Source organism: Nonomuraea wenchangensis, assembly GCF_900111685.1.
GTDB classification, from domain to species: domain Bacteria; phylum Actinomycetota; class Actinomycetes; order Streptosporangiales; family Streptosporangiaceae; genus Nonomuraea; species Nonomuraea wenchangensis.
Window position 1 is genome coordinate 85,129 of sequence record NZ_FOHX01000012.1, and the last position, 55,130, is coordinate 140,258.

Annotated in this window: 59 protein-coding genes and 3 pseudogenes (1 of these 62 running past the window's edge); 26 read left to right on the forward strand and 36 right to left on the reverse strand. The window is 68.8% G+C overall.

All coding sequences use genetic code 11. The annotated features are described in order from the left end of the window. On the forward strand, positions 1-374 hold a 374-nt coding region (locus BMW85_RS50505; RefSeq protein ID WP_425434385.1), incomplete at its 5' end, for a WD40 repeat domain-containing protein. Between the two features lie 833 nt (positions 375-1,207). Here BMW85_RS50505 and BMW85_RS31195 read toward each other — a convergent pair. Next, entirely contained in the window at positions 1,208-1,765 is a 558-nt protein-coding gene (locus BMW85_RS31195) for a hypothetical protein (protein WP_143082448.1), read from the reverse strand. 265 nt (positions 1,766-2,030) lie between these two features. On the opposite strand from BMW85_RS31195, the gene BMW85_RS49835 reads away from it, so the two are divergent. The 4 genes from BMW85_RS49835 (at position 2,031) to BMW85_RS31210 (ending at position 3,588) form a co-directional block, all read left to right on the forward strand. Then, complete coding sequence (locus BMW85_RS49835; protein ID WP_218155990.1) at positions 2,031-2,462, forward strand: hypothetical protein; 432 nt, start codon at positions 2,031-2,033, stop codon at positions 2,460-2,462. Between the two features lie 181 nt (positions 2,463-2,643). Next, positions 2,644-3,186: a DUF3887 domain-containing protein gene (locus tag BMW85_RS31205; RefSeq protein WP_143082450.1), complete on the forward strand. Its 543-nt coding sequence runs from the start codon at positions 2,644-2,646 to the stop codon at positions 3,184-3,186. 49 nt (positions 3,187-3,235) lie between these two features. After that, on the forward strand, positions 3,236-3,364 hold the full coding sequence (locus BMW85_RS52095; RefSeq protein ID WP_281249620.1) for a hypothetical protein: 129 nt from the start codon (positions 3,236-3,238) through the stop codon (positions 3,362-3,364). Continuing rightward, a complete protein-coding gene (locus BMW85_RS31210; RefSeq protein ID WP_143082451.1) occupies positions 3,361-3,588 on the forward strand; it encodes a hypothetical protein in 228 nt (75 codons plus the stop codon). The genes BMW85_RS52095 and BMW85_RS31210 overlap by 4 nt, the downstream gene beginning before the upstream one ends. A 40-nt stretch (positions 3,589-3,628) precedes the next feature. Here BMW85_RS31210 and BMW85_RS52635 read toward each other — a convergent pair whose 3' ends face one another. From BMW85_RS52635 to BMW85_RS31235, 5 genes and pseudogenes are all read right to left on the reverse strand, one after another. Further along, a complete protein-coding gene (locus tag BMW85_RS52635; protein ID WP_218155991.1) occupies positions 3,629-3,934 on the reverse strand; it encodes a 3-hydroxyacyl-CoA dehydrogenase family protein in 306 nt (101 codons plus the stop codon). Between the two features lie 42 nt (positions 3,935-3,976). Then, positions 3,977-4,780, reverse strand: coding sequence for an SDR family NAD(P)-dependent oxidoreductase (locus BMW85_RS31220; protein WP_091088606.1), 804 nt, complete (start codon positions 4,778-4,780; stop codon positions 3,977-3,979). Next, positions 4,767-5,258 carry a hypothetical protein gene (locus BMW85_RS31225; RefSeq protein WP_091088609.1) on the reverse strand — a complete coding sequence of 164 codons (492 nt, stop codon included), beginning with the start codon at positions 5,256-5,258 and terminating at the stop codon, positions 4,767-4,769. Before BMW85_RS31225 ends, BMW85_RS31220 begins: the two co-directional genes overlap by 14 nt. Positions 5,259-5,398: 140 nt before the next feature. After that, positions 5,399-5,542 (reverse strand): annotated as a pseudogene (locus tag BMW85_RS52640) (alpha/beta fold hydrolase); the annotation flags it as partial. Between the two features lie 172 nt (positions 5,543-5,714). Next, positions 5,715-6,839, reverse strand: a complete 1,125-nt coding sequence (locus tag BMW85_RS31235) for a cytochrome P450 family protein (protein WP_091088611.1) — start codon at positions 6,837-6,839, stop codon at positions 5,715-5,717. 146 nt (positions 6,840-6,985) lie between these two features. Between BMW85_RS31235 and BMW85_RS31240 the strand changes: the two genes are divergently transcribed. Next, complete coding sequence (locus BMW85_RS31240; RefSeq protein ID WP_218155994.1) at positions 6,986-7,861, forward strand: helix-turn-helix domain-containing protein; 876 nt, start codon at positions 6,986-6,988, stop codon at positions 7,859-7,861. Between the two features lie 3 nt (positions 7,862-7,864). Continuing rightward, positions 7,865-8,159, forward strand: a pseudogene (locus BMW85_RS51415) (IS5/IS1182 family transposase); the annotation flags it as partial. 152 nt (positions 8,160-8,311) lie between these two features. Here BMW85_RS51415 and BMW85_RS31250 read toward each other — a convergent pair. The 3 genes from BMW85_RS31250 to BMW85_RS31260 form a co-directional block, all read right to left on the reverse strand. Further along, positions 8,312-10,645, reverse strand: a complete 2,334-nt coding sequence (locus tag BMW85_RS31250; protein ID WP_091088613.1) for a beta-L-arabinofuranosidase domain-containing protein — start codon at positions 10,643-10,645, stop codon at positions 8,312-8,314. Positions 10,646-10,753: 108 nt separating this feature from the next. Then, complete coding sequence (locus BMW85_RS51420; protein WP_091088615.1) at positions 10,754-12,211, reverse strand: arabinofuranosidase catalytic domain-containing protein; 1,458 nt, start codon at positions 12,209-12,211, stop codon at positions 10,754-10,756. 441 nt (positions 12,212-12,652) lie between these two features. After that, on the reverse strand, positions 12,653-12,835 hold the full coding sequence (locus tag BMW85_RS31260; protein WP_091088617.1) for a type II toxin-antitoxin system Phd/YefM family antitoxin: 183 nt from the start codon (positions 12,833-12,835) through the stop codon (positions 12,653-12,655). Between the two features lie 24 nt (positions 12,836-12,859). On the opposite strand from BMW85_RS31260, the gene BMW85_RS31265 reads away from it, so the two are divergent. Continuing rightward, the gene (locus tag BMW85_RS31265; RefSeq protein ID WP_091088619.1) at positions 12,860-14,056 is read left to right on the forward strand and encodes an RNA-guided endonuclease InsQ/TnpB family protein; all 1,197 of its coding nucleotides are present in this window, start codon (positions 12,860-12,862) and stop codon (positions 14,054-14,056) included. 46 nt (positions 14,057-14,102) lie between these two features. Here BMW85_RS31265 and BMW85_RS31270 read toward each other — a convergent pair whose 3' ends face one another. From BMW85_RS31270 to BMW85_RS50520, 5 genes are all read right to left on the reverse strand, one after another. After that, positions 14,103-14,699 carry a response regulator gene (locus BMW85_RS31270; RefSeq protein ID WP_091088621.1) on the reverse strand — a complete coding sequence of 199 codons (597 nt, stop codon included), beginning with the start codon at positions 14,697-14,699 and terminating at the stop codon, positions 14,103-14,105. After that, on the reverse strand, positions 14,699-15,799 hold the full coding sequence (locus tag BMW85_RS31275) for a sensor histidine kinase (protein ID WP_091088624.1): 1,101 nt from the start codon (positions 15,797-15,799) through the stop codon (positions 14,699-14,701). Before BMW85_RS31275 ends, BMW85_RS31270 begins: the two co-directional genes overlap by 1 nt. Positions 15,800-15,803: 4 nt before the next feature. Further along, positions 15,804-16,493 (reverse strand): ABC transporter permease, encoded by a 690-nt coding sequence (locus BMW85_RS31280; RefSeq protein ID WP_091088626.1) that lies wholly within the window; start codon positions 16,491-16,493, stop codon positions 15,804-15,806. Beyond that, entirely contained in the window at positions 16,490-17,203 is a 714-nt protein-coding gene (locus BMW85_RS31285; RefSeq protein WP_091088628.1) for an ABC transporter ATP-binding protein, read from the reverse strand. Before BMW85_RS31285 ends, BMW85_RS31280 begins: the two co-directional genes overlap by 4 nt. A gap of 166 nt (positions 17,204-17,369) precedes the next feature. Beyond that, a complete protein-coding gene (locus BMW85_RS50520; RefSeq protein WP_218155995.1) occupies positions 17,370-17,771 on the reverse strand; it encodes a hypothetical protein in 402 nt (133 codons plus the stop codon). 140 nt (positions 17,772-17,911) lie between these two features. Between BMW85_RS50520 and BMW85_RS31295 the strand changes: the two genes are divergently transcribed. Together BMW85_RS31295 and BMW85_RS31305 are read left to right on the forward strand one after the other, a co-directional pair. Next, positions 17,912-18,454 carry a hypothetical protein gene (locus BMW85_RS31295; protein WP_143082452.1) on the forward strand — a complete coding sequence of 181 codons (543 nt, stop codon included), beginning with the start codon at positions 17,912-17,914 and terminating at the stop codon, positions 18,452-18,454. Between the two features lie 1,612 nt (positions 18,455-20,066). Further along, positions 20,067-21,011: a C45 family peptidase gene (locus BMW85_RS31305; protein WP_091088634.1), complete on the forward strand. Its 945-nt coding sequence runs from the start codon at positions 20,067-20,069 to the stop codon at positions 21,009-21,011. A gap of 281 nt (positions 21,012-21,292) precedes the next feature. On the opposite strand, the gene BMW85_RS31310 is transcribed toward BMW85_RS31305, so the two are convergent. The 5 genes from BMW85_RS31310 to BMW85_RS31330 all read right to left on the reverse strand — a co-directional run bounded on the left by BMW85_RS31310 (position 21,293) and on the right by BMW85_RS31330 (position 26,708). After that, positions 21,293-22,909: an acyl-CoA synthetase gene (locus BMW85_RS31310; protein WP_091088636.1), complete on the reverse strand. Its 1,617-nt coding sequence runs from the start codon at positions 22,907-22,909 to the stop codon at positions 21,293-21,295. A gap of 14 nt (positions 22,910-22,923) precedes the next feature. Beyond that, positions 22,924-24,276 carry an MFS transporter gene (locus BMW85_RS31315; RefSeq protein WP_091088638.1) on the reverse strand — a complete coding sequence of 451 codons (1,353 nt, stop codon included), beginning with the start codon at positions 24,274-24,276 and terminating at the stop codon, positions 22,924-22,926. Between the two features lie 155 nt (positions 24,277-24,431). Further along, positions 24,432-24,890 (reverse strand): MaoC family dehydratase, encoded by a 459-nt coding sequence (locus BMW85_RS31320; protein WP_091088640.1) that lies wholly within the window; start codon positions 24,888-24,890, stop codon positions 24,432-24,434. Next, positions 24,887-25,771 carry an amidohydrolase family protein gene (locus BMW85_RS31325; RefSeq protein ID WP_091088994.1) on the reverse strand — a complete coding sequence of 295 codons (885 nt, stop codon included), beginning with the start codon at positions 25,769-25,771 and terminating at the stop codon, positions 24,887-24,889. The genes BMW85_RS31320 and BMW85_RS31325 overlap by 4 nt, the downstream gene beginning before the upstream one ends. Before the next feature lie 10 nt (positions 25,772-25,781). Further along, on the reverse strand, positions 25,782-26,708 hold the full coding sequence (locus tag BMW85_RS31330; protein ID WP_177240968.1) for an SDR family oxidoreductase: 927 nt from the start codon (positions 26,706-26,708) through the stop codon (positions 25,782-25,784). Positions 26,709-26,813: 105 nt separating this feature from the next. Here BMW85_RS31330 and BMW85_RS31335 point away from each other — a divergent pair, with 105 nt between their 5' ends. Both BMW85_RS31335 and BMW85_RS31340 read left to right on the forward strand, forming a co-directional pair. Further along, positions 26,814-27,647 carry a PaaX family transcriptional regulator gene (locus BMW85_RS31335; protein ID WP_245775177.1) on the forward strand — a complete coding sequence of 278 codons (834 nt, stop codon included), beginning with the start codon at positions 26,814-26,816 and terminating at the stop codon, positions 27,645-27,647. After that, positions 27,644-27,838, forward strand: coding sequence for an alpha/beta fold hydrolase (locus BMW85_RS31340; protein WP_177240969.1), 195 nt, complete (start codon positions 27,644-27,646; stop codon positions 27,836-27,838). Before BMW85_RS31335 ends, BMW85_RS31340 begins: the two co-directional genes overlap by 4 nt. Before the next feature lie 104 nt (positions 27,839-27,942). Here the strand turns inward: BMW85_RS31340 and BMW85_RS31345 are convergent, their stop codons facing one another. Next, positions 27,943-28,443 (reverse strand): MarR family winged helix-turn-helix transcriptional regulator, encoded by a 501-nt coding sequence (locus tag BMW85_RS31345; protein ID WP_091088645.1) that lies wholly within the window; start codon positions 28,441-28,443, stop codon positions 27,943-27,945. A gap of 91 nt (positions 28,444-28,534) precedes the next feature. Here BMW85_RS31345 and BMW85_RS31350 point away from each other — a divergent pair, with 91 nt between their 5' ends. Continuing rightward, positions 28,535-28,957 carry a Rid family hydrolase gene (locus BMW85_RS31350; RefSeq protein WP_091088647.1) on the forward strand — a complete coding sequence of 141 codons (423 nt, stop codon included), beginning with the start codon at positions 28,535-28,537 and terminating at the stop codon, positions 28,955-28,957. Between the two features lie 39 nt (positions 28,958-28,996). Here the strand turns inward: BMW85_RS31350 and BMW85_RS31355 are convergent, their stop codons facing one another. Continuing rightward, positions 28,997-30,079, reverse strand: a complete 1,083-nt coding sequence (locus BMW85_RS31355) for a hypothetical protein (RefSeq protein WP_143082453.1) — start codon at positions 30,077-30,079, stop codon at positions 28,997-28,999. Between the two features lie 172 nt (positions 30,080-30,251). Next, on the reverse strand, positions 30,252-30,803 hold the full coding sequence (locus BMW85_RS31360) for an RNA polymerase sigma factor (protein WP_177240970.1): 552 nt from the start codon (positions 30,801-30,803) through the stop codon (positions 30,252-30,254). Between the two features lie 296 nt (positions 30,804-31,099). On the opposite strand from BMW85_RS31360, the gene BMW85_RS31365 reads away from it, so the two are divergent. Then, positions 31,100-31,486 carry a hypothetical protein gene (locus BMW85_RS31365; RefSeq protein WP_143082454.1) on the forward strand — a complete coding sequence of 129 codons (387 nt, stop codon included), beginning with the start codon at positions 31,100-31,102 and terminating at the stop codon, positions 31,484-31,486. Between the two features lie 142 nt (positions 31,487-31,628). Here BMW85_RS31365 and BMW85_RS31370 read toward each other — a convergent pair whose 3' ends face one another. Beyond that, entirely contained in the window at positions 31,629-32,267 is a 639-nt protein-coding gene (locus BMW85_RS31370) for a TetR/AcrR family transcriptional regulator (RefSeq protein WP_091088657.1), read from the reverse strand. 49 nt (positions 32,268-32,316) lie between these two features. On the opposite strand from BMW85_RS31370, the gene BMW85_RS31375 reads away from it, so the two are divergent. The 4 genes from BMW85_RS31375 to BMW85_RS31390 all read left to right on the forward strand — a co-directional run bounded on the left by BMW85_RS31375 (position 32,317) and on the right by BMW85_RS31390 (position 35,401). Further along, complete coding sequence (locus BMW85_RS31375; protein WP_281249627.1) at positions 32,317-33,612, forward strand: MFS transporter; 1,296 nt, start codon at positions 32,317-32,319, stop codon at positions 33,610-33,612. Next, positions 33,609-34,028, forward strand: coding sequence for a hemerythrin domain-containing protein (locus BMW85_RS31380; protein WP_091088662.1), 420 nt, complete (start codon positions 33,609-33,611; stop codon positions 34,026-34,028). Before BMW85_RS31375 ends, BMW85_RS31380 begins: the two co-directional genes overlap by 4 nt. 527 nt (positions 34,029-34,555) lie before the next feature. After that, entirely contained in the window at positions 34,556-34,837 is a 282-nt protein-coding gene (locus BMW85_RS31385; RefSeq protein WP_091088663.1) for a hypothetical protein, read from the forward strand. 36 nt (positions 34,838-34,873) lie between these two features. Next, positions 34,874-35,401, forward strand: coding sequence for a hypothetical protein (locus tag BMW85_RS31390; RefSeq protein ID WP_143082455.1), 528 nt, complete (start codon positions 34,874-34,876; stop codon positions 35,399-35,401). 84 nt (positions 35,402-35,485) lie between these two features. Here BMW85_RS31390 and BMW85_RS31395 read toward each other — a convergent pair whose 3' ends face one another. Beyond that, positions 35,486-36,028 carry an NAD-dependent epimerase/dehydratase family protein gene (locus BMW85_RS31395; protein ID WP_091088667.1) on the reverse strand — a complete coding sequence of 181 codons (543 nt, stop codon included), beginning with the start codon at positions 36,026-36,028 and terminating at the stop codon, positions 35,486-35,488. 65 nt (positions 36,029-36,093) lie between these two features. Beyond that, complete coding sequence (locus BMW85_RS49840) at positions 36,094-36,726, reverse strand: MFS transporter (protein WP_177240971.1); 633 nt, start codon at positions 36,724-36,726, stop codon at positions 36,094-36,096. A gap of 104 nt (positions 36,727-36,830) precedes the next feature. Here BMW85_RS49840 and BMW85_RS31405 point away from each other — a divergent pair, with 104 nt between their 5' ends. The 5 genes from BMW85_RS31405 to BMW85_RS31425 all read left to right on the forward strand — a co-directional run bounded on the left by BMW85_RS31405 (position 36,831) and on the right by BMW85_RS31425 (position 39,920). Further along, complete coding sequence (locus BMW85_RS31405) at positions 36,831-37,376, forward strand: TetR/AcrR family transcriptional regulator (protein WP_245775179.1); 546 nt, start codon at positions 36,831-36,833, stop codon at positions 37,374-37,376. 149 nt (positions 37,377-37,525) lie between these two features. Further along, on the forward strand, positions 37,526-38,005 hold the full coding sequence (locus BMW85_RS31410) for a nitroreductase family deazaflavin-dependent oxidoreductase (protein WP_091088671.1): 480 nt from the start codon (positions 37,526-37,528) through the stop codon (positions 38,003-38,005). 150 nt (positions 38,006-38,155) lie between these two features. Further along, positions 38,156-38,929 (forward strand): MerR family transcriptional regulator, encoded by a 774-nt coding sequence (locus BMW85_RS31415; RefSeq protein WP_091088674.1) that lies wholly within the window; start codon positions 38,156-38,158, stop codon positions 38,927-38,929. Continuing rightward, entirely contained in the window at positions 38,926-39,447 is a 522-nt protein-coding gene (locus tag BMW85_RS31420; RefSeq protein WP_091088676.1) for a GyrI-like domain-containing protein, read from the forward strand. Before BMW85_RS31415 ends, BMW85_RS31420 begins: the two co-directional genes overlap by 4 nt. Positions 39,448-39,734: 287 nt before the next feature. Continuing rightward, on the forward strand, positions 39,735-39,920 hold the full coding sequence (locus BMW85_RS31425; RefSeq protein ID WP_091088679.1) for a hypothetical protein: 186 nt from the start codon (positions 39,735-39,737) through the stop codon (positions 39,918-39,920). A gap of 284 nt (positions 39,921-40,204) precedes the next feature. Here BMW85_RS31425 and BMW85_RS31430 read toward each other — a convergent pair whose 3' ends face one another. Further along, on the reverse strand, positions 40,205-41,218 hold the full coding sequence (locus tag BMW85_RS31430) for a glycoside hydrolase family 113 protein (protein WP_091088682.1): 1,014 nt from the start codon (positions 41,216-41,218) through the stop codon (positions 40,205-40,207). Positions 41,219-41,228: 10 nt separating this feature from the next. Beyond that, positions 41,229-41,849, reverse strand: coding sequence for a TetR/AcrR family transcriptional regulator (locus BMW85_RS31435; RefSeq protein WP_091088684.1), 621 nt, complete (start codon positions 41,847-41,849; stop codon positions 41,229-41,231). Positions 41,850-42,163: 314 nt separating this feature from the next. Between BMW85_RS31435 and BMW85_RS31440 the strand changes: the two genes are divergently transcribed. Beyond that, entirely contained in the window at positions 42,164-43,369 is a 1,206-nt protein-coding gene (locus tag BMW85_RS31440; protein WP_218155996.1) for a tyrosine-type recombinase/integrase, read from the forward strand. Continuing rightward, a complete protein-coding gene (locus BMW85_RS49845; RefSeq protein WP_218155997.1) occupies positions 43,366-45,831 on the forward strand; it encodes a tyrosine-type recombinase/integrase in 2,466 nt (821 codons plus the stop codon). Before BMW85_RS31440 ends, BMW85_RS49845 begins: the two co-directional genes overlap by 4 nt. Positions 45,832-45,888: 57 nt before the next feature. Here the strand turns inward: BMW85_RS49845 and BMW85_RS31450 are convergent. Next, positions 45,889-46,517: pseudogene (locus tag BMW85_RS31450) on the reverse strand (class I SAM-dependent methyltransferase). A gap of 249 nt (positions 46,518-46,766) precedes the next feature. Between BMW85_RS31450 and BMW85_RS52100 the strand changes: the two are divergent. Then, positions 46,767-46,892 (forward strand): hypothetical protein, encoded by a 126-nt coding sequence (locus BMW85_RS52100; RefSeq protein ID WP_269433553.1) that lies wholly within the window; start codon positions 46,767-46,769, stop codon positions 46,890-46,892. Positions 46,893-47,604: 712 nt separating this feature from the next. Here the strand turns inward: BMW85_RS52100 and BMW85_RS31460 are convergent. The 8 genes from BMW85_RS31460 to BMW85_RS31495 form a co-directional block, all read right to left on the reverse strand. After that, a complete protein-coding gene (locus BMW85_RS31460) occupies positions 47,605-48,495 on the reverse strand; it encodes a hypothetical protein (RefSeq protein ID WP_091088687.1) in 891 nt (296 codons plus the stop codon). Between the two features lie 23 nt (positions 48,496-48,518). Then, positions 48,519-49,040 (reverse strand): SigE family RNA polymerase sigma factor, encoded by a 522-nt coding sequence (locus tag BMW85_RS31465; RefSeq protein WP_218155998.1) that lies wholly within the window; start codon positions 49,038-49,040, stop codon positions 48,519-48,521. A 250-nt stretch (positions 49,041-49,290) separates the two neighbouring features. After that, positions 49,291-49,932 (reverse strand): hypothetical protein, encoded by a 642-nt coding sequence (locus tag BMW85_RS31470; protein ID WP_143082457.1) that lies wholly within the window; start codon positions 49,930-49,932, stop codon positions 49,291-49,293. A gap of 128 nt (positions 49,933-50,060) precedes the next feature. Then, positions 50,061-50,873, reverse strand: a complete 813-nt coding sequence (locus BMW85_RS31475) for a universal stress protein (RefSeq protein WP_177240973.1) — start codon at positions 50,871-50,873, stop codon at positions 50,061-50,063. A gap of 64 nt (positions 50,874-50,937) precedes the next feature. Then, on the reverse strand, positions 50,938-51,468 hold the full coding sequence (locus BMW85_RS31480; protein ID WP_091088697.1) for a DoxX family membrane protein: 531 nt from the start codon (positions 51,466-51,468) through the stop codon (positions 50,938-50,940). 108 nt (positions 51,469-51,576) lie between these two features. Then, entirely contained in the window at positions 51,577-53,946 is a 2,370-nt protein-coding gene (locus tag BMW85_RS31485) for a phosphoketolase family protein (RefSeq protein ID WP_091089003.1), read from the reverse strand. Positions 53,947-54,153: 207 nt separating this feature from the next. Continuing rightward, complete coding sequence (locus tag BMW85_RS31490) at positions 54,154-55,062, reverse strand: hypothetical protein (protein ID WP_091088700.1); 909 nt, start codon at positions 55,060-55,062, stop codon at positions 54,154-54,156. A gap of 64 nt (positions 55,063-55,126) precedes the next feature. Then, a protein-coding gene (locus BMW85_RS31495; RefSeq protein ID WP_091089005.1) for an ROK family transcriptional regulator crosses the window boundary here: on the reverse strand, positions 55,127-55,130 show its final stretch. It continues 1,211 nt past the right edge of the window; only the last 4 of its 1,215 coding nucleotides appear in the window; the start codon falls outside the window, past its right edge; it ends in the stop codon at positions 55,127-55,129.

A 55,130-nucleotide genomic window follows, 5' to 3' on the forward strand; every position in this document is an offset into this window, starting at 1 on the left:
CCACCGGCCGCCAAATCCGCACCCTCACCGGCCACACCGACTCGGTGTCCTCGGTGGTGTTCAGCCCGGACGGCACCCGCCTGGCCAGCGCCGGCAACGATCGCACGGTGTGGGTGTGGGATGCAGCCACCGGCCGCCCCATCGGCGCCCCGCTCACCGATCACACCAGCCCGGTGATCTCGGTAGCGTTCAGCCCGGACAGCACCCGCCTGGCCAGCGCCAGCGACGAGGGCACGGTGCGGGTGTGGAACGTCGCCTTGCCGCCTGATCTTCCTCGGGCGGTCTGTGGCATCGCGGTTCGGCCGTTTACTCCTCAGGAATGGCAGCAGTACATCCCCGATGAGCCATACCGGGATAGCTGTCCCACTCTCTGACAAGGCCAAGTACACCCGGCACGGCCGGACCATCGAGTACCACCAGGCGCAGATTCGCCGCGCCTTCGGGGACCCGGCCGACAGGCGAGGCAGCCGAGGAGCGGTGGGCGCGCTGGCTGGCCACCGAGATGTGCCCGGTCGAGACTGACTCCGGCCGCCGGCCGCTGCGCTCCCGCAGGTCATGCCGGGAACACGCTCGTGATGCGGCAGATATCGCAAATCTCAGCGCCGAGCTGCTCCCGGCCCGTCCACCAGGGCGAGTTGGCCAGGCTTCAGCTCCGAGACCGGGACGCGGGTGTGCTGCACGTCCGGGACGAACTCCTGCACGTCCCGGGAGGCTTGGACGCGCGCAGCGGCCTCGGCCGGTCGGCCGGGTTACCGGACGGCTTCTTCCCGCCGGGGCGGCGGGGACGGTCAGGTAGTTCCGGTGGACGGCGAGCTTGCGGCCGTCCGCGGTGTGCACCTCCAGCCGGCCGCCGCCCAGGCTCCGGGCGACGGTGCCGGTGCCTCCGCCTCAGACGGACACGGACGCGCCGGTCTCGATCCACCTGCCCTTACGGGTCGCGGGGCTGATCGGGGTCGAAGGCGTTCCGCAGCTGGCGGGCCTCCTCCTCCAGGCTGGCGCCCGGCGTCGGGGTTGAGCGCGCCGTCGACGTCCAGGGCCAGCACCGGGCTCTGCCTCCGGCCGGGCCACGGTGTGCGCCCGTCGGGCGGCGCCGCGGGCGCAGTCGCGGGCGCATTCGCTGGCACGGTCGCCTGGTTATCCGTGCGCGGCGCTGATGCGCCGGCGGGGTTGTCCCCGGGTGGCATGGACGCCTCCTCCCTCATCGTGGTCAGTCTTCCGCGCTGCTCGGCGAGGACTTCGGCTGGACCTCCAGGACCTGATCGTCAAGACAGGTGAAGTAAGCGCTGAGCCGGCCATCGCCGGGCGCATCAGCTGTTTCGAGCTCAGCACGGTTGGTCAGGCGAACACGCGGCCCGTAGACGATCACGTCGACGGGCGGGAAGCTGTGCCCGGCGCAGCTCTGCTCCCATCTCATGTCGATGGTCAGCGCGCACTCGCTGTTGTCGTCGATCACCTGCAGAAGATGGGCCCGCCCCTGCTCGGTGACCTGCGCGGAGATCGTCGCTCGGGTCAGGACGGCCTTGTCTCCGGCGTGCAGGTCGCGCAGCGCGCTCAGCATCGCCATCTCGGCGGGCACCACTGCGGCGGGGGTGGGGAAGTGAACACCGGTCAGCTCGCGCAGGTCGTCCAGGACGATGACCAGCCGGGCGGCCTCCAGGACCGAGACCGAAAGCGGCTCACGCACGTGACCCCGGGCGACAGGCTTGTCCCCCATCTGCACCTCGATCACCTCGTTCGCCTCGGCGGCCACGAGCAGTTCGGCCACCGGCCTGATCGCTGATGGCCGGTGCCCGCCCAGGCCGGACAGGTTCACCTCCACCGCCGCTCATCGGGACGCCCTCTCGCGAATGGTCGAGGTGGAGACGCACCTGAACCACGCCGTGCAAGTCGGCCCCCTGGACCGACGTACCCGCGCGCCCGGCGGTACGGGTGGTCAACGACAGCTCCAACGCCGCGGCGGCTTGGCCGTCGGGGGTGAGCACCAGCAGGCGGCAGGGCACGGGCGCGGTGTCCTGGTGCGGCGTCATGACGTGGACGTGGTCGCCGTCGCCGAACGGTTCGAGCTTCTCGACCAAGCGATCGGCGTCGAGGACGTGCAGTGCCTCGACGAACCTGCCCTCGATGACCGTCTTGCCGCCGTAGGCCAGCACCTGCTCCAGATCGCGCCGGGCCCGGAACCCATCGGGGTCACCGGGATCGACCTGCAGCCGCGGGATGATCGAGACCTGCCTCGTGCCCGGGTTCGGGGTCATCGTGATCCGCCGGCGGTCGCCGTGGGCGGCAAAGCCGATGCGGCAGAAGGGGGAGATCTCCTGAGCGCGGCCTTGGAGCGTGACGGGCCGGGCGTCCAGATCGGCAACCCGCGCGAGGGCGGCCTGCTCGCGGCTGGTCGGAGCCTCTGCTTGATCGTGTTCGTGTCGGAGACGGTCAGGTGCAGGGCGGTTTTCGGGTGCAGCGGGTAGGACCCGCGGGGCTGAGTGGTGATGCGTGAACAGGGATGGCAGGAGTGTAAAGGTTCCCTTGACGCCGCAGATCTCGTAAAGACATCCTTGACACGTGACTGATTCACCGACGTCTCTCGCGGGCCTGACCGCCCGCCTTAGCGAGCGTGCCTCCGCCCTGGCCGAGTCGCTCAGCAGCCCAGTGGCTCAGCCGGCCTATCTCGACCTCGTCCGGCTCGCCCAGGATGTCGACGGCTTTGCAGATCAGGTGCTGAAGCTGTGCGTGCAGCAGTCCCGGGACGCCGGACACACCTGGCAGGAGATCGGGGAACTACTCGGCGTCACCCGCCAGGCCGCGTTCCAGCGGTTCGGCAAGCCCATCGATCCGAGAACGGGAGAACCCATGGACAAGACTGTACGCATGGCCGACGCCGCCGCGCGCGCCACCGAGATCGCCACCGCCGTCCTCGATGGCCGCATGGACGAAGCCCGCCAGTCGTTCAACGCCGAAGTGCTGGCGGCCTTCACCGACGAGGTTCGCCTCAACGGACTGGCCACGGTCACCGGCCTCGTCGGCGCCTTCGAGGGCTTCGGCGAGGGCGAGCCGTTCGTCCGCCGCATCGGCGACCACACGGTCGTCGACATCCCGCTGCGCTATGAGGCCGGCGAGATGAAGGCCCGCGTCGCCTTCGACACGGAGGAGAAGGTCGCCGGCGTCGTCATCCTCGCACCCGAGACCCCGTGACCCCCCGCACCGCTCACCGGCCCACAGAGTGGAAGGTCACGAAAGGCAGATGAGCATGGCCACAGCCGACAAGGACACGGCCCCGGTGCTCGACGTCGGCCGCAGGGTCCGTCCCACGATCACACCGGACGACGCGGCTGCCGTGGCCTGTGTCATCACCGAACACGGGCAGAGATGATGATGGGGTCGTACGTCACCACGCTGATTTCACTTGCGGTCCTGCTCGGGAGCGTGGGCTGGGTCTACCAGGACGCGTCGGCCCATGCCAGGCGCGGAACACCCATCTACTTCTCGGCGGGATCGATCGAGCTGAGCCAGCCCACCACTTGGGCCCTCGGCTGCCTGTGCTTGTGGATCGTCGTCCTGCCGCTCTACCTCACGTGCCGGCGGCAAGCCGGCTGACAGCCGATGAGACGGCCAAACGGGGCCCACAGTGGCTCCTTCATCGCGGCGGCGAACGCCTGGACGGCCGGGTCCGGCGCACCGGCCGCGACGTGATACGAGGTCGTGAGGCCGATTGACGTCGAGGGTCTGAAAGGGGGCCGAACGGAGACTGCGAGGCGACTCGCCAGGCGGCGTCGATGGTCTCGGGGGTAGCGACGCCGTTCACCCAGAGCTTGCCCGCCGCGAGGAGGAGCGGGACCAGAAGGGAATTCAGGATGTAGCCCTGCGTCAGCGCCCAGGGGCAGCGCTGGACAAATGTTTGACTCGGAGGAGGGGTGAGCCTGCTCGCCGCCTGGATGGGCAATCCGCGGCGGCGGCGCGTCTGGTCGGCCGGCCCAATGGGAGCTCACCGGCGCGGCCGGGTTTTCCGGCCGACGAAGTTGGTGAACGCACGGCGGCTGATTACCGTGTTGAGACGTACGAACGCACGGTTCGCCCGGCCGATCGGGAGGCTCGGCGGCGCGTTGCGGCGGTCCAGCGCCGTGAGGGTCTCGCGCGCAACCTGGTCCGGGGTCGCGAGCGGTAGTCCTTTGTAGAGGTGCTCGGCATTGCTGACGGCATCGATGAATTCCGTGCGCGTGGGCCCAGGCGACACGGCCAGAACACGAAGGCCGGTGCCTCGTGATTCGTACCAGACCGATTCGGTGAGGCTGAGCACGAAGGCCTTCGCCGCGGCGTACACGGCCAGGTACGGATCCGCACCGTAGGCCGCCATGCTGGCAACGTTCACCAGCACGCCCCGGCGGGCGTCCCGCAGCGTCGGCAGGAACGCATGGGTCAGCTCGACCACGGCCGAGACGCCGAGGGCGATCTCCCGGGTCAGCCGATCGAGGTCTGCCTCGTGCAGCGGGCCGTAGGTGATCGCGCCGGCGTTGTTGATCAGGCTCGTGACCGGCAGTCCCCGGTCCATGACCTCGGCGGCCACGGCACGGCCGCCATCGGGCACCGACAGGTCAGCGACTAGGGGTTCGATGCGTACATCGTGTTCCTGGCGGATGGCCGACGCGAGCGCCTCCAGCCGATCACGTCGCCGGGCGACAAGTATGAGGTTCGACCCCCGGGCCGCGAGCCGGTGCGCGAAAGCGGCGCCAATTCCCGAACTGGCGCCCGTGAGAAGTGTCCATTGCCCACGGTAGTCAACTTCGGCCATCGTCCGTTCCCTTCTGATCTTCTGCACCGGACAGTCCGCTCAGGCGCGCCGGATCGAACCATCGACCCGGTGTCGCCGGTCGTGATCGCGCGGGCACCGACTCGGCGGTGTGTGCGTCGCCGATCATCCGGACCGCAGGGGTGAGGACCGCCGTGGCCATCAGCACCGCGACCAGCGACCAGAACCGCCAGACGGGCCAGCCGTAATCCGCGACGATCTGCCAGGTCTCCCTGGTCGCCAGCAGGGTGGCGCCGGCCGCCACGGTGAACCATCCGGTGGCCTTGCTCTGAAAGCTGGTCACCTGCTCCCGCTGGGTACGGGTCAGCTGCGCGAGCATGGTCTGCTTCAGTGCCCGGTACCAGCGGCGGTGCAGCACGTACATGACCGGTGGCAGCAGCCACCACCAGGCTGATGGCCGGGCCTTCGCTGCTTGGGCGGCGAAGGCGGTGCCCACGGTGGCCTCGCGATCGAACTCCATAGCCGCCCAGGCTTTAGGTCGGCGGGCGGGTGGACGGGCCTACCTCGACGATGCCGCTGACGTGGTCGGATGCCGTCGCGGCGGCGATGGTGGCCGCCCAGGTGCCTGATCAGCGCGACCAGGTCGCCGGCGACGTCGGTGCGGGAGATCGACTTCCAGTCGCCCGCGCTCGACTCGCCGTGCCCGCGCATGTCCGCCGCCGCGACCCGGAACCCGGCCCGCGCCAGTTCCGGCACCAGGAGCCGGAAAGCCTGCCTGCGGTCCCCGATGCCGTGCGACAGCACGATCAGCGGCCCCTCCCCGGCGATGTAGTAGGCAATCCGCCTGCCCTCGATGTCGAGAAATTCGGTCAAGGTGTCCTCCAGAAAGTTGTTATCGATGGCCTTGCGGTTTATTTGCCGCTGAACCCTCCAAAGGGCGGGTAGAGGCGATCAGACGAGCGGGTCCGGCCGGTCGTCACTCCTGATGTGGCCGGGCGCCTCGGGGCCGGACGGGAAGGCTGGACAGGGCATGCATGAAGTCGGACCGCCAGGTCAGCTCGCCAGCTGGAACGGCGAGGTCGAGGTCGGGGTACCGGTTCATCAGGGCGCCGAACGCGACCTGGGCCTCCATCCGGGCCAGGGGCGCGCCCAGGCAGTAATGGATGCCGTGGCCGAAACCGAGATGCGGATTCTCGACCCGGTCCAGCTGCAGCCGGTCTGCCTGCGGGAAGCGGCGCTGGTCGCGGTTGGCCTGCGCCAGGCTGATGTCGATGGGTGTGCCGACCGCGACGGTCTGGCCGGCGAACTCGAATGTCTCGGCGGCGGCCCGGTAGGTGGTCGTGGCCAGTGGGGAGTCGAACCGTATGAACTCCTCGATCGCGGTGGGCAGCAGCCCGGGCTCGGCCCGCAGCCGGTTCCATCGCTCGCGGTCCTCGAGCAGCCGGAACATGCCGTTGCCGATCAGGCCGGCGGTGGTTTCGTGCCCGCCGACCAGGAGTGCGAAGACCATCGAGGTGAGTTCGCCGTCGGAGAACCGATCCTCCTCCTCACGGACCGCGATCAGGTCACTGAGCAGGCCGTCGCCCGGGTGTGCGCGCTGGTCGGCGATCATTCCTCGGATGACGCCGAGTAACCGGGTCAGCTGGGTGGGCTGCTCGTGTTCCCGGGCCGCGCCGCCGGCCACGATGGCGGTCCACGTGCGGAACTCCTCGCGGCTGTCGGTCGGGACGCCGAGCAGGTCACAGATGACCTGCATCGGCAGCGGCCACGCGTACGCCTCGATCAGGTCTAGCGTCTCGAGACGGTCCATGGCGTCCAGCAGGTCGGCCGCGACGCGCTCGATGCGCGGGCGCAGCGCCTCGATGCGCGCGGCGGAGAAGGCGGCCGAGACCAGACGGCGCAGGCGGGTGTGGTCCGGCGGATCGAGGAACAGGATCATGCGCAACATCGCGTCGCCCAGTTCCGGTGAGAGTCCCCTCGCTTCCGCGTCAAGGATTTTCGACGTTCGCCGTTCGGACAGCATCCGCCGCGCAGCGTCGAAACCGGTCACCAGCAGGGGCGTCGCACCGTCGGGCGGCGTGGATTGCCGGGCGCTGGTCATGGGCTGCTCCTCACAGAATCCTGCTCGTTCCGGGTCACGGGGCCGATTGCCACGGGGTCGTGGTATCCGCCAACGTAAGTGGCGTGCCGGTGCCTCCGATTGGATCTGGCAGCCATGTGGTGGAACATGCGGGCCACAATGGTGATATGAGCGGGAGCCCGGAACCTGATGATCACATCGGCAGCTGCGACCGACCGCCGGAATACGCCGCCGACACGGAGCTCGGCGCCCGTGTACAGACCCGGGAGACCCGGGTACGGGACGCACTCCTCACCGACTTCCGCACCGCGATCAGGGTGCGATCAGGCACCACGCAGCGCGCGGCGGACGAGCTGCGACTGTACGTCGTGCACCGGGGTTCCTGGATCCTGCAGTACTCCGGCAGCCGACTCGCCCTGCCGGGCGGGCGGTTCATGGTCCAGCGTGCCACCGGTCTGACCGGCTTCGAGACGAGCCCGCAGACCGCGGGCGCCACCATCGCGCTGCCCGCCGGGGCCGTCGGCAGCCACGCGGGCGACAGGTCGATCAGCGGCTCGGCCGTCACACCCGAAGTACGCCTTCTGCTGGCCCACGCCAGCCTGCTCCACGACACGATCGACGAACTCACCGACCACGGCATCGGAGCAGCCAGAAACGCACTGATCGAGTTGACCCGCGGCGTGATGTATCGCTACGTCGACGGCACCGAACCCGCCCTGGCCCCCGCGCTGGCCACGGCTGCCCGCGAACTCGCCGATCAGTGGCTCACCCACCCCGACCTGACGCCCAGCCTGCTCGCCCGTCAACTGCACGTCTCCATACGCACCTTGAGCCGCGCGTTTGCCGACACCGGCGAATCTGTCGCCGCCTACATCCGGCGCCGTCGCCTGGAAGAGGCTCGCCGCGCTCTGACAGCCGGCCAGACTGTCTCAGAGGTCGCGGCCCGCTGGCAGTTCGCCGACAGCAGCCACTTCATCCGCTCATTTCGCCGGCGCTATGACCAAACCCCGGCCCAGTACGCCCGCAACCGACAACCGTCCTAGGCGGTCGCAGGGCTGCGGTTCGATCTGCGGTGGAAGGCCGCCTGCGGGCTCGGTCTTTATGACCAGGGCTTCGATCCGTCGCTGCTGACCTACTTCCGGCGTCGGCTGGCCCGCTCGGCGGACCCGGACCGGATCTTCGGCATCGTCCGCACGGTGGTGGAGCAGACCGGGGTGCTGGCCGGCCGGGCGCGGCGCGCTGGATTCAACGGTGCTGCTGGATGCGGTCGCCACCCAGGACACCATCACCCAGCTGATCGCCGCGATCCGCCGGGTGGCCCGTCAGGTGCCCGGCGCGGGCGCGCTGCGATCGATGACATTCCGGTGCGGAGCAATGGGCGGCTCGCGCCGGCGTTCTTCGGCGAGCGGAAGGACGCCAGCGGAGTCGTTGCTCCACGCTTGATCAAATCCCTTTTGCCTGGAATCAAGGCCGGCAGGCCGCTGGGCGGGTGTTCAAGAGTTGCGGACGAGTCGCCACCGGTTGTCGGCGGTTCCGTTGTCGGAGTCCTGAACGGCCTGGGCGCCGTTGGCCGTGGAGTTGTTCTGGATGGCGAGCAGCTTGCCGCTGTTCACGTTGCGGATCTTGTAGGTTCCGTCGCCGTTGTCGACCAAAGTCCACCGGTGGTCGGCTGTGCCGTTGTCGGACCACTGCAGGATGCGGGCACCGTCGGCGGTGGACATGTTCTCCACGCCCAGCACCTTGCCGCTGTTGACGTTGCGGAACCGCACGGCGCTGCCGTCGGGCACCATCACCCAGTTGTGGTCCGCGGTGCCATTGTCGGTCCACTGCAGCGCGAGACCGCCGTCCGCCGTGGACATGTTCTGGATGCCGAGGACCAGGCCACTCGCCGCGTTGACCAGCCGGTAGCTTCCCGTCCCGCCGGTGCCCTGCCCGCTGACATTCCAGTAAACGGTGTAGTTGTGCCCCTGCGCATCGTAGAAGGGGATCAGGTTGACCGTCGCGTTATCGGCGGTGGCGGTGAAGGTGAGCGCCGAAGTGCCGGTCCGGGCGATCGAGGAGGTGGTCAGGGCCGGAAGCGACGACAGCGAGGTGTTGCCGTAGTTGCCGGACAGCACGACAGGACCATACGTGATCGCCGCGACGTTCGCGTTGTCGTTGGCCGCCTTCATGACCACGCGCATGGGCAGGCGCACCGTGACGGTGTCGCCGGACGTCCACGAGCGGGTGAGGGTGGCGTAGGAGCCGGGCGTGGTGTCCACGCTCTGCTGCGTGCCGTTGACGCTGATCGTGGCGCCCGACGTCCAGGAGGGGATGCGGATCCGCATCGTCCACGAGCCGCCGACGCTGCCGGTGACCTGCAGGGTCGTGGTGTCACTCGCCGGGTAGGACGTCGTCTGGGTGACCGTGATGCCGCGCTGGGACCAGTTCAGTGTGGCTGGCTGGAACAGGTTCACGAACAGCGTGGTGCCGTTGTAGGAGTAGATGGCGTCCACCAGGCTCGTGTTGACCTCCACCCCGGTGCCCTGGCAGCACCAGAACGAGTTGTAGTCAGTGCTCCACGTGCCGCCGCCCCACGCCGGGCCGACCCCACGCCGGCCACCGGGCCGCAGGGGGGTGAAGTAGGTGATGTGCCCGTGGGCGTCCGCCGGGTTCTGGGCACCGATGACGTGGTTGAACAGGGCCCGCTCATAGAAGTCCATGTAGGACGCCTGGCCGGGGTTCAGCAGCCACAGCTCGCGGGTGAGCTTGAGCATGTTGAAGGTGTTGCAGTGCTCGCAGGTGTCGTTGCCGAGGTATCCGGCGATGGCGTTGGGGGCGCGGAAGTGTTCGGCCTGGCTGTTACCGCCGATCGCATACGTGTGCGCGTTGACGGTCATGTTCCATGCGTTGTTCGCGATGTCCCGATAGCGGGTGGTGCCGGTCGCCTTGTACTCCCGTGCCGCACCGATCCACTTGGGCACCTGCGTGTTGGCGTGCAGGCCGTTCAGCTGGTCCTGATTGGAGGCGAGCGGGGTGAACACGGCCGCGTGGTCGAACCGCTGAGCCGTCGTGAGCCAGCGCCCGTCACCCGTCTGCTGGTAGATGTCGGTCAGCACCGCGTTCATGCCGCCGAACTCGGTGCCCAGCACGTTCTGCATCTGGCTGGAGCTGAGCCGGGAGGTGCGCTGATCCACCCAACCCGCGAGCGCGAGCAGCACGTCGCGGGCCTGGGTGCTGCCGATCAGGCGCCACACGTCGAGCAGGCCGGCCAGCGTCTTGTGGATGCAGTAGTACGGCACATTGCCGTTGCTCAGCGTGCGCGCTTCGAGGGCGCTGAAGTCCGACTCGGGGAAACCGGAGAGGTAACCGGCGCCGAACCCGGCGGCACCGTTGTTCGCCTGGCATTTGGCGAGCTCGGCGACCATGAAGGTGGCCTTGTCCCGGCAGGTGGTGTCGCCGAGCAAGGCGTACGCCTGGGCCCACGCGGTGAGGAAATGCCCCTGCACGTGGGTGCGGAACGGGAACGACGGGGCGTCCCATCCGCCGTTCGAGGCGGCGCCGTTGGTGGAGAGGCGGTGATTGGCCCGGAAGTTGTACAGCATCCGGTTGACGTCGACGAACCGGAGATAGGAAAGGGTGCGGTTCTGGTTGTCCAGCCAGCGGCCGGAGGTGAGCTGGACCTGCCCGAGGTCGAACAGGTAGGCCGACACGCCGATGTCGGCCCGGGCCGGGGCGACCGCGGCCACGGCGGCCGACGTCCCGGCGGCCTGCCCAACGGCCGACGCGGCAACCGCGACGCCGGCGGCCTGCAAGAGCTGACGGCGGCTGACCGATGGTGATGACACGAGACCTCCAACATGGTGAGCTGCGGTCGCCCGGGGACAACGGGCGACGTCACGGCCGCCTCGCCGCACTCGGCAGCCATGGGACGAAGAGGGGAACAACGGCCGGAATCAGCTGCGCAGGGTCCACCGCTGGTTGGCCTGGCCGTTGCAGGACCACAGGATGAGCTTCGTGCCGTTGGCGGTGGCGGCCGCGTTGGCGTCCAGGCACAGCCCGGACTGCACGCCGGTGATGGTGCCGTTGGTGTTGACGTTCCACTGCTGGTTGGCCTGGCCGTTGCAGTCCCAGATGATCACCTGGGTGCCGTTGGCGGTGCCCTGCCCGTAGGCGTCCAGGCACTTGTTGCCGTACACCTGCAACTGCTTGCTTGAGGTGTAGGTGAACCGCTGGTTGGTGCCGCTCCCGCAGTCCCACAACTGCACCTGGGTGCCGTTGGCGGTGCTGCTGTTCGGCACGTCGACGCACCGGCCGGACTGGCCGCCCACGACCTGGACGCCCTGCTGCGGGTTGCCGCCGCCCGCCGGCGCGTAGCCGGCGGCGGCGATGTTGGCCTGTACGGCGTCCTCGGTGGCGGCGGTCGGATAGCCGGAGGTCAACACGCCCTCGAAGAAGGTGCCGCGGCCGGAGACGCTGTTGTCGCCGCCGATGCCGAGCAGGATGGCGCCTTCCTTCTTCATCGGGTGGTAGCCGTTGGGGCGCCGCCCGTCGAAGTAGGTCGTCAGGCCGCCCGACTGTGCGTTGCCGCCCCGGATCGCCCAGTGGTTCGGCTCCCCCTTGACCATCGCCGTGACGAAACGGTGGTTGATCGACGGGATGTTGTTGTAGCCCGCGTTCACCCCCGAGAAGAGTCCCCACTCCAGGTCGGCCATGATCCAGGGACCGGCTCCGGCCCCGTAGCCCCACTGCTTGTCAGCACCGAAGTAGACGGTCTCCATGATGGCGGGGGAGTCGGCTTGGCCGTCCGTCTGGGCGTTGCCGTAGTCGAAGCAGCACCACTGGTTGTAGTGCGTGCCGTCGACGACGGCGTAGATGCCCTCGGGCTCGTCGCCCTTGGCGACGCCGTTGGTGTTGTTGTTGCGGTAGCCGGTGCCGGGCTCCACGCGGACGCCGTACGCCTTCTGCCCACCGATGGTGATCGGTGCCGCGTTCGCGTCGGCGAGGTTGTCCCATCCGCCCGGAGCGGGGCCCTTCCAGTAGCCGGGCGGCGCCTGCGTGAGGCGGTTGTTGCGGCCGGACTGGTCGTAGATGATCGTGATGACGCAGGTGGTGTTGGCGCAGAACGAGTCCTGCGTGGCCGCGTTGGCCACACCGCCCGCGCTCAGCACCCCGATGTCCCGAGTGGTGTTGTCGGACGAACGCCTGACTTGGTAGAGCGGGCCGTCATAGGCCGCGTACAGGGCACGCGTGGTGCTGTGCGCCGCCACACACGGCGTCCCGCCCGCGGCGTAGATGTCACACGGCTGCGACGTCGCGGCCTGGGCTGTACCACCGCCGACCAGGCAGGCTGTGGCGAGCAACGCACCCGCCCCGGCCGCGAGTGGCTTTGTCAGGCTTCCAAGAAGCATCATGCCTTCTCTCAATCAGGAATCATGAGCGGACGGCGCCGATACGCGGGCCCGGCAAAAGTTGTGTTAGCGCTAACATCAGTTGATGGTCGAATCGATTCGTCAGTAACGCCAGTGCGGAGTCAAATCAACGAAGGCCCCGGCGTCAAGAACGTGGATCGAATCTCTCGCCACCCGGGACTACGCTGTCGGCGCTTCGCCTGGGTTCCTACCGTGAGGCATTCGCCCCATTGCGATGAGATGTCGTGAAACTTTCATCCCCGCGTCCGCCGGGTGGCGAGCCGTCGCCCGCCTCACGGGCGGTCGTCCGGAGGTCGGGAGCGGGATCGCGCCCGCCGGAAAGCCTCGTCCGGACAGTTCAAGCGGCGTAGGCGGCGCTACCAGAACGCGGGCCAGTGCTCCGGCCTTCAGGCCGGGGGGTGAAGGCCCGCGCGGCAGTGCCCGCTAGGGCGCGAGCGTGCCTTGACCCGCCTGGTATCGCTGCTCGGCCCACCATGCGTAGGAGACGAGCACAGCGCGGGGCTCGCCGTGACGTTCCACGATGGTCGGCTCGCCGGTGAAGTGGGCGACGTCGACGCGGCGGCCGAGGTTGTCCCGGAGTTCTCGAACACTCATACGCTCAGTCATGGTACCGATGGTACCCTTGGTGCCGTGCAGCTTCGGTACTCCTTCCGCCTCTCCCCGACCCCTGGCCAGCGTCAAGCGCCGGCCCAGGCGTTCGGGTGCGCGCGAGTGGTGTTCAACGACGCGCTGCGCGCACGGCAGGACGCCTATGCGGCCGGGCTGCCCTACATCTCCAATGGGGACCTGTCCAAGCAGGTCATCACCGCCGCCAAGCAAACGCCTGAGCGCGCCTGGCTGGGCGAGGTGTCGGCTGTGGTGGTGCAGCAGGCCCTGGCCGATCTGAACACCGCCTACCGCAACTTCTTCGCCTCCCTGTCCGGTAAGCGGAAGGGGCCCCGCATCGCCCCGCCCCGGTACCGATCCAAGAAGGACAACCGGCAGGCGATCCGGTTCACCAAGAACGCCCGGTTCTCCATCACGCCAGGCGGGAGACTTCGCCTGCCGAAGATCGGTGACGTTGCGGTTCGCTGGTCCCGTAGCCTGCCTGCCGAACCCTCATCGGTCACGGTGGTCAAAGACGCGGCTGGGCGGTACTTCGCCTCGTTCGTGGTGAACGTCGCCGGACACCCCCTCCCGCAGGCACAGACCGAGATCGGCATCGACCTTGGGCTGGGCCATTTCGCGGTGCTGTCGAACGGCCGGAAGATCGGCTCTCCGCGTTTTCTGCGGCGTGCGGAGAAGAAGCTCAAGAGGCTTCAGCGGGCGTTGTCCCGCAAGGAGAAGGGTTCGAACAACCGGGCCAAGGCCCGCCATGCCGTGGCCCGCCAGCATGCGAAGGTCGCCGACGCGCGTCGCGAGTTCCACCACCAGCAATCCACAAGGATCATCCGTGACAACCAAACGGTGATCGTGGAAGACCTGGCGGTCAACGGGCTCGCGCGTACCCGGCTGGCCAAGAGCGTGCATGACGCGGGCTGGTCTGCGTTCGTGGCCATGCTGGAGTACAAAGCCGCGCTGTACGGGCGCACCTTCCACCGGATCAACCGGTGGTTCCCCTCCTCCAGGATGTGCTCGACGTGCGGCGCGCTCGCCGAGTCCATGCCGCTGAACGTCCGGTCGTGGGTCTGCCCGTGCGGGGCGGCCCACGACCGGGACGTGAACGCCGCGATCAACATCCTCACCGCCGGACGAGCGGAGAGGCTAAACGCCTGTGGAGACCTGGTAAGACCACCGCTCGCGGTGGCACAGGTCAGCGAAGCAGGAAGCCACAGAGGTGCCGCGTGACTGCGCGGCACGGGCTGCATCCCCGGCCCTCAGGCCGGGGAGCGCGTCAAAGGAGCCCGCGTTCCATCGCCACGACGACGGCCGCGGCCCTGGTTTCGACGCCGAGCTTGGCGAAGACGTGCTTGAGATGGGTTTTGACGGTGGTCTCGCTGATCAGCAGAGCCCGGGCGATCTCCTTGTTGGCCGCACCCCGCGCCACCAGCCGTAACACCTCCAGTTCGCGTGGGCTCGGCTCTTGCGCCGCGGGCCTGCTGATGAGCGCGGAGGCGACCGACGGCGCCAGGACGGCGCCGCCCGCCGCGGCCGTACGGACCGCCCGGTGCAACTCCTCGCGGGGCGCGTCCTTCAGCAGGTAGCCCGCCACTCCGGCCGCCATGGCCCGGGTCACATCGGCGTCGGTGTCATAGGTGGTCAGCACGATCACCTTGATCTGCGGGTGGTCCGTACGCAGCCGCTCGATCGTGCCGATGCCGTCCAGGCCGGGCATGCGCAGGTCCATGAGCGCGACGTGCGGTCGCGCCCGCCGGGCCATGGCCAGAGCCTGGAACCCGTCGGCTGCTTCGGCGACCACCTCGATGTCGCCGACATGGTCGAACATGCCGCGCAGCCCGTCGCGGACCACCGGGTGGTCATCGACGATCATCAACCTGAGGGGATGCGCAGGCACAGTGCGGTCCCCTCTCCCGGCGCCGACTCCACCGTCAGCGTGCCACCCACGCCGCGTGCACGTTCCCCCATGGCCGCCAGCCCGTAGCCGGAACCGCGTGCCCTCGGATCGAAGCCTGTGCCGTCGTCGAACACGTCGAGCGTCACCTCATCGTCCATGTAGGTCAGCGTGATGGCCACCCGGCCCGCCTGGGCGTGCTTGGCCACGTTGGACAGTCCTTCCTGCGCCGCACGCAGCAGAGTGCCGCTCACCTCCCCGGCCAGCGGCCGAGGGGTGCCGTCCACCGTCACGGTCGCGCTCACCTCGCAGGCGTTCGCCCACCGCTGGGCGACCTGCGCCAGCGCTTCCTCCAGGCGTGCCTCCTCCAAGGGGCCAGGCCGCAGCGCGTCCACCGAGCGCCGGGCTTCGCGGAGGTTGTCGCGGGCCAGTTCCTTGGCCAGCGTGATTCTCCTGCGCACGGAGGTCAGGTCAGGATCGCCTTGTCCGGGCATGGCCTGCTCGGCCGCCTCCAGTTGGGTGATGATCCCGCTCAGCCCTTGGGCGAGGGTGTCGTGGATCTCCCTGGCCAGCCTCGCCCGTTCCTCCAGCACCCCGACCGTCTTGTTGTGCGCGCTCTGTCGCATGACGTAGGTCACGAACAGGCCGATCGCCACCACCAGGCCGCAGCTGCCTGCAAGCCGCCACAGGGCGCCGGGGTCGTCCAGGTAGTCCCTGGCCGCGAAGGTGCACAAGATCGTCGCTACCGCGCCGGCGTAGGACCAGGGAGTGCGCAGCATCACGTACGCCTGGGGCATCAGTCCGAAGATGACCACGTCGAAGGAGCGGTCGGTGAGCACCAGCGCGACGTAGAGAGCGCATAGCACGGCCAAGTGGAGCGCCATGGGGTGGAGCCGGCCGAGCAGGTGCGGCCGGCGGACGACGAAGAACCCGTGCCAGCCGGCCATCAGCGCCGCCACCACCAAAGACACCGGGGCCGGGCCGGCGCGCTCGCCGATCGACAAGATGAGCCCCAGCGCCAGGCAGGCGTAGAAGAGCAGGTGGAAGGCGTGCAACCAGCGCGCCTCCCAGACGTTCACCTCGTCACTCCCATCGAAACAACGCCGTGGCCAGCGCCGTGCCCGCGACGATTATCCCCGACAGGATCAGCATCGGGAAGAACGCGGCGGTCCCGGCCCAGGCACTGGTCAGCGCGTCCACACCCGGGGTCAAAGGCAGGAAGTCGCCGATCTGGCGCAGCGAGTCGGGCAGCGCCTTGCGGGGGACGGCCGCACCAGCCAGGAAGATCATCGGGAACATGACCAGCATGCCGATCAGGCCGGCGCCCCTGGTGTTGCGCATGATCGCGGCGATCACGAAGCCGAGCGCGCAGACCATCACGGAACACAGCACGAGCGCGACGGCCAGCGCCGGCACGTTCGCAGGCGCTTTCGCGCCGAAGATCACGATCGCGGCGGCCACCAGAAGCGTCGAGCCGGCCAAGGCGGCGGTGACCTGCGCCACCAGCTGGGCGCCCAGCAGCAGCAAGGGGGAGACGGGCGTGGTCGCCAGCCGCTTGAGCACCTTGCGCTCCCGGTAGGCGGCCACGATGCCGGGCAGCGCTCCCATGCCTCCGATGGCCGCGATCATCGCGAGGTAGCCGGGGACCGGGGCGCTCTCGCCGCGCTTGAGCACCAGCAGCATGAGAGGGAAGGCCATCGTGAAAAACAGCGAGGCGGGGTCGCGCGAGAGCAGCCTCAGCTCGGTGACCGTCAAGGCCGTGAACGCCTTCATCGGGTGGTTCCTTCCAGCGCGAAGTACGCCTCTTCCAGGGAGGCGGTACCGGTTCGGGCGATGATCTCGTCCGGCGTGCCCATGGCCTTGACCCGGCCGCGGGCGAAGACGGCCACCTTGTCGCACAAGGCCTCGGTCTCGTCGAAGTAGTGGCTGACCAGCACCACGGTGGTGCCGGAGCGCTTCAGGTCGCCGACCAGCCGCCAGGTTTCCCGGCGAGCCACCGGGTCCAAGCCCGTGGTCAGCTCGTCCAGCACGACCACCTCGGGGTCCCCGACCAGGGCCAAGGCGAGCATGAGCCGCTGTTTCTGCCCGCCGGACAGGTCGCCGTAGGCCCTGCGGGCCAGCGGGCTCAGGCTCCAGCGCTCCATCACCTGCCGCCAGTCAGCCGGACGGTGGTAGAAGGAGGCGAACAGCCGAAGCGCCTCGACCACTTTGATGCGATCCGGCAGCGCGCTCTCCTGCAGTTGCGCCCCGATCCGCTGGGCCAGGGCCCGCCGCTCGCGGGCCGGGTCTCGGCCCAGCACCCGGAGCGTGCCCCCGTCGGGCCGCTTCAGCCCGAGCAGGCACTCCACTGTCGTGGTCTTGCCGGCGCCGTTGTGGCCGACGATGCCGAAGGTCTGCCCAGCGTGGACCGTGAACGTCACCCCGTCCACGGCGTTGGTGTCCCCGTAGCTCTTGCGCAGGTCCGTCACCTCGATGGCTTCCATGCCTCAAGGCTCCCGTCGCGGCGGCCCACGCGACATCACCCATCGCGTCGCCCGGCATCCTCCATCCGGGTGATGCCGGGCGGATGTGGCAACGCGACCGGGCCCGGACCACAACGCACTCCGCGCCACCCCCCGAGCGTGCTCAGCGGGCTGCGGGCGCCCTCGGTCATAGCCGGTGACGGTGCCCGCCCAGCAGCCGGCCGCCGAGGAGGACCGCGCAGGACGCGGCGGTCAGCAGCCCGCCGGCGAGGAAGGTGCCCCGTGCCCCGGCGAGCGGCAGGACCAGTGCCCCGAGCGCGGCGCCGGCCGCGATGCCGGCATTGTAGGCGCCGGAGCTCGCCGCCAGGGCGATGTCCGTCGGCCCGGCGCGGTGCGCAGGGCCTGGTCGGCGAGCCATGGCCGACAGGTCGCAGCGGCGCATGTCCGCCGGCCACCGCTCAGGCATCTCGCCGGGCTGGTCGTCCACCGAGAGCTCGCTCGGCAGCCCGGGCGGCACCAGCCAGTCGGGCAGCGAGCCGAGGACGGCGAACGGGTCGGGGCCGGTCAGCTCGATGCGCAGGCTCTTCAAGGCTCCTCGAAACGCGCTCACCTCCGGCGAATGACCAGAGGGCCCGGAAAGAACGGTGCTGGGAGCCCAGCGTGGCCGTTCGAGCGCGCTACAAGAGCGTTGCAGCCGAACCACAAGCGGGCTTCCCTAGCCTCGGGATCATGTTGACGACCCTGGTTGTGACCGCCTCCCTCCTGTTCACCGGCGCACCCGCGCAGAGCGTGGCGACCAAGCCGCTGGCTTTCCGCGGCATGACGCTCCAGATCCCCAAGACCTGGAAAGTCGGGAAAGAAGACATGTGGGGCATCCACGTCAAGACCGGCGGCTGCGACCGGCTCGCCGTCGAGTGCCGTGGGTTCTACCTCGTCGGGCCGGAGGGCATCTCCCTGGCCCGCCACGGCAACCCCTACGACCCCGAGGGGCCGTACCACCCGGGCAACGGGCTCGCGGCCTGCGCACCCGACAAGCGCTACGTGGAGGACTTCCCCGGCAAGCTCGTCGACCGTGGTCTCCGCCCGGTCGGCGCGGGACACAAGGCCACCTACCGCGTCTGGCGCGTCGGCTGCTCGACGCAGTCGGGTAAGCGGACCGGCGTCTCCTATCAGGAGCGGATCTGGCACCTGCCCAAGTCGAAGATCCTCATCTTCGACCAGTGGAGCGACAGCCGGCTCGCTGCGATTCTCAAGCGGGCGACCTGGAGCTGAGCCCGCCGATCACGATGCTCGCGACCACGGCGAAACAGAGCAGGTGCGAGAACGGCCGTAGCGGCAGTGGTGATCAGCACGAACTGCCGTCGCGCCAGGACGTGGAGCGCGTGGATGTGCCGGAGCGCCACTCCCCCGAGCGCCGCGCGATCCTGGTGCTCCGCGATCTCGAAGGGGTACCGGACTCCCCGCTGGTGGCAGCCGGCACGGTGAAGTCGCGCCCGCGAATGCCTTCGCCGTGCCCCCTTCCTGTGGACCAGGGCCGCCGACCCCTCTGCCATGCTCTACATCAACGACTTCGGCGTCGAGTGCAGCACCCCAAGCGGGCCGGCCTCCACAACCTCGTACGCGACCTGCGGGCCCAGGGCGTGCCGATCGACGACGTCGGTCATGTCGAGCCGGTCGGCACCCATCAGGCCGATTGATCGGCCTGCTGGCCGTCGATCCGGCCCAGGGAGTGGGGGCCGATTCCAGGGCGGCGCGGGCGTCGGGCCATGCGAGGTCGCCGGAGGTCAGGGCGCTGCGCAGGTAGGCCGTGGTGAGCTGCTGCAGCAGGGCCAGGCGTTCGGGGCTCACCGACCCCCAATGGCCGCGGGGGCCGGCGGCGATCTCACGGGGGAACCAGAGGTACGCCGGTCAATGCCGAGGCCACCCCGCGGCATGCCACCAGGCGGTGGCGCCGTGGTGCTGCATCACCAGGGCCGGCAGATACGGCTGGGCGGGCCCCGAGCACACCCCGCCCGTGGCTGAGCCTGGCCGCCGCGCTGCTCGTCGTCTGCTCACGCTAGTCACATGCACATGGAAGGAGAGAGCCTGATCGATGCGATCAAGGACGAAGCGGCCACACTGGATCAGGCGGCTCGGACCGCGGTCGGAGCCGCGATGGACGAGTCGGCCGCAGGATTCAGGCGCATGGCTGACGGGGAGCGTCGACCTACCTTTCCAGGCTTCTCAGCTTCCCTTCGGAATGAGCTCGAGAATCGCGGACGACGGCCCCAGTCGCCCCCGAGGAGTACCAGGTTCGTCAGCCTCTGGGAGTCCGAGGTCACGCGAGACCGGAACGTGCTGTCGCCGGGCTTGGACACGACAAAGTGGACCTTGGCCACGCCCGTCCAGCACTCAACTACCTGATCGTCGGTTGTGAAGTAGTCAGGGTCCTCACATCGCGATGCCGGAGATCGCCAGCGCGGCCACGACCTGAGCACGACGAACACGATGCTGAACGACAGGGCAGCCTGCTGAAGGCCGCTCAGCCGGGAGTACCACGGACCGCGCGCCGTCAGGGCGAACGCCGCTGGATGTCGATCAGACTGCCCCATTGGCGGCCCAGACCGGAACCATGTTCCGTGCCGCAGCGGGCGAGGAGCGGACGGACCTGCAGCTCGTGTACCAGGCTGCGGTACTTACCGTGGTCCTAGCCAGGGTCGGCGTACTGCCGACGCACTCGCTACGCGGGAAATGTTCGCCTACTGGGAATCGGCCACGCTCGCGTTCAGCGGCTTCATCAGATCCAGCGCCTGGCCGTCGCCGATGGCGGCCACCTGGTGAATTACCCGCACAATTAACTAGGTTGCCCTCACCTCGTCCGATTCTCACAGGGAAAGTGGCAGCCATGCGGCAACAGCACAAGACCTTCCAGGCGATTGAGGTCGGCGACGGCGGCGACGAGCGGTGGGCCGCCCACGCCCGGGCCCTGTGGCAGGAGATGGAGGGCCTGCTGACCGAGGAGGGCCGGACTCCGGAGGGCGCGGATCGTGTTCGGGTGCTGTTCCGTGCGCACCTGCCGGAGCTGGTCCCGGTTCTGGACCGCCTGGCCGGCCAACTCGACCGGCCCGAGGCGGAAGTCTTCCTCACCCACGCGGCACTGCGGCCGTTCTCCCAGTCCTGCACCCAGATCGGCCAGAACGGCACTCTGCTGCGCAACTATGACCTGCGGCCCGATCAGTGCGAGGGGACCATCGTCTCCTCCTGCTTCCTGCGCCCCGTGATCGGGATGCAGGACATGCTGTGGGGCTTGCTGGACGGGATGAACGACGCCGGTCTCGCGATCTCGATCACCTGGGGCGGACGTTCTGTCTACGGACGTGGCTTCGCCATTCTCATCCTCGTGCGCTACCTGCTGGAGACGTGCGACACCGTCGATGCGGCGGTCGACAGGCTGCGGTCCCTGCCGGTCGCCGTCCCCCAGAACCTCACCCTTGTCGATCCCAAGAAGGCGATGACGGTGTTCGTGGGACCGGATATGCCGCCGACGGTGGCACCGGACGCCTGCGCCTCCAATCACCAGCACCTGCCGGTGACCGACGAGCAGGAGCGGGCCATGCGGACGCAGGAGCGGCTGCGAGCCATCCGCGCCGCGGGCGCGGACGTGGCGGCGATGCTCAAGCCGCCGCTGTATCGATCCGTCGACGAGCAGGGCACGGTAACGCTCTACACCGCCCACTACCGGCCCGCCGAGGGCCTTGTGACGTACTACTGGCCCGGTGAGTCCTGGCAACAGTCCTTCGGCGACTTCACACCCGGAACCCGCACCGTGACCTTGGGCCGGGCCAGCTGAAAAGCTTTCCGGACTCCTGCTCACCCCTGCACGAAGATCTTGCAAGAACATGACTTCACCCACCGCAGACAAGCCCTCCCTCGGCTGGCCCTGCCACGTGGCAATCCCCCTGAACGGTCAGCGCCCGGGCTGCCTGCGCGGGAAGCGATCATTCTCTTCTCGGGAAGTGATCTTCTCAACCCCTCTTGCGCCCCAGGCCAGACCTATTCGTGAACGCCCCCGCTGCGGCGATCAGTGAGCAGACGTGCGAGCACGCTCACTGATCGCCTACTCGTCCAGCGTCATGGCCTGCCCCTCGGGCGGATACCCGGCGCTGATCGTTTTTGCTCCTGGGGTTCGGGAGAGGTGGTGGCCGGCGATCGGGGCGGTGCCGCGCCGGGCGGCAGGAGCCGGGTTCGCAGCTCCGGTTTGAGGATCTTGCCTGAGCCGGTCTTCGGCAGTGTGTCCACGATGTCGACATAGACGGGAATCTTGTATTTCGCCAGCCGGGAACGGAGGAAGTCCGCCAGCTCCGCCGCGGTGAGGGCGACGCCGTCACGGGGGACGACGAAGGCCCGGCCGACCTCGCCCCACTTCTCGTCGGGAACCCCGACCACGGCGGCCTCCGCCACGGCCGGATGCTCGAAGAGCACACCCTCCACCTCGGCCGGATAGACATTCTCCCCGCCGGAGATGTACATGTCCTTCAGCCGGTCGACGATGTGCAGGTGCCCCTCGTCGTCGAGGGTGGCGATGTCCCCGGAGTGGAACCAGCCTCCTTCGGTCAGCGCGGCGGCGGTCGCCTCCGGGTTCCGCCAGTAGCCGGGGGTGACGTTGGGCCCCTGGATGTGCACTTCGCCCGCCTCGCCGACCTCGGCCTCAGTGCCGTCGGGCCGGACCACGCGTATGTTGGCGAAGAACACCGGCACGCCGGCCGACCCCACCTTGCGCACGCTTTCGCCCGGCTCAAGGAAGGTGGCGCCCGGAGAGGTCTCCGTCAGTCCGTAGCCCTGACAGAAGACCAGGCCCCGCTCCTGGTAGGTGCGGATCAACGCGACCGGGATCGCCGCTCCCCCTGACATCAGGGTCCGCAGCGAGGACAGATCGGCGTCGGCCCACCGCGACGACCGCGCGAAGGCGGCGAACATCGCGGTGACCCCGAACATCCAGGTGACGCGGTGCTTCTCGATGAGGTCGTAGCAGGAGTCCACGTCCCAGGTCGGCATGATCAGCGAGGTGCCGCCCTTGAGGAAGGTCGGCAGCAACGTCTGGTTCAGCGCCGCGACGTGGAAGAGCGGCGCGCTGATCAGCGTCACCTCGGTGCTCGCCACGTCGATGCCGACCATGATGTTGAAGCAGTTCCACACCAGGTTGGCGTGACTGAGCATCGCCCCCTTGGGACGTCCGGTCGTGCCCGAGGTGTAGAGGATGAGAGCGATGTCGTCGAGTGCGACCGGGGTGTCGATCGGCGTGGCATCGCCCTCCGACAGGAAGGTCTCGTACTCCCGCTCCCCCGGTGCCGGCGACTCCAGCGCCACGGCCGTGCGCAGTCCCGGAAGTTCCGGAAAATCGCGTACGACCGCGGCGCACTCCGGCGCGTAGATGAGGATGGAGGCGCCGGAGTCCTCCATCATGTAGGCGATCTCCGGTGCGGTCAGCCGGAAGTTCAGCGGGACGAAGATCCCGCCGAGCATGTGCGTGGCGAACATGGTCTCGGCGAAGGCGACGTGGTTGGGGCCGAGGTAGGCGACCCGGTCCCCGGCCCGCACCCCCGCGCCGCGCAGACTCGACGCGAGCCTTGTCGTCCGCTCGTGCACCCGGGCGTAGGTGGCCTCCCGACCGTCGTGGACGAAGGCGGTGCGGTTCGGGCTCATCTGGGCCCGGCGGGCCGGCCAGCCGCCCAGTCCGGCGTTACGCATCGGTGACTCCTATGTCAGGTGGAGGACGGCTCGGCCGGGTCTGCGACCCGGCCGGTCTCGGGCACCGCCGGGGCGACCGTGGCCAGGTCGTGGCGGCTGGTCTCGCCCAGGGCCAGGAGGCAGACCACCGTCAGCAGGCAGCAGGCAGCGACGATCACCGAGATCATCATCGTCCCTCCGCCGCCGGTGGACGCGTCGAGCTGTGCGAACAGCAGCGGGGCCAGGCCGGCGCCGAGGCCGGCGAGCTGGTAGCCGAGCGAGGCTCCGGTGTAGCGGCTCCTGGTGGCGAAGACTTCGGTGTACAGCGCCGCGAGCGGGCCGTACATCATCGGGTGGATGACCGCCTGGCCCAGCACGAGCGCGATGGTGAGGGCGGCGACGCTGCCGGTGTCCACCATCGGGAAGAGGGCGAAGCCGAACACGGCCATGACCAGTGCGCCGGCCAGCACGACCGGGCGGCGTCCCACCCGGTCCGACAGCGCCGACCATCCGATGATGCTCAGGACGGCCAGCGCCGAGGAGAGCGTGAGGCCGTTCAGCACGTCCGGCCGGGGGAAGCCGGCCCGCACGCCGTAGGCGATGAGATAGGTGGTCAGCGTGCCCTGGGCCACGAAGGCGGACAGGCCGACGCCCACACCGAGCAGGAGAGTCCTCGGGTGATGGCGGAGCACGTCCAGCAGCGGCGCCCGGGAGCCGCGGTCCGCGGCGGCCTTGAACACCGGGGTCTCCTCGACCCGCAGCCGGACGAACAGGCCGATCGCCAGCAGGACGACGCTGATCAGGAACGGCACCCGCCAGCCCCAGCTGAGGAACTCCTGCTCGCCCAGGACGGCGGCCGTGCCGCCGAGCGCCGCGGTGGACAGCACCATGCCGAAGGGGGCTCCGGCGTTGGTGAAGCTCGCCCACAGTCCGCGGCGGCTGGTCGCGTGCTCGGCGGACATCAGCACGGCCCCGCCCCATTCACCGCCGACCGCGACGCCCTGCAGGATCCGGAGGATGACGAGTGCGATGGGCGCGAGGACGCCGATCTGCGCGTAGGTGGGGAGCAGGCCGATGAGGAAGCTGGCGACGCCCATCAGGGTCATGCTCACCACCAGCATGCGCTTGCGGCCCAGTCGATCGCCGAAGTGGCCGAAGATCACTCCGCCGAGCGGCCTGGCCAGGTAGCCCGTGGCGAAGGTGCCGAAGCTGGCGACCGTCGCCGTGAGCGGGTCGAGAGAGGAGAAGAAGACCTTGCTGAAGACCACCGCCGAGGCGGTGGCGTACAGCAGGAAGTCGTAGTACTCGATGACGCTGCCCAGGAAGCTTGAGGCGACCGCGCGTCGGAGCTGGATTCGGTTGGGGGATGTGACTGGCAGGTTCGGCATGACCGAGCTCCTCGTCCGGGAGCGAGCTGAAACTCTCGCTTGCTTGCCCCGGAGGTTAGGCAGATCTATAACGGACGTCAATACTTTGCCCAATATGGGCGGGGGCGGGGTGCCCGCGCTCGCCGCGCCGGGCGCGGGCCGTACGTCTCGCCCGGTCAGGCGTAGTGACGGTAGATCACGCGCGCGACACAGGCGGGCTTGGCAGAGCCGTCGATCTCTACGGTGAAGTCGAGCAGCATCTGGACGCCGTCACCGGGGACGTCGTCCACCGACGCCACGGCGGCGGCGAGGCGGATCTTGGCGCCGACTCTGACGGGACTGGGGAAGCGGACCTTCTCCAGTCCGTAGTTGACGCTCATCTTCACGCCCCGGATGTCCAGCAACTCGGTGAAGAGCGGGATGACCAGGGACAGGGTCAGATAGCCGTGGGCGATCGGACCACCGAACGGCCCTTCCTTCGCCCGTTCGGGATCGACGTGGATCCACTGGTGGTCGTTGGTGGCGTCGGCGAAGGTGTTCACCCGCTCCTGGGTGATCTCCAGCCATTCGCTGCGACCGAGGTCCGCCCCGGCGAGCGCCTTGATCTCGCCGAGTCCGTGCACCGTCGTGGTCATGACCGTGTCGTCCTTTCCTCCGCACCCAGCCCGAGCAGGCGTGCGGCGTTGTCCTTGAGAATCTTGGGACGGACCTCCGGCTTGATCTCGAGCTTGCCGAAGTCGGCGAGCCAGCGATCCGGGGTGATCACCGGATAGTCCGACCCGAAGAGCACCTTGTCCTTCAGCAGCGTGTTCGCGTACCGGACGAGCTGCGGCGGGAAGTATTTGGGTGACCATCCGGACAGGTCGATGTAGACGTGGGGCTTGTGCGTGGCGACGGCCAGCGCCTCGTCCTGCCAGGGGAACGACGGATGGGCCAGCACGATCTTCAGGTCGGGGAAGTCCACGGCGACGTCGTCCACCAGCATGGGGTTGGAGTACTTCAACCGGATTCCGCCCCCGCCTGGAACGCCCGCGCCGATACCCGTCTGGCCCGTGTGGAACAGGGCGATCGCGCCGAGCTCCTGGATCACCTCGTAGAGGGGATAGGCCATGCGATCGTCGGGCGCGAAGCCCTGGATGCTGGGGTGAAACTTGAAGCCGCGCACGCCGTGTTCCTCGACGAGCCGACGCGCCTCGCGGACGCCCGCCCGGCCCTTCCACGGATCGACACCGGCGAACGGGATCAGCACGTCGGCGTGCTGGGCGCAGCTCTCGGCGATCTCCTCGTTGGAGATGCGAGGGTGGCCGGTGGCGTGCTCCGCGTCGACGGTGAACACCACCGCCGCCATTTTGCGCTCGCGGTAGTAGGTGGCCATCTCGGGGATGGTCGGCCTGGGGTGCTCCTTGAAGTACTTCTCCGAGGCGCCGAACAGCTCCGCGCTCAGCGAGGGGTGCCCGCCGGCGGAGACCTCGGCGTGCGTGTGCACGTCGATCGCGACCAGTTCGCCGACGTTCATGTGCGGCATCTCAGCTCTCCGCCGTCTTCTGTCCGGGGACCTTGGGCGCGGGCACGCCGTACGTCTCGGGGTCGGCGCCGACGCCCGTCCGCCATGAGGCGGCGATCGCGTCGGCCGTCCAGCCGCCGTCGGCGTAGGCCACCGCCTTCTCGCCGGGGTGGGACCAGAGCGCCAGCCGGTCGCCGCCGAGGCCGATGGCCTGACCCGTCACCTCCGCGGAGGCGTCGGACGCGAGGAAGACGACGAGCGAGGCGACGTCCTCGACCGTGCCCAGGCCCTCGTCCCTGCGCAGCCATTCCGGGAACGGCCGCCCGGTCCGCTCCGACTCCTCGATGATCGGGGCGAAGGCCGGGATCGTTTTGGTCATCTCCGTGGCCGCGACCGGGACGATCGCGTTCACCGTGATGTTCGCCCTGGCCAGCTCCGTCGCCCAGGTCCGGGCCATGGCGACGATGCCCGCCTTGGCGGCGGCGTAGTTGGTCTGGCCGAAGTTTCCGCGCTGACCGGCCGGCGACGCGACGAGGATCAGCCGTCCGCCCGTCCCCTGCTCCCGCATCCGCACCGCCGCCGCCCGGGCGCAGGTGAACGTGCCCCGCAGGTGCACGTCGATCACCGCGTCGAAGTCCTCGTCGGACATCTTCCACAGGACCCGGTCCCGCAGAATGCCCGCGTTCGTGACCATCACGTCAAGCCGGCCGAACTCCTTGACGGCCGCGGCGACCAGCCGCTCGGCGGCCTCGGTGGGGCCGACCGGGGCGACGACGGCCGCGGCCCTGCCCCCCGCCGCGATGATCCCGTCGGCGACTCCGGCCGCCGAATCGCCGTCCAGGTCGTTCACGATGACCGCCGCCCCGGCCGCCGCCAGCGCCTCGGCGTAGGCGCGCCCAAGGCCACGACCCGCGCCCGTGACGACGGCCACCTTGCCCGACAGATCCATGCAGCTCACCTTTCGCTGGGAAGCGTGACATCGCCGAACCTATGGCACTTATGTGACTGCCGTCAAAGATTTGACTGACGTTCAGAACCGTCTACCCTTTTTGCTGTGATCCTCGGCGGCGAAGACGACCCGACAGCGCAGTTCCCGCGCCCGCAGTCCCTGATGTTCAGCTTTCTCGGCATCTACGTGCTGGATCGCGGCGTGGCCGTCTACTCCGGCAGCGTCATAGACGTGTTCGCCCGCCTCAACGTCTCCGAGGAGGCCGTACGGTCCACGCTCGCGCGGATGGTCAAGCGCAACCTGCTGATCCGGCACCGGCAGGGACGAAAGGTGTACTTCGGGCTCGCCCCGCACGCCGCGGAGGTGCTGAAGGATGGGCGCAGACGGGTGTGGGAGACCGGTGCGGTGAACCGCGACTGGGACGGCACCTGGACGGTCGTCGGATTCTCGCTGCCGGACAGCCGGCGCAGCACCCGTCACGACCTGCGTTCCCAGCTGATCTGGAACGGCTTCGGCCTGCTGCAGAACGGGCTGTGGATAGCGCCGGGCGAGAAGGACGTCACGGGCATCATCGCCTCGCTGGAGCTGGGCGACCACGTCACCGTGCTGACCGCCAGCGCGTTCAAGCCGACGGAGACCGCCGACCTCGTCAGGAAGGCCTTCGACATCGAGCGGATCGCCGGACGCTACCGGGCGTTCCTCACCCAGTGGGACGTACCCCGGCCGCTCCCCGGCGCGCCGGACGACCTCGCCCGGCAGTTGCTGCTGCACACCGACTGGCTGCAACTCGTCCGCCAGGATCCCCACCTGCCGGCTGCGCACCTGCCTCCGGACTGGCCGGCCATCCGGGCCGAGCAGCTCTTCCAGGTGCTCGCGCGGGAGTACGAGACACGCGCCGCCGAGCAGGCCGCCGCCATCCTGGACGAGCTCCCCGTTTGACCCCCATCGTCGTCTCCGGCGAGGAGGACAAGCCGCGTCCTGTCCCGTGGCAGAACGTCATGGCCGAGCACCTGCCGAACGCCACCTTGTGGCGCCTTGAGAAGATCGGTCACAGCCCCATCCTGGAAGCACCGGACGGCGTCCTGCCCCGCCTGCTCGACTTCCTCGATCGGGTGGAGAAGTCCGGCTAGCGTCGCCCTCACGGTCGTTACGTGGCTGAGCCGGCGTGACTCGACAAGGGAGTCCATCAGGGAGCCGGGCCGACGTCCTGGGACGTCGGCCCGATGCGGGCTGCCTAGGCCAGGTCGACGGGCCGTATCCGCAGCTTGGCGGCAATGCGGGCCAGCGCCTTCCGGTCGGTGGCGGTGAGCGGGTCGAGCACGAACTGCCGCACCGAGCGTACGTGCGCGGGCGCGGCGGCTACGACGACTTCGTAGCCGCTGTCGGTGAGCGCGGCGATGGTGTATCGGCCGTCCTCGGGATCGGGCGAACGCTCCACCCAGCCCCGCTGCTCGAACCGCTTGACGACGTTGGACAGGCGCGAGAGGGAGCCGTTGGCCAGGTAGGCCAGCTCGCTCATCCGCAGGCGGCGCTCCGAGGCCTCCGAGATGTGGCTGAGGGTCAGGTACTCGAACAGGGTCAGGCCCGCCTCATGCTGCAGCGGCGACTCCAGCCGCCCTGGCAGCAGCAGGACCAGGGAGACCAGTCCGGTCCAGGCCTCCTTCTCGTCCGCGGTCAGCCACAGCGTCTCGTCGGAAGAGTCCCCGCCGGGCTCGGGGGTCGCGGTGATGGCCATGGGGACACGATACCGGGCACCCATGACTTTACGCGTGAAGTTAAAGCTGTTACGTTCACTTCACACGTGAAGTCATCTCGAAGGGATAACCATGAGCAGGCCCGAGTTCTTCGCCACTCCCGGGTACGGCGAGACGCAGCTCGCCAACATGCACTACAACCAGGCGGTTCGCATCGGCGACCGCGTCGAGACCTCAGGTCAGGGAGGGTGGGACGATGACTGGAACTTTCCCGAGGCCCTCGAAGACGAAATCGTGCAAGCCTTCGAGAACGTCGAGCGGACCCTCGCCACGGCCGGTGCCACCTGGCGCGACGTCATCGCCGTGAATTCCTACCACATCCCCGACTCCGCCGACTTCATCGGCGAGGTCCACAACCGGGTCATGGTCGAGCAGTTCCGTAAGCGCATGGGCGACCGGGCACCCATCTGGACCGAGACCGGCGTTCCCGCCCTCGGCGCCCCGAAGATGCGCGTCGAGATCCGCGTCACCGCCCTGATCGGGGGCGACGACTGATGGGACCGGAGTCCGGTGGGGAGCCGACCGGGTCGGTGGTTACGGGCGCCGGCCCAGCTTGTCGGTCCAGCCGAACTCCTCGAAGGTCACACGCACCGTGTCCTCACCCTTCTCGGCCACCGAGTACTCCAGCAGCTCGGCCGTGTCCTTGTTCACGATCAGCCGGAACTCGTACCCGTCGTCGCTCTTGACCGCCAGGCTGACCCCCTTACGCCCGGCGGCGTCCTCGACCTCGCCGTTGGAGATGATGCCGGGCTGGTCGGCGAGGATCTGGAAGGTGGCTGCCCGAGTGCCGGGAGTGGTCGGGGCGGTCATCAGATCGACGGTGGTCTGCCACAGGTAGAGGTCGAACTCCTTGTGGGGGTCCGGCAGCTTCGCGAACTGGGCGCGCAGGCGGCCGGCCAGCGCCTTCTTCGACTTGGGCAATTCACCGACGTTCTGCATGGTGATGTCCATGTTGGAGATCGACAGCGGCCGCGGCAGGTTGTCGTCGACGCTCTTGGGCCCGTCCTCCAGCAGCTTCGGCGAGCCCTGCTCCTTCCACTTGGCCTCATCCTGCGGCGAGGGGAAAACGACCTTGCGGTCCTCGCTCTTCGCGCGGTGGGTGCCGCCCATCCGCTTCGGCCGCCACCGCTCCTCGGACTCGACGACGTACGCCTTGTACGGCGGCCCGTCGGGATAGATGCTCTTCCGCAGCTGCTCCAGCTTCTTGTTGTACTTCTCGTTGATCGCCACCAGCTCGTCATCTTGCGCGCCGGTCTTGTCGACCTCCGCCTGCTCCTGGTGCTGGAGCTTCCGCGCCTCGGTCCAGAACTTCTCGGGCAGGTGGGAGGTGGGATGCGTCGTACGCTGGCGGACGTACCAGTACTCGCCGGACGTGGCGGTCTCACGCAGCGCGGTGTCCGCAGCGGCGAGCAGGAAGGATCGGGCGTCCATCCGCGTGGCCGGCGACGCCCCTGTGCCGCCGGTCGTGCTCTGCGGGGCGCTCGAAGAGTCCGCCGCGACCGGCGGGGTATTACCAGCGGGTCCGCCGGACAGCACGCCTGTGGAGACAACGACCGCTCCAGCGGCAACCGCAGCGACCGCGGCGGTGGCCAGCAGGAACATGGGACGACGAGGCATGAAAGCTCTCCGAGTGGATGTCGCGTACCGGGTGCTCTGAAACGTTCGGGCGAGGTCCTCGCGGCGGCGGCGCCGGTAGCTCGCCTCAGCGAGTTCGTCCAGCTCATCGGGCTTGAGCCGGGCGAACATACGGTCGGTCATGTCTTCCCCCTACGGGTGGATCCTGCAGACGTCAGCTCTCCTCGGCGAACCGGCTGCTGGTCTGTCGCACCGGTCGTTGCGCGGCTCCCGCTTCCTGGCGCAGCCTGCCGTGGAGCCGCTTGCGTGCCCGGTGCAGCCGGACGTTGAACGCTCGCGCCGAGCAGCCCATGACCGTCGCGGCCTGATCGGGCGTCAGGCCGTACCAGCTGACCAGGATCATCGCCTCCACGTCCTTCTCAGGAAGAGCGCGCAAGGCGGAGATGGCCTGCTCCCGGTCCACCACGTACTCAGCGACATCCCAGGCGACGTGCTCCTGCTCACTGGTCAGCGCGGCGATCCGCTCAACCAGATCCTTGCGCCGAAACCGCACCTCACGCTGCTTGGCGAGTTTGTTGCGGGCGACACCGAGCAGCCACGGCAGCACCTGCTCGGGCAACTCGTCGAGCCGACGCCAGGCCACGAGGAATGTCTCGCTGCACACGTCCTCGGCCACGCCCTGCTCGACCCGCAGCAGCACATAGCCCAGCACGTTCCGGTAGTACCGGTCGTACAGCCCGGTGAATCGCTCTTGGGGATCGTCCACACCCAGTAGTCCCGCCAGTCGCCCCACAATTACCACCAAACCCAAACTTTTCCCTCACCCGCCCGGAACGCCCCGCACGGCCAGGTGCCACCGGGCGGGCGCAGCCATGAGGACTCCGCGCCTACGCCTTGCTGGACGGCATCGGCTCCTCGTTGAGACCCCTCGCAGGGGCGATGAGGAGTGGCTCTCCGGTATCCAGATTCCACAGGCGGATCAGAGCCGCGGCGACGTGGGCGCTGCCCAGCATCGCCGCCAGTGAGCGGCCGCTGGTGCCGGGGCCGAATGCTCCGCCCGGAATGCGTCCCGATGGCAGAACACGCGGCAACAAGAGCACGTCCGCCGGTCGCGGCGCCACGGCTGAGCTACGGGAGACAGCCGAGGCGTCCGCCCCCACTCAGCCGGCTTGGGGCGAGGCGGGCACCGTCGATATGGCCGCCAACCTCGACCGGCCCGCACCCCGATTCACGGCGGGCGGAGACATCCCGTACTTCCGGAAGAAGCAGATCGACCTGAAACGAGACGAGCCGGTCACGCTCAGCCTGAGCTTCACCGGCAGGAAGGCGTACTACGAGTTCGATCTCCGGGCCATAGTCCTTGCCTACGGCCGTACGGAAGAGATCGTGATCAGACCGGACGGTGGGCCGTTCCGCTTGACCGGGGAGGCCGCCCGCTATCGGTCCTGACTGCGTTCGGAAACCTGAGTGAGGACGAGTTGTGAGAAGGATTCGAGAGCTCCGGGCCATCCCTGAGACGCGTTGATGATCTTCTATCGGAATCGGTCGTTTGCTTGGCCGCTACACCGACCGCCCTCTCGGGGCGACGCATTCACGGGAGAAGGCCATTCACGATGGCACGCACGCCCTTGGCGTAGGTGTCACGGGCGGTCAGGTCTTCCCATCGCCTTGCCACCGTGCTCAGCCGGGGGAACTCCTCGGCATCCAATTCGGCGAAGACCCGCTCCCGGTAGGTGGGCCCGCCCTCCTCTCGCCGCCTGCGGGCCGCCGCCCGGCCGCCGATCTCGCCGGCGGTGTAGTGCCAGATGATCCGGTACACGTCCACCGCCTCCTCGATCGTCAGCCCCGCGTGGACGGCGGCGTCGACGATCTGCTCGGGGTACCACAGTGCGCCCACCGACATCAGGTCGTCGGCCTTGAGGATGTCCACGGCCCATGGGCATCCGGACACGGCGTCGTGCATGGCCATGGCGGCGGCCACCATGCGCTCGCGTGGCTCGTCCGGCAGTGCGGGGCGGGGGATGGCGGCCGCGTAGTCGTCGAGGAGCAGCAGGAGGAGCTCCTCCTTGTCGCGTACGTGGTGGTAGAGCGCCATGGCCGTGCTGCCGACCTCTCTGGCCAGCCTGCGCATGGTGAGGGCGCCCGTCCCGTCTTCCTCGATCACTCGCAGGGCGGCGGTGACGATTTCCCGCCTGGAGATCTTGGGTGGTCGTCCTGTGCGCGTCGACATCCTGCCATGCTACTTTCTATACGTGTATAAAAACTCATGGGTCGTTGCGGTGCTCGCGTTCGCGGTCGCCGTGGGGACCCTTCAGATGACCGTCGTCGTCCCCTTACTGCCGGGCCTCGAAGAGAAGCTCCAGGCCCCGTCCACCACTGTCTCGTGGACGCTCACTGCTGGGCTCTTGTCGGGAGCGGTCTCGATCCCGCTGCTCGCGCGCCTCGGCGACATGTACGGCCGACGCACGACATCGCTGGTCGCGCTCGGCATGCTCGTCGCCGGTTCGATACTCAGCGCCGTGGCGGGCACGCTGCCCCTGCTCATCGTCGGCCGGGTGCTGCAGGGGACAGCCGCGCCGCTGCTTCCGTTGGCCATGGGCCTGGTCAGGCAGGTAGTGCCCGGCCACCGGCTGCCGAGCGCGATCGGAGTCCTCAGCGCCACCATCGGGGTAGGCAGCGGGGGCGGCATGATCCTCGCCGGGGTGCTGGACGGGAACCACCGGGCGGTGTTCTGGGCGCTGGCCGGACTGGCCGTGCTGAGTTTCGTCCTGGTGGCGGTCGTGGTGCGGGAGGCGCCGGCGCGCGGTTCCGGACGGCCGGACCTGGCAGGGGCGGTGCTGGTCGCGGTGTGGCTCGTCTGCCTGCTGCTGGCCATCAGCAAGGGTGCGACCTGGGGCTGGATCTCGCCGCTGACGCTGGGCCTGTTCGTCGTGGCGGTGGCGGTGGCCGCGGTGTGGGTCGCGACCGCCCGCCGTACCGCGTCGCCGCTGATCGAGATTCCCATGCTGCTGCACCGGGGGACGGTGGGGGCGACCGTGGCGTCGTTCCTGCTGGGGTTCGCGCTGTTCGCCACCATCACCACCGTGTCGGCGGTGGCCCAGGGCGCGCTCGGGGCCTCGGTGCTGCAGGTCGGGATCTACCTGCTGCCGACGACGGTGCTGATGCTCGTGGTCTCCGTGCTCGCGGGTCCGCTGATGCGCCGTTTCACCGCGTCCGCGCTCGTGGCGGGCGGCTCGGTGCTGGTGACGGCCGCCACCCTGTGGCTGGCGGTGTCCAGATCCTCGGGCGTGGACCTGTACGGTGCCGCGACGCTACTGGGGCTGGGCATCGGACTCGGCTACGCGGCGCTCGGAACGATGGCCGTCGAGCACGTGGAGCCCGCCAAGACCGCGGCGGCCGGCGGGGTGAACGCACTGGTCAGGGTCGTGGGCAGCAGCGTAGCCGGGGCAGTGGGGGCGGCGGTGCTCTCCAGCGGGGGCGCCGGATGGACTTTCGGCGTCGCAGCCGGTGCTGCCCTGCTGGCGGCCCTGTTCTCCGCCTTCCACGGAAACCTCTCGCGAAAGGAACTGGCATGACGGACGAACGGCGAATCGTCGCGTGGGGCGACGAGCTGATCAAACTGCACGACGGCTTCCGCAGGGACCTGGCGGAGCTGCGGTCATCGCGGGCGGGTGCAGTGGACTTGCGTACACACTGCCTGACGTTCTGCGACGCCCTCCACGCCCACCACGAAGGCGAGGACAACGCGCTCTTCCCTCACCTCGGTAGCGAGCACCCCGAACTGGCTGAGACCTTGGCCCGGCTCCGCTCGGAGCACCAGGTGGTGGCCCGGCTCATGGAACGGATCAGGCAGCTTCTCGACCACGACGGCACGGCGATCGGCGAGGAGTTGGACCGTCTCGCCACCGAACTGGAGGCCCACCTGGACTACGAGGAGAAGCAGTTGGTCCCGATCCTCAACAAGATGCTCACTCTCCCCGAGGAGGTCTAGGCTCGCCGGAGGACGTTGGGGATGAGGTGGCCGGTGACCGTCAGCTCATCTGAGCGTCGTACGGTTGTGAACCATGACCTTCGCCGGCAACCCCTCCCGGCTACGTCTCCGTCAGGCATGGACGAGAAGGTGCTCTTGCTGGTCGACGAGAGCATGAAGGCCGCCCACTCAGGCTGACGATCGCGCCGCGCAATTCCATGACGCGAGCGGGACTGCCGAAGCTGACCACCATGGCCGGGTCACATCCTGATCGTCACGGTCTCCAGGCGCAGCGTACTCACGGGTTGAGGAGAAAGGGCAGACCTGCGTGGGCGGGTGCGGGGCCCGCCGGCCCTCGATGAGCTTGGCGAGCTCAAGCAGATGGCGAAGAACAGCGGGGTGGAGCTGCTTGAAGCTGCTCGGGGGGTGCAGCCCCCGCCGCCGGACGACAGCCCGCTGCCCGAGGTCGCCGACCGGGTCCATCCCCTGCTCGAAACCTTTCACGACTCCGCCACCCGGCTCTGTCCCGCCAGGACTCCGTCGGGCGGGTGGTCGGCTTCCGCGTCCTGGCCGCCAACAGCCACTGCACGACGCCGGCCGGGCAGCGGTGCAACATGATCGGCAAACGGCTGACGTCCATCAGCCCGGGCCTCGGCACTTCCGGGCTGCTGGAGGACTACATCAGGGCGTACGAGAGCGGTGAGCCCTACCTCCGCCGCGCGATCGAGCATCTGGAGATCTCGGGCGAGCGGTTCTGGCCGGTCACGATGACCGTGCGCGCCGCCCGGGTGGTCGACGGCATGCTGCTGAGATGGTGCGTGCTCGACTAGGACCTCGCCACCTGGCAGGTGATCTGGACGCCCCAGATGTACGACAAGCTGGGCATCGACCCCGGCGAAAAGCCGATTGCCCTGGAGGACCTGCCGAACCTGACGGTGCCGGAGGACCTGGCCGCTGTCGAGGATCTGATCGACACGCTGCAGGAGTGCCGGGAGTCGGCCGAGACGGAGTTGAGGATCAGGCACCGGCACGGCATGCGACACCGCTGCGTGGTGGCCGAACCGCTGCTGGATTCCAAGGGCCTGCCGGTCAAGCCGCGTTTCCTCGTCCAGGACGTGACGCGTGGCCGGCGTAGGGAGCGGTCGATGGCCAGGGTTCAGGCCCAGGCGGTGCGGCAGGAGGAACGCGCGTTGGAGCAGCAGCGGGTCTCCGATCATCTCCAGGCCGTGATCCTGTCGGCCGAGGAGCTCGCCCGACTGGGCGGTGATTTCTTCAAGGCCCGGCGCCTCGGTGAGGACAAGGTGCTGCCGGCGGTCGGGGATGCCATGGGCCATGGCCTGGCCGCTGCCGGCCTCGTGCTTCAGCTGCGCGCGGGGCCGGCCGGGCCGGCCTAAACCGGGCAACCGGCTCGTGACCTTCCTGAACTGCGTTTTCCGGCCCGGTAGATGGGACACCGAACCCGGTTCGCTGTTCCGCTCCTACTGGCCGGCCGAGCAGGCGCGGTACCAGTCGAGGGTGGCGGCGACGGCGGTGGCGTGCGGAGTCGCGGTGAACGGCCCGAACGTGGCGGTGAACTTCGAGGTGTCGCTCACGAACGGCCGGTCGCGCTGATACCACGTCTCGCCGAGGGCACGCACGGTCGGGTTGAACAGGCCGATCAGACGTTGCGTCGGACGGCCGAGCGCCGCCGTCCTGCTGGGCCGCCCCAGCGCGGCGATCACCAGATCGAGGAACTCCTGGCCCGTCACGGCCGGTGCCGCCGGCAGGTGCCAGGTCTGGCCGTCGGCGCGCGTGTCGCGGCCGAGCGTCACCAGGCCCCTGGCGATGTCGGGCAAATAGCCGAGCGTGTGGGGCTGGTCGAGCGCCCCGACCCAGCGGATGGGCTTGCCTGCCAGCGCCGCCGCGAACACCGTCGTGCCGGCGATGGTGTTGAGGCCGCCGGGACCGTAGTAGTCGGAGGCCCTGCCCAGGGCGACACGCAGCTCGCCGGATCGGTGGGCGGCCAGCAGGCCCTCGGCCATCTGCGCGCGTACCCGGCACCCTGGCGCACCGCGTCGGTCATCCGGGGAACTCCTCCACCCAGCGGTCATAGGCGGGCGCGGCACAGTGGTAGACGACCTCGGCTCCGGCGCAGGCCGCCTTGGCCCCCTCCGCGGTCGTGATGTCGCCGCGAGCCCGCGGTGAACGTGGCAAAGCCGAGGACATAGGCGCCGACATTCCCCCATCGGGACAGCAACCGGCCAGTGAGCATCGTCGCGATCACCATGGCGACGAGATAGACCGTCATGTTCCAGGCAGAGAAGCTCGCACCGCCGAGGTCGGCCACCGCGGTCGGCAGCAGGCTCGCCGCCAGGTAGATGTTGATCGCGCCGACCAGCACTCCGCCGGCCAGCACGATCGCCGCGCCGAGATACTCCCGGCCCAGCAGCTCCCGCCACGCAGGCGGGTCGGAGGGCGGACTCACCGGTGCACCATCCGGGTGCCGGCAGTCGAGGGACCGCTGATGCACCCGAGGTGCCGCCGGGTCACCGCCCTGTACCTCTTCGGGCCCGCCGCCCCTGGCCGAGGAACGCGCTGCGCCACGGCCGGTCCGCAGCGCCGCAGCCGGATGAATGTGTCGATTGGCGAAGGTGCCCTGTCTCGTCAACGTGAAGTACGTCTGACAACCCAAGATGACCGCGGCGTTCTCGTCCTTGACCGCGACACCGTCGGCGCGCAACTGATCGACCGCGGCTGCTCAGAGGCGCGTGCTAGATTGGCCGTATGACCAATTTGGCCGACCGACCAAATTCGTCCCGAGGAGACCGGCGGCGTGCGCAACTGGTGGAGACCGGGGTAGCGCTGCTGCGCGAACACGGCTGGCCCGGCGTCACCACGCGGGCCGTGGCCGAGCGGGCGGGCACCAACCCCGGCCTGATCCACTACCACTTCGGCGGGTTGCCCGGGTTGCACGCGGCGATCTTCCGCCGGGCCACCGACCTCATCGTCAACCCGCTCGTCACCGAGCTGCTGAGCGCCGGCGACGAGCGGGCGGCGCTGGCCGTGGTGCGCGCTCTGCTGCCCGCCACGACAGGCGACGAGCCGACGACCCGGCTGGCCGCGGAGCTGATCGCCGGAGCCACCCGCGATCCCGCCCTGGGCGCTGTGCTGCGCGACGAACTGCGCCGGGCGCGCACCCAACTCGCCGAGCGGCTGGAGCGGCTGCATCCCCGCTGGCCGCCGGGCCGGTCGGCCGGCGTCGCCACCCTGGTCGTCGCCGCGCTCGACGGGCTGATGCTCCACTACATGATCGACGGGGAGCTTCCCGTGGACGAGGTGCTGTCGGCCGTGGAGTGCCTCATGCCCGAGCGGCCCGGGGCCGGGTCATGAGGGTGTTCATCCGCGGCGCCGAGGCATGGAGCCCGTCGGCTGCCGGTCGTCGCTCTCACGCGCCCGGCATTCGCACCGGTCCTGCGCCGGCGGTTCTGCGCGGGCGGCGTCCCGCCGCAACACACCACCGCAAAAGGGAAAGGCTGACCATGGAGATCATCAAGAGGCCCGATCCGCCGTCCGGACTGCGTCGCAAGCTCTGGCGTCTGCCCATCCTGCTGTATCGGATCGGGCTCGGCCCGCTGCTCGGCCGCCGGGTCATGCTGCTCACCCACACCGGGCGCGTATCCGGGCTGCGCCGTCAGGCCGTCATCGAGGTCGTCCAGCACGAAGGACACGTCTACGTGGCGGCCTCCGGCTTCGGCCCGCGCGCCGACTGGTACCGCAACGTCATGGCCACCCCACAGGTGACCATCCAGGTGGGCGGGCGCACCTTCCGCGCGACCGCCGCTCCCATCGAGACCGAGCGGGGAGCGGAGATCATGGGCACGTACGCGCCCCGCCACCCCGCCGCCGCCCGCCGGCTCTGCAAGATCATGGGCTTCGCCGTGGACGGCAGCATCGAGGACTACCGCGAGGTGGGGCGGCACATCCCGTTCGTGAGTTTCATCCCCATGAGGTCCGCCTGATCAGGCCGCATCACATTACCCCCGGTCGAACAGGTCGAGCGCTCGCGAGCGCTGGAGTCGTTCACGTACGGCTTGGGCGATGTCCGGCCGCCTTCACCTGCGGGGCACATGGCTGGACTCTCCCACACGGGGAGACCCCATGCTGGGGGCATGGACGAGGAGCTGTTGCCGATCGGGCAGTTCGCCAGGCTCGGCCGGCTGAGTATCAAGCAGCTGCGGCACTACGCCGAGCTCGGACTGCTGGTGCCCGCGTACGTGGACGAGCACACCGGGTACCGCTACTACCGGCACGAGCAGGCGCGCGATGCGCTGTCGATCGGGCTGCTGCGCTCGCTCGACGTCCCGCTCGCCGTCATCGCGCAGGTGCTTTCCGACACGCCCGGCGTCCTGGAAGGAGTGCACGAGCGGCTGGAAGTTGAGCTGGCCAAGCGCCGATCGACGCTGGCCGCGCTGGAGCGCGTCATGACGGAGGGACTGCCGTCCACTCCCGTCACTGTGGCCACAGAACCAGCGCGGCGCGTGGCGGTGGCCACAGTGACGGCGGCGGACCCGGAAGGCGTCGGCCGGGCCACCTCGGCTGCCATCGCCAGGCTGCGGGCGGCGTCGTCGGCCGCCGCTCCCGAGCTCATCGGCCTGTTCCCGCTCGACCTCGGCGAGCCCGTCGCCGTCTCCGTCGCTCTGGTCAGCGAGGAGCCGGTAGCGGGAACCGAGCTCAACGTTCTGCCAGGCGGCCGGTTCGCCGGCGCGACTCACGTCGGCCCGTACGGCCAGATCGGGCTGACCGCACATGCGCTGCTGTCCTGGTGCGCCGAGCGGCGCTGCCCCGTCCGCGGTCCGATCCGCGAGGTGTACGTGTCGGACCCGGCAACCACCCCGCCCGATCGGCTGATCACCCACCTGATGATTCCTTTGGAGGAGCTATGACGCCGCGACTGGTTCACTGCGACCCCGTCACCTGCCTCAACGTCACCGGCCTGGGCGAGCCCGGCGGCGCCGAGCACGTCTCGGCCATCGGCGCCCTGTACGCCGTGGCCTCCGTCATGGGCGGCCCGGCCGGCCCCCTGGAGGGCCGCTGGTGGGTGGAGGACACCACCCTGCCTCCGCTTGAAGTGCCTCGCGACCAGTGGCGCTGGCACCTGCTGCTGCCACTGCCCGAGGCACCCGAACCCGGGATCGTCGAGACGGCGCGTGAGCAGGCCCGCGCGTCCGGCGCCGCCGTCGACCGCGTCCAGGTGGTCACCTTCACCGAGGGCGAGTGCGTGGAGCTGCTCCACGAGGGGCCCTACAGCGAAGAGCAGGCGTCGCTCGACGTGATGGAGGCGTTCATGACCGAGCACGGCCTGGCACCCAACGGCCTGCACCACGAGATCTACCTGACCGATTTCACCGACCCCGAGCCCAAGACGATGCTCAGGCAGCCGGTGGCACGCACCACCGGGTGATCAGCCCGCTGCCGTCACCGAGAGCGGGTGAGCCGCCAGAGATCCGGGCGTCGCCCCCTCACGGATCACCTACTCCCGGGTCGGACGGCATCACCAGTATGGCCAGGTCCGCTGTCCGGTCGATCCCTCTCGCTACTGGTGCGGCAAGCTTGCTGCTTTGGCCTGCAGACGCTTGCGCACCACGGTGCCGGGCCAGGTGCTCGTGGCCTGCGGCACGACTCCGTCAGCGGCCATGACGAGCGGGTACTGGCATCAGCGTGATCTGCCCGGGATTCGTGGAGACGCCCATGCTTGAGGGGATCCGCGAGCACGTCCTCGCGCACGGCCTCGCCATCGCCGACCCGGACGAAGTCGCCGCGGCCGTACAGACCATCGTCCGGAACGGCGCGACCGGCGAAGCCTGGACCGTCCAGGCAGGCCAACCCCCCACACCGGTGAGGTTCCCGACGATCGAGCTCAGCCGAGGCGCGTGAGGCCATGCCCATGCAGGCCCTGTGGCCACGGGTCACCTGAATCGAGGATGGTGTCCGCACACTCCACAGCGCATTCGCAGAGCGGGGACACGGATCCGTCGCCTCTCACAGTGTGTGGTCCCCGGATCGGGTGAGGCATTGAGACAGCGGTAGAGGTCCGGCGTGTCGTGGCTGGTCACTCCGGCCATGAGGTCGGTCGGCCCGGCGGTTGCCGCCACCACGTCGGACTCGGGGTCCTCGGCCAGAGCGGCGCCGACGGCGAAGGGCCGATGGGCGGCGGGAGGTCAGGCCCCTCCACCGTAGAGCCGAGCAACTTCGTGGAAGGCTGCTTTCGGTTCCCAGCGATACGATCCCGCCGCGTCGTCCTGGATGACTTTGACGATGCCGTAGCCCGCCATGTCGAGATCATGCCGGGGATCGGCGGAGTGTGGATGGTGCGGCTCGATGAACTCGAACACGTACGCGCCCTGCACGTTCTCCTTCTCGTAGATTCCGAGCAGTTCGGCGATCAGCTCGGCCTGGACTCGCTCGTTCCTGACCCACGAGCCGTCGATGACTGGCGCTGGTCCGCCGCGATCGATGATCGCGTGGCTGGAAGGGCCCTTTTCCGCGGCGCCGTCGTAGCCGCCGCAGCCGAACTCGACGATGACCACAGGCTTGCCGTACCGGTGGAATCGACGCAGGTTCTTGACGTATCCAGAACGGTTGTACGGCATGCGGTAGTAGTCCAGGCCCACGACGTCGAACGGCGTCCAGTCCACCCTCTCCCACAATCCCGCGCCGTAGGTGATCCGGCCCCCGAAAGCGGACCTGGCGACTGCGGCCGCCTTCCCCAGGAGGCGGTTCAGCTTCCTGTTGAACCATGGGAACAGCGGCCAGTACAGCGGGGAGGCCAGCTTGGCGCTTCTGTCCTCGTGGGAGGCGCCGGGCATGATGCCCGCGGAGAAGACGGTGAGCTCACAACCTACGTTGAGGTCGATCGCCTCATGCTCCTTCCTGAGGAGTTCGGCGGCTTCAGCCGTTCGCGCCAAATGGTCCAGCGTCTCCTGCGGACCGGCGTCGATCAGCCGGGGTTGCAGCCATACGTGCAGCCCGTGTTCCAGCGCGACTGTTGCGGTCTGAACGAGCCGGTCGAGGTCGGTGCCGTAGATGCCGACGGAATTGGCGTGCAGTCGCTCGCGGATGGCCCGGATCTCCTGACGCATCAGATCGGGCCGCCACTCTCCCCGGGACAGGACGCCACCGGGAAGATAGTTCGTACCCACGTCGTAGTTGACGCCTTTGTGGGTCAGGCCCATGAGAAGGTTCCTACTTCCGGGTGGCACGGTCGAAAAGGGTGATCAGCTCGTTGGCATAGGCGGTGAGATCGACGGTGGGGTCCACCGCCCACCGGCCGAGCGCCCCGATGAGGGCCTGGCCGACGGTCACGGCGACCACCTGAGGATCGAAGTCCCGGAACTCGCCGTCATCCAGGCCCTGGCGCAGGATGTCGGTCAGCAGCGTGATGACCGATTCGTCGGTGGTCGTCGCGAAGCGCGGCGTGCCGTCGGCTGCGCGGTGGCTGCCGACGATGTCTCCCACCGCCAGCACACGAGAGCGGTGCGATCGCAGGTAGTCCAGGTTGGACTGGATATAGGCCCGGAGCCTGCCGGCCGCCGTCGTCTCGGTTTCGAGCCGCGCCTGGATGAACGTCCACGTATCGGCGTAGATCTGCTTGACCACCTGTTCCAGCAGCTCATCCTTGCCGGCGAAGTGGTAGGAGATCACGCTCTTGCTGATCCGAGCGTGCTGCGCGATCCGCGACAGCGATGCCTGCGCGTAACCGACGCTCGCCACCGTCTCGATGGCGGCGTCGATGATCTGCCTCCGGCGGGCCTCTTCGATGATGGGATTGCGTTTTCGGCCGATCGGCCTATCCTCAGACTGCATGGACTGATAGTAGGCCGATCGGCCTAATAGATACAACCGCTGAAGATGAGGACGAGCTCGAGGGCGCCGACATCTCGCGACCGTCCCGCAACGACCGTTTTCGGGACGGGTCTTCTGGACTATTACCACGAGCCAGCGGACGTTCATGTTGCAGTCGTGGCACAGGGCCCGTTGACCGAACTAACTCATGTGTTCTTGCAGGTCAACGCGTTTCTCCGCTAGCTTCTCGGGATGCTTCAAGGTGATGTCCCCGAGCGGGACTTGGCGACATTCGTCCTGCCCGAGTTGGGCCGGCTACAAAAGACCGGCGATCAGTGGGCGCCGTACCAGATAGTCGACCAGGGTGGCATTGTCGTCGGCCCGTCCGGGCCTTCTTCGCCGAGCTGCAGGCAGAGGGCAAATCCGCCTCCACGGTCCGGTCATACGGCATGGACCTGCTGCGTTGGTGGCGGTTCCTGTGGGCGCTCGACATCGAGTGGAACCGGGCTACTCGTGCGGATGCACGAGACTTCACCCGGTGGATGCAGATCGCGAACAAGCCGCAGCGCCTGCACTGGAGACACCGGAACGCCGGCTACTCCGAGAAGACGGCGCCGAAGCCGCGGATGACGAGGAAGAAGATCCCCGGTACGCCGAACGCCATCACGGGCAAGGCCTCGCCCGGCCCGCAGTACGCCGCGAGGACTCGGGCACACTGCGAAACCGTGCTGCGCACGTTCTACGACTTCCACCTGGACGAGGGCACCGGGCCAATCATCAACCCGTTTCCGCTTGACCGTTCCCGTCGCAGCAGCCGCGCGAACGCCCACCACAAGCCTGACCAGCCCTTTAAGTCAGAACGGGCAGGCCGCTACCGGCCGGTCATCCCGAAGCGTGCACCCCGGCGCATCCCCGACGAGATGTTCAATGCACTCTTCGCCGCCCTCCGCCACAACAGGGACCGCGCTTTGCTGGCTTTCTGGGTTTCCAACGCTGCCCGCGCCGAAGAGCTCCTTACCAGTCGGCAGCGTGATGCCCTTCCCGGTCAGCAGTTGGTCGGCGTGATTCGGAAGGGAACCCGGGCCTACCAGCAGCTTCCCTGCTCAACCGACGCCTTCGTCTGGCTACGGCTCTACCAGGAGGAGGCCCGGCGAGACGGCGTCCCGCACGGCAAGAACCTGCCGTTGTGGTGGACGCTGAGGCTGCCGTGGCGTCCGCTGAACTACGACGCGGCGCGGGCGATGTTCAACCGGACCAACGATCTTCTTGGAGCGAACTGGACGCTCCACGATCTACGCCACACCGCGTCCTACCGACTCGCCCGCGACCCCAACATGCCTCTGACCGACGTCCAATGGGTCCTCGGTCACGCACATCTGACGACCACACAGCTCTACCTTCCGGCCAGTCAGGACGAGGTAATCGAACGCGTCCGCGCCCATCATGCACGCCGGGCCGAGCAGCGCGACCGGCCACCGGCGCCGCCGGCTCCTGGCTACAACTCCGACTCGATGAAGACTCTCTTCGGGAACTCGTGGTGACGAGCACTGAGACCTTGGTCGCTTCGACCGCCATCCGAGACGCTCAGCCGCTCGCCGGCGAGGCCCTCCGGGCCGCCAAGAAACGTTTCCCGCCGCGGCCTTACGAGGACGACTGGACTGCCACCAGCCATTCCTATGACGAGGTCGTCGCCCGGCTGAACCGACCTCCGCTACGGGCCGCGAGCGAGAGCACCCACTTCTACCGGCGCCGGGGCGCAACACTCATTCTGCACTGGCTCCTGAAGCAGCCGGGCGACACCTGGCAGCAACGCTGGAACGCATCTCCCGCGGCGAGTGGCACCGGGGCACAGTGGAACGAGCTCAACGCGACCTGGGTCGGCTACAACGCGGCGAATGCGAACGGCATCCTCAACACCGGCCTGTTCGCCCTGGTCTGCGCCGACGTGCTCCGGCCATCGCTCCGCTGGCAGCTCACCCGGACCTCGACCAATCTGCGTGCCATCATCACCCGGCACCGTGACCCTGATGGCTTCGCCCGCCTTCAGGAGTTGGTGGGCCCAGAGGCATGGTCCTCCCATCTCGGCATTCTCGCCAAGAACGTGCTGGTCAAGCTAGTCATCGCCAAGGGAGGTGGCTTGGCCGACATCAATGTCGGAGACGCCATTGAGTACATGGAGGAGCATCGAGCTCAACGGGCCACGTCGGGCGGACAAAGCCTGTTCTACTCCTGGGTGAAGAGTCTGGGTCACCTGCCGCCCGACGCACCCGTGTCACTGAGGCTCCTGCACCGAACGTCCGGCCAAGTCTCGGTCGAGCAGCTCGTCGACCGCTACCAGCCGCAGTCCAAGCCGATCCGGGACCTGCTGGTCGAGTACCTCAAGGAACGCCAGCCCACCATGGACTACACGTCCTTGGAGGACGCGTCACGGACGCTCGTGAGGAACTTCTGGCTGCAGATTGAGCGCATTCAGCCCGGCATCGACACACTCCGGCTGCCGTCCGAGGTCGTCAGCGCATGGAAGCAGGCCAGCCGGACGAAAGTCACGCGCCGCCGGCTGCCCGATGGCACAGTCCACGAGGCAATATCGGAGCGCGCCAACTACGGCAGCCTCATGCTCGGAGTGCGAGCCCTCTACCTCGACCTGGCCCACTGGGCCGTCGAGGAACCAGAACGCTGGGGCCCGTGGGTTGCTCCTTGCCCGGTCAGCGCCGCCGATGCCAGTACCTCCAAGCACGAGAAGCGCCGCAAGGCGAAGATGGACCAGCGCACCCGCGAACGACTGCCCGCGCTGTCCACCGTTGTCCGTGCCGCCAGGGCGAATTGGACGGAGGCCCAGGAGGGGATGGACGCCCTCCGAGTCGCCCCACTCGGCGGCCAGTTCATGTTCAGAGGCAGGACCTACACGCGCCAGAAGAAGGACTCGTCGACTCCGTTCCGGGCCTACGACGAGTCCGGCCGACGCATTCATCTGGGACTGCTCGAGGAGCGGGCATTCTGGGCCTGGGCCACGATCGAATTGCTGCAGCACACCGGTGTCCGGATCGAGGAGATGCTGGAGGCCAGCCATCACGCCTTGATCCAATACAAGCTGCCCACCAGCGGTGACATAGTGCCTCTGCTTCAGGTCGCTCCCTCGAAAACAGACGAGGAACGGCTTCTCCTTGTCAGCCCAGAGCTGGCCGACGTCCTGAGCACGGTCATCGCCCGCGTCCGTGACCCTCGAACAGGCGCGATCCCGATGCTGCCCATCTACGACGTTGCGGAGAAGATCTGGAACCCGCCGATGCCGCTGCTGTTCCAGTGGACATACGGAGGCCAGCGCACGCCGGTGTCCCGCCAAATGATCCGCGATGGTCTTAACGAGGTCCTGAAACGAACCGGGCTCACCGACTCCGCGGGCGAGCCCCTCGACTTCGCTCCTCACGACTTCCGAAGAATCTTCATCACCGACGCAATCCGCAGCGGCCTGCCGCCCCATATCGCACAGGTCCTGGCCGGTCACTCCGACATCAACACCACGATGGGCTACAACGCCATCTACCCGGCAGACGCCATCGAAGCGCACCGCGCATTCATCGCCCGTCGACGATCGCTTCGTCCCAGCGAGGAATACCGGACCCCGACGAACGAGGAGTGGGACGCCTTCCTCGCCCACTTCGAGAAGCGCAAGCTCTCTCTGGGAACCTGCGCTCGGGCCTTCGGAACGTCGTGCATCCACGAGCACGCTTGTGTCAGATGCTCGCTCCTCCGACCTGACCCGGCCCAACGGGCACGGCTTGCCGAGATCCGCGACAACTTGATCGCCCGAATCACCGAAGCTGAACAGGAGGGATGGCTCGGTGAGATCGAAGGACTCCAAGTCAGCCTCGCCAGCGCAGAGGAGAAGCTCGCCCAGCTCGATGCAGAGCAAGTCCGTCAACGCCAAGTGGTTGATCTCGGCATGCCCCGCTTCAGCCAGATCGCGACACGAATCAGTACGGCAAGAGGACCTTCAAGTTAGCCGAGCTCATCCACGCGGATGATCTACACCACCCCGACCCAGGCCACGGGCCACGCTCTACGGGCGGCGGGCCAGCAAATGGGTGTCGAGGAAGCCCCGCTCGGACGCTGGGTCGTGGAGCACCGAGCAACCGTGACGAGTCCGGCCCCGGTCAGCAACTCGGCAAACTGCTCCGCCGGCCAGCTATAGGCGGGCGCCACCTTGTGGTCGAAGCGGACCGGCTCCGGTCCCTCGGTCCCGAAGAAGGACACCAGGAGCAGGCCCCCTGGCGTCAGGACACGCACCTGTTCGGCGAGCAGCGCGGGCAATTCTCCAGGTGGGGTATGGATCACCGAGTAGTGGGCCAGCACTCCGCCGAGCGCGCCGTCCTCGATCGGCAGGGCCTCCATTCGCGCTTCGTCGAACCGCAGCGTCGGATGGGCCCGCCGGGCGTGGGCGACCATAGCCGGGGAGAGGTCGAGCCCGAAGGAGTCCAGCCCCAAGTCGTGCAGCATGGCTGTCAGATGCCCGGGTCCGCACCCGACGTCGGCTGCACGCAGGTTCCCCGTGCCACGCACGAGCTCGGCGAAGGTGCCGATCATGTTCCGCGCGAACGGCTGCGTCTCCAACCGATTAGCAAACATCGACGCGTACAGCTCGACGACCCCGTCGTAGGCCGCCCTGGTCTCGTCCTGGTGTTTTAACACGGGAAGGAAACTAACACCCGCGCCATTCGCACCCGTTCTCCGGCCCCACACCGGATCTCCCCTTCAGGACTGATCGTCCCGTCACCTGATCACAGGGCACACTCTCGTTGGTTCAGAGAAGCTTGCGTCCGATGTTCGCTCCTCCGGCCTGAACCGTCCCAGCGTGACCGCCTGATCGAGATCCGCGACAACCTGTTTGATCGGATCGCCGAAGCTCAGCGTGAAGGCTGGCTCGGCGAGGTCGAGGGCTTGGAGATCAGCCTGGCGGGCGCCGAGGAGAAGCTGACTCAGCTCGATGCCGCACTCAAGCCTTCTGTGATCCACCTGGGCCTGCCCACCTTCAACCAGATCGCCGGGCGGTCCAGCACCCTCTGACCGCCCCTCTCTCAGAACCCGGCAGACGGACGACCCCGGTGCATCTCGACCTCAACGAGGAAGATCGCACTGGTAGTTCGGAGAAGGGCGCGCGGACGTAGCCGTGCGTGTGGCAGTGATCCCAGTGCGCCGCGGCGGCTGGTCATACTGGCCGCGCAGACGAAGCCCGCCGGCGCCGTCACCGCGACCCAGAGTAAGTCCCACGCGGCCGATCACGATCCCGAGAACAGCCGTGCGCCTTTGTAGATTCACGGCACGAACAAGAAGAGCAGAGTCTCTGATCGGCATGCGCCTGTGCGACATCGCGCTGGTCCGCCGCGCCGAACCCACCCCGACCCATGCCGATCCCGCGCCTGCGGACAACGGCGACGACACGAGCTGCGACAACGCCTACCTGATCGACCCGACCGCCGAGCAGGCATGGCGGCTGGCCGGCCACAAAATCCACCAGCTCGCCCACGATCATCCTCGATCGTGGCGGGCCTTGGACCACCTGGCCGCAAAATGCCGTGAACGCTTGTGGACCTTGCCCACCGAGCACGGCCAGGACGTCACCGTGGCACTCTGGCTGCGGCTGAGCGACCCCGAGGTTGCCTGCGAGGACTCATCCTGCTGGCGGATGTCGATCTTGACTCTGAGCCCCAGGCCCGCTCCCTGCGGGAACGGGCCCAGGGCTTCGGGAGGGTGCCGGTCGTCAGGACGCTTCGGCCGGTTACTTGGTGACCTTGTCCGGGGTCGGTTCGTTCTTGAGCTGGTCCGGGGACACTCGCTTCACCTCGGCCGGAGAGTCTCCGTCCTTGGGCTTGCCCGCGAGACTCTTGTCCACCTCGACGGACGGCTCCTGCCGGGTCTGGTCAGCCGGCGGGGCGTCGACCTGGACCGGGGTGCCATAGTCGCTGAATTCCGTGACGATACGGTGTCCGTCTTCGAAGCTGATCTCCAGCCTGCGGACCTGGTTCTGATCGTCCACGTCCACCACGCCTTCCAGATCGGCGTTCTTGCTCTCAGGAGCCGCCGGGCCCGAATCCCTGAGCGAGAAGGTGAACCGCTTTCCGGTCCACCCCGTGCCGGAGGCGGGGCCGCTCTCCTTGACGTCCGTGGCCGAGCGCAGTCGCTTCAGAGCCTGGTCGGGGTTCAGCGCGCCCAGCTTGATCAGGGCGACAGCCGGCGACGCGTCGGCCAATTCCACCTCGGGGCGCGCATAGGCGGCCCAGGTCCCGGTCTCGGGGTTACGGCTGTACATCTTGTCGCCGACGAAGCGGGTTTCGATCCCCTCCGCCGCGTTGGTGATGACGCCCACTTGGCGTACGGGATCGATGGCACCCTCCCACTTCCTGTTCCCGATGGTTTCGTGGAAGCGGAAGCTGGCCTGGGAGGTGGTGTCGACCGCGGCGATCACCGCGGCCTGCGCGAGTGGCTGACTCGCCGGCAGGCTCAGCACGGCCGTGCCGACCACCGCGGCCACGCCCAGGCCGGCGATGGCCGGGACCAGCACGCGCGCCCGCCTCCGTCGGGGCGCCCGCACCGCCGGCATGAGCCGTACGCTCGCCGGCACGTCCTCGGTGGCCCTGGAGAGCAGTACCCGGAGTTCTTGTTCCTTCATGTAAGGCTCCTCGTGTCGGTTCGTCACTGGATGCCACTCCCCTTCTGCTCGATTTGGTTGACCAGCACGTCAGACGAGATCAACTGCCGCATGGCGCGCAGTCCCCGGTGCGTGTGGGTCTTGACCGTGCCGACCGAGCAGCCCATCAGCTCGGCGACCTCCGCCTCCGAGAGGTCCACGAAGAATCTCATCACCAGCGCCGTACGCTGCTTGACCGGGAGCTTCGCCAGCGCCTGACGTACGTCCTCGGCCAGCGCTCCCGCCTCGCCCATGTCGGCGGGGCCCGCCCCGTCGGGCAGGTCGGCGCGCGGGATCTCGCGCCGCCAGCGGGCCCGCCACCAGGATCGATGGGTGTTCACCAGGATGCGGCGCAGGTAGGCGTCCGGCCCACTGCTGGTGTCCAGGCGGTGCCAGACGTTGTACAGCTTGCCGAGGCTCGTCTGGACCAGGTCCTCGGCCAAGTGCCAGTCCCCGGTTAACAGGACCGCTGTTTTCAGATGGTGTTCGCCTCGATGTCGTACGAACTCCGCGAACTCGGCATCCACCCCGTCTCCTCTCGTCAGTGACAAGCCACCCCTGACACTCCTTGGACCCCGCTCCAGGTTGACCCGGCCGGGAGGGAAAGAAGTACGGACGCGTGATCGCATACGGGCCGCTGCTGTCCGACGACGGCGCCGCCTGCTCGGACAGGCCGCGTTCTGTCATTGCCGTCCGCAGGCGGCGGGCGATCTCCTGCTTGAGTCCCTCAGGCGTTTCCAGGACCTGCGCCTCGGCGACCGCCACTGCAGACTTTCGTCAGGACTCAGCGCGAGTTACGGTGGCGAGGGCCAGGAGCACGCCCCACGCGGCGACCGACATCGCGACCAACGCGTTCCACCAGTTCGGTGTCAGCCAGGGGAAAGAGCCGACGATGAATGCGGCTGCGGCGAAGAGGCCGACGGCTCGCCCGATCAGTCCGGCGCGGGTCGACCAGCTGAGCGTGACCGCGGCAACGGCGAAACCCAGGAACGCCAGATGCAGCGCGCCGAACGACGAGCTGACGACCAGTGCCAGAACCTCGGCCGACAGCTGAATCTCGAACACCGGGTAGACCAGGCGCCCCACCTCGAGCAGGAGGACGACGAGGGCGACGAGGGCGACCGTGAGAGCGGTCACGCCCACGTTGATCCGCGCCGACCGTTCGGCCCTGCGCGCGCCGAAGAGGCCGCGGGCGCCGGCTCCCCAGCAGATGACCGCGAAGAACAGCAGTTCGTCGCACCACGACAGTAGCGAGTGACCGCGTTCGACCCACGCCGTCATCGCGACCGCCTCGGAAGGCGCGCCAGGGAGCAGCGACAACAGCAGAAGGGCGACGGCGGTGAGGAGCGCCCCCACGATCATCAGCCAGCGGTGCACCCGTAAGTCAATCGCTGGGCGTGACGTCGCGTCCTGTGCCATCGAACCGCTTCTCGTACCCGTCATCCGTTCACCGTGCCCTGCACCCTCTGCCTCCCGCATGCGGGTCGCGCCCTCGGAGCGCCCCAGGCACCGAGGAAAGCCGAGCGTCGCACTGAGGTGGCGTCGGGTCATCGTTCGATTCTGACCACGGCGAGCGGGCACGGGGCGTGGTGCAGCAGCGCGTGACTGACCGAGCCCAGCACCGCCCCGGCGAACGTGCCGTGCCCACGCGAGCCCACCACCAGCAGCTCCGCTCCGGTCGCGGCCTGACGCAGCACCTCGACCGGATGGCCGTGCACCAGCTCTTCGACGACGGGCACGCCCGCGTGCCGCGCGCGCAGGACGCTCAGTGTCTCCTTCGGCGCGCCCGGCCCCTCCTGCGCCACGGGGTCGAACCCCTGCTGGGCCCTGGCCTGTACGAGCCGCAGCCGCGTGCCGCGCAGCTCCGCCTCGGCGAAGGCGAACTCCAGCACTCGTCGCGACGCCGCGGATCCATCGACCCCGGCGACGATCTCCCCCACCGAGGAGACCTGACGGACCACCACGACGTCACACGGCGCATGTCCGGCCACCCCGTAGGCGACCGATCCGACCAGCAGCCCGCGTACCCCGCCGAGCCCGTGGCTGCCGACCACCAGCAGCTCGGCGTCGCGCGCGGCCTCGATCAACGCGGCCCGCGGATCGTCGGGCAGGAACGTCGTCCGCAGGCTGATCTTCGGCTCGTCGCCGCGGGCTCGTTCCTCGGCCGCCACCAGCACGCTCCTGCCGCCTTCGCGCATCCAGGCGGCCACCTCGGCCAGCCGGCCGGTCTCCGTCTCGTACGCCCAACGCGGCATGGCATGCGCCACCAGCAGCGGCACGTCACGCAGGGCCGCCTCCCGCGCCGCCCAGCCCGCGGCCTCCAGCCCGGCCCGCGAGCCGTCCACCCCTACGACAATCATGATTCCTCCAATGAGACGAGAACCCGCCCGCCCAGGGGGCTGGGCGGGCGGGTGACCGGGGCGGCTACCTGAGCCACGGTGTGCGGCGGACGACGGGCAGGTTGCCGAGTCCGAGCGTGGTTCCGGCGCCGGCGAGGGCCAGGCCGACGATGACGATCGCGTAGATGATGTGCTCGTCCATGAAGGGGTTGGTGGTCAGGGGCAGCTCGGCCGCCCACATGAGCAGCAGCATCGCCGTGCCCGCGCCCGCCGCGATCCGGGTGCCGATGCCGAGCACGAGCGCCAGGCCGACGCCGGCCAGACCGGCCATGAACAGCCAGTCCACCCAGACCTGTCCGGCCAGGGCCGAGAAGAAGCCTCCCAGGGCGTTCTCGCCGGTGCCCTTGAGGAAGCCGGTCGTCGGGCTGCCGCCGTTGATCCAGGCCTTGGCGGCCGGGGTGGCGAAGCCCCAGCCGAAGGTCTTGTCCAGGAAGGCCCAGAGGAAGACCCAGCCGAGCGAGATCCGGGCGACGGCCCAGACGTAGTCGGCCGGGGTCTTGCGCTCCGCCTTGGCCGCGCCGGCGTACATCACAGGCTTGTCGATGGTGGTGGCCATGGCGGGCCTCCCTTTCCGTTTCCTCGGGTGGTTTTCGTCGCACCACCATCACACCGCTTGCGGCCGCCGGCGCTCAGTGCCGTACGGCCCGGCGCCGAAGGACCTTGGTCATTCGCCCAGAGCCCAGTCGCGGACCTCGGGCATGTCTTCGAGGTGCTCGACGACGTACGCCTGGTGCTCGGCGAGTTTGCGCTCGCACCAGGCCATCAGGTCGGCGGCGCCGCGCGGCAGCCGCTTGGCGTTGTTGATGGCGTCCATGACCAGGTGGTAGCGGGAGGCGCGGTTGCGTACGGTCATGTCGAAGGGCGTGGTGGTGGTGCCCTCCTCGATGAAGCCGCGCACCCTGAACCGGTCGGCGTCCGGGCGGCCGTGCACGAGCTGGTGAATGGCGCCGGGGTAGCCGTGGAAGGCGAACACGACATCGACGGTGTCGGTGAACAGCTCGGTGAACAGGGTGCCGCTCATGCCGTGCGGGTGGTCCTTGGGCCGCATCAGCGTCATCAGGTCCACGACGTTGACCACCCGGACCTTGAAGCCGGGCAGCCGCTCCTTGAGGATCTGCGCCGCCGCGACCGTCTCCATGGTCACCACGTCGCCGGCGCAGGCCAGGACGATGTCGGGGTCGCTCGTGCCGTCGTCGGTGCCGGCCCAGTCCCAGACGCCGGCGCCGCGGGCGCAGTGCTCGGCGGCCTGGTCGATGCTGAGCCACTGCAGTTGCGGCTGCTTGTCGATGACGATGAGGTTGATGTACGACCGCGAACGCAGGCAGTGGTCGGCCACCGACAGCAGGCAGTTGGCGTCCGGCGGGAGGTAGACGCGGGCGACGTCGCCCCGCTGGGTCAGCACGACCTGGATCAGTCCGGGCCCCTGGTGGGAGAAGCCGTTGTGGTCGTTGCGCCAGGCGGTCGAGGTGAGCAGCACGTTGAGGCTGGGCACCTTGGCCCGCCACGGCAGCCGGCTCGCTTCCTGCAGCCACTTGCCGTGCTGCACCGTCTGGGAGGCGCTGACCATCGCGAACGCCTCGTAGGTGGCGAACATGCCGTGCCGGCCGGTCAGCGTGTAGCCCTCCAGCCAGCCGTGGCAGTTGTGCTCCGACAGCACCTCCATGACCCGGCCGTCGCGGCTGATCGCCACGTCGTCGGCGGTGACGCGCTCGGCGAAGGCGCGGTCGGAGACCTCGAACACGGCGCCGAGCCGGTTGCTGTTGGTCTCGTCCGGACAGAACAGCCGGAAGCTGTCGGGGTTGTCGCGGTAGACGTCACGCAGCAGCTCGCCGAGCCGGCGGGTCGACTCGGCGCGCGTACGCGCCGGTCGCGGCACCTCGACGGCGTAGTCGCGGAAGTCGGGCAGGACCAGATCCCGCGTGAGCAGGCCGCCGTTGGCGTGCAGGCTGGCGCTCATCCGCAGGTCGCCCTCCGGCGCCAGGCCGCGTACCAGCTCGGTGGGCGCGCCGGTGGAGTCGAACAGCTCCTCCGGCCGGTACGAGCGCAGCCAGCTCTCCAGGATCGCCAGGTGCTCCGGGTTGTCGCGCACCCCGGACAGCGGCACCTGGTGCGAGCGCCACGTGCCCGCCATCCGCACGCCGTCGACCTGCTCCGGCCCCGTCCAACCCTTGGGCGAGCGCAGCACGATCAGCGGCCACCGGGGGCGGCTCCCGTCCCATCCGCCGGTGCGGGCCAGGTGCTGGATGGCGCGGATCCTGCCCCAGGCTCCGGCCAGCGTGGCCGCGAAGCGGTGGTGCATGCCCGGCAGGTCCGAGCCCTCCACCTCCAGCACCTCGTAGCCGTGGCCCTCCAGCAGCCGGCGTACCTCGGCGGGATCCTTGCGGGACAGGACGGTCGGGCCGGCGATCTTGGCGCCGTTGAGGTGCAGGATCGGCAGCACGGCGCCGTCACGCTCGGGGTTGAGGAACGACACGCCCTTCCACGACCCCTCCAGCGGCCCGGTCTCGGCCTCGCCGTCGCCCACCACCGCGACCGCCAGCAGGTCGGGGTTGTCCATGACGGCCCCGAAGGCGTGCACCAGCACGTATCCCAGCTCGCCACCCTCATGGATGGAGCCCGGGGTGGTCACCGAGACGTGGCTGGGGATGCCGCCCGGGCTGGAGAACTGCCGGAACAGCCGCAGCATCCCGGCCTCGTCCTGGCTGACGTGCGGGTAGATCTCGCTGTAGGTGCCCTCCAGGTATCCGGCGGCCACCAGCGCGGGCCCGCCGTGCCCGGGCCCGGCGAGATAGATCGCCTGCTGTCCGGTGTGCCGGATGAGCCGGGAGACGTGCGCGTAGATCAACGACAGTCCCGGGCTGGTGCCCCAGTGGCCCAGCAGCCGCGGCTTGATGTGCTGCGGGGCCAGCGGCTCGCGCAGCAGAGGGTTGCCCTGGAGGTAGATCTGGCCGATCGTGAGGTAGTTGCCGGCCCGCCACCAGGCGTCCAGCTGTTCGACCTCCTTGTCCTCCGGGGAGGCCAGTCTCCGCAGCATCTCCTCATCGACGGCCTTGCGGATCTGCTCATCCGAAACCGCGGTCATGGGCGTGTTCCCTTCTCGGCGTGGTTGCGACCCGGGGTCGTACGCGATCACCGCACTATGAGACCTCAGTCGGGGGCCCCGCATACAGGGCCGGAAGTCCCGGTGGCCCGGGGCCAAGGGCGGTGGCCGCGCTGCCGCTCCTCCGAAGGGCCCGGTCGCTCACTTCCTCTCCGTCCACGGCTCGTAGCCGTCGTCGCCCGGGAGCACCCATGCCGCCGCGTCGGGCCGCTCGATCTCCTTCAGCGGCTTGACCGCGCCCGTCCTCGGCGAGACCTGGTAGACCGCCACTCCCTTCGCGCTCCTCGATCGCACGATCAGTCGGTCGGACCGGTCGAAGTCGATGTCGTCGATGTATCGCCCGCGCGGAAGCTTCACCTTCACCACGGTGCCCGCGCGACCGGTACGCAGGTTCAGCAGGCGCACCTTGCGGTACTTGTTCGGCTTGCCGACCAGCACGGCCGAGGTGGTGGAGTCCCCCGCGAGCGCGCTCGGCTCCAGCCGCGTCTTCAGCCGTAGCCGGGGCCGCAGCGCCCGGTCGAACACGACCATCTGCTCCCCGCCCAGCAGCAGTCGCTTGCTGTCCGGGCTGAACCCGGACAGGCTCCACGAGTCTGTCTTCTCCGGCGGCCCCATCGCCTCGCGCGTACGCAGGTCCGCGAACACGCCCAAGCCTGGTCCCGCGGTGCCCATGACCACATAGCTGCCGTCATAGGACACGAACGGCCACTCCTCCCCGATGGCGTACGCCGTGATGCCCTTGGCGACCACCCGCTCCTTGCCGTGCACGGTCCGCTCCACGAACAGGCCATCCGTCTTCCGGTAGTAGAAGATGTGCCGCCCGTCCCCGCTGACCAGGAACGGCGCGCGCTCCCCCTCGTTGACCGCGTCCTTGGGCGCTACGGTCAGCGCCTCCGGGACCTCCACCACCTTCCCGCTGGTCAGCACCACTTCCCAGGTCTGCATCCGCTGCGCGTAGGCGATCGTGGCCGGCGCGTCAGCGGTCGCAGGCTGGGCGGCCGCCGTCAGGCCGGCGAGGGTGAGTGCCGCCAGTGACGTATGAAATCCCATGGTTTGTCGGATGCCGTCGGCGCGGGAAAGGTTGCGAACCCCGCGCACGCCGAGGTCCAGCCCGTCAT

Excerpts from the sequence above, each read along its gene's own strand:
- BMW85_RS52095 (WP_281249620.1), top strand. The coding sequence starts at position 3,236 with ATGAGCATGGCCACAGCCGACAAGGACACGGCCCCGGTGCTCGACGTC.
- BMW85_RS31210 (WP_143082451.1), top strand. The coding sequence starts at position 3,361 with ATGATGATGGGGTCGTACGTCACCACGCTGATTTCACTTGCGGTCCTG.
- BMW85_RS31220 (WP_091088606.1), bottom strand. The coding sequence starts at position 4,780 with ATGGCCGAAGTTGACTACCGTGGGCAATGGACACTTCTCACGGGCGCC.
- BMW85_RS31225 (WP_091088609.1), bottom strand. The coding sequence starts at position 5,258 with ATGGAGTTCGATCGCGAGGCCACCGTGGGCACCGCCTTCGCCGCCCAA.
- BMW85_RS31235 (WP_091088611.1), bottom strand. The coding sequence starts at position 6,839 with ATGACCAGCGCCCGGCAATCCACGCCGCCCGACGGTGCGACGCCCCTG.
- BMW85_RS31240 (WP_218155994.1), top strand. The coding sequence starts at position 6,986 with ATGAGCGGGAGCCCGGAACCTGATGATCACATCGGCAGCTGCGACCGA.
- BMW85_RS51420 (WP_091088615.1), bottom strand. The coding sequence starts at position 12,211 with ATGATGCTTCTTGGAAGCCTGACAAAGCCACTCGCGGCCGGGGCGGGT.
- BMW85_RS31260 (WP_091088617.1), bottom strand. The coding sequence starts at position 12,835 with ATGACTGAGCGTATGAGTGTTCGAGAACTCCGGGACAACCTCGGCCGC.
- BMW85_RS31270 (WP_091088621.1), bottom strand. The coding sequence starts at position 14,699 with ATGATCGTCGATGACCACCCGGTGGTCCGCGACGGGCTGCGCGGCATG.
- BMW85_RS31280 (WP_091088626.1), bottom strand. The coding sequence starts at position 16,493 with ATGAAGGCGTTCACGGCCTTGACGGTCACCGAGCTGAGGCTGCTCTCG.
- BMW85_RS31285 (WP_091088628.1), bottom strand. The coding sequence starts at position 17,203 with ATGGAAGCCATCGAGGTGACGGACCTGCGCAAGAGCTACGGGGACACC.
- BMW85_RS31295 (WP_143082452.1), top strand. The coding sequence starts at position 17,912 with ATGTTGACGACCCTGGTTGTGACCGCCTCCCTCCTGTTCACCGGCGCA.
- BMW85_RS31305 (WP_091088634.1), top strand. The coding sequence starts at position 20,067 with ATGCGGCAACAGCACAAGACCTTCCAGGCGATTGAGGTCGGCGACGGC.
- BMW85_RS31310 (WP_091088636.1), bottom strand. The coding sequence starts at position 22,909 with ATGCGTAACGCCGGACTGGGCGGCTGGCCGGCCCGCCGGGCCCAGATG.
- BMW85_RS31315 (WP_091088638.1), bottom strand. The coding sequence starts at position 24,276 with ATGCCGAACCTGCCAGTCACATCCCCCAACCGAATCCAGCTCCGACGC.
- BMW85_RS31320 (WP_091088640.1), bottom strand. The coding sequence starts at position 24,890 with ATGACCACGACGGTGCACGGACTCGGCGAGATCAAGGCGCTCGCCGGG.
- BMW85_RS31325 (WP_091088994.1), bottom strand. The coding sequence starts at position 25,771 with ATGAACGTCGGCGAACTGGTCGCGATCGACGTGCACACGCACGCCGAG.
- BMW85_RS31330 (WP_177240968.1), bottom strand. The coding sequence starts at position 26,708 with ATGGATCTGTCGGGCAAGGTGGCCGTCGTCACGGGCGCGGGTCGTGGC.
- BMW85_RS31345 (WP_091088645.1), bottom strand. The coding sequence starts at position 28,443 with ATGGCCATCACCGCGACCCCCGAGCCCGGCGGGGACTCTTCCGACGAG.
- BMW85_RS31350 (WP_091088647.1), top strand. The coding sequence starts at position 28,535 with ATGAGCAGGCCCGAGTTCTTCGCCACTCCCGGGTACGGCGAGACGCAG.
- BMW85_RS31355 (WP_143082453.1), bottom strand. The coding sequence starts at position 30,079 with ATGCCTCGTCGTCCCATGTTCCTGCTGGCCACCGCCGCGGTCGCTGCG.
- BMW85_RS31365 (WP_143082454.1), top strand. The coding sequence starts at position 31,100 with ATGCGTCCCGATGGCAGAACACGCGGCAACAAGAGCACGTCCGCCGGT.
- BMW85_RS31370 (WP_091088657.1), bottom strand. The coding sequence starts at position 32,267 with ATGTCGACGCGCACAGGACGACCACCCAAGATCTCCAGGCGGGAAATC.
- BMW85_RS31380 (WP_091088662.1), top strand. The coding sequence starts at position 33,609 with ATGACGGACGAACGGCGAATCGTCGCGTGGGGCGACGAGCTGATCAAA.
- BMW85_RS31390 (WP_143082455.1), top strand. The coding sequence starts at position 34,874 with ATGTACGACAAGCTGGGCATCGACCCCGGCGAAAAGCCGATTGCCCTG.
- BMW85_RS31395 (WP_091088667.1), bottom strand. The coding sequence starts at position 36,028 with ATGGCCGAGGGCCTGCTGGCCGCCCACCGATCCGGCGAGCTGCGTGTC.
- BMW85_RS31410 (WP_091088671.1), top strand. The coding sequence starts at position 37,526 with ATGGAGATCATCAAGAGGCCCGATCCGCCGTCCGGACTGCGTCGCAAG.
- BMW85_RS31415 (WP_091088674.1), top strand. The coding sequence starts at position 38,156 with ATGGACGAGGAGCTGTTGCCGATCGGGCAGTTCGCCAGGCTCGGCCGG.
- BMW85_RS31420 (WP_091088676.1), top strand. The coding sequence starts at position 38,926 with ATGACGCCGCGACTGGTTCACTGCGACCCCGTCACCTGCCTCAACGTC.
- BMW85_RS31425 (WP_091088679.1), top strand. The coding sequence starts at position 39,735 with ATGCTTGAGGGGATCCGCGAGCACGTCCTCGCGCACGGCCTCGCCATC.
- BMW85_RS31430 (WP_091088682.1), bottom strand. The coding sequence starts at position 41,218 with ATGGGCCTGACCCACAAAGGCGTCAACTACGACGTGGGTACGAACTAT.
- BMW85_RS31435 (WP_091088684.1), bottom strand. The coding sequence starts at position 41,849 with ATGCAGTCTGAGGATAGGCCGATCGGCCGAAAACGCAATCCCATCATC.
- BMW85_RS31460 (WP_091088687.1), bottom strand. The coding sequence starts at position 48,495 with ATGAAGGAACAAGAACTCCGGGTACTGCTCTCCAGGGCCACCGAGGAC.
- BMW85_RS31470 (WP_143082457.1), bottom strand. The coding sequence starts at position 49,932 with ATGGCACAGGACGCGACGTCACGCCCAGCGATTGACTTACGGGTGCAC.
- BMW85_RS31475 (WP_177240973.1), bottom strand. The coding sequence starts at position 50,873 with ATGATTGTCGTAGGGGTGGACGGCTCGCGGGCCGGGCTGGAGGCCGCG.
- BMW85_RS31480 (WP_091088697.1), bottom strand. The coding sequence starts at position 51,468 with ATGGCCACCACCATCGACAAGCCTGTGATGTACGCCGGCGCGGCCAAG.
- BMW85_RS31485 (WP_091089003.1), bottom strand. The coding sequence starts at position 53,946 with ATGCTGCGGAGACTGGCCTCCCCGGAGGACAAGGAGGTCGAACAGCTG.
- BMW85_RS31490 (WP_091088700.1), bottom strand. The coding sequence starts at position 55,062 with ATGGGATTTCATACGTCACTGGCGGCACTCACCCTCGCCGGCCTGACG.